This window comes from Oceanobacillus sp. CFH 90083, from assembly GCF_009389585.1.
Classification (GTDB): domain Bacteria; phylum Bacillota; class Bacilli; order Bacillales; family Amphibacillaceae; genus Oceanobacillus.
In genome coordinates this window covers 115,343-173,013 of sequence record NZ_VIYG01000002.1, presented here as the reverse complement: position 1 = coordinate 173,013, position 57,671 = coordinate 115,343, and the positions used below count along the sequence as shown (strand labels likewise).

The 57,671-nt window shown below is 37.4% G+C and carries 60 protein-coding genes, 1 pseudogene and 1 riboswitch (2 of these 62 running past the window's edge); of the genes and pseudogenes, 47 read left to right on the top strand and 14 right to left on the bottom strand.

The genetic code is table 11. The features are described 5' to 3' along the window. The 6 genes from FLK20_RS03380 to FLK20_RS03355 all read left to right on the top strand — a co-directional run. Positions 1-959, top strand: partial view of a M42 family metallopeptidase gene (locus FLK20_RS03380; RefSeq protein ID WP_152655153.1) — the 3' portion only. 97 nt of this gene lie to the left of the window's left edge; the window shows 959 of its 1,056 coding nt (coding positions 98-1,056); its start codon lies off the left edge, out of view; it ends in the stop codon at positions 957-959. 254 nt (positions 960-1,213) lie between these two features. After that, on the top strand, positions 1,214-1,591 hold the full coding sequence (locus tag FLK20_RS03375) for a GntR family transcriptional regulator (RefSeq protein ID WP_152655152.1): 378 nt from the start codon (positions 1,214-1,216) through the stop codon (positions 1,589-1,591). Further along, positions 1,581-2,438, top strand: coding sequence for an ABC transporter ATP-binding protein (locus FLK20_RS03370; protein ID WP_152655151.1), 858 nt, complete (start codon positions 1,581-1,583; stop codon positions 2,436-2,438). Before FLK20_RS03375 ends, FLK20_RS03370 begins: the two co-directional genes overlap by 11 nt. Positions 2,439-2,441: 3 nt before the next feature. Then, positions 2,442-3,143: a hypothetical protein gene (locus FLK20_RS03365; protein WP_152655150.1), complete on the top strand. Its 702-nt coding sequence runs from the start codon at positions 2,442-2,444 to the stop codon at positions 3,141-3,143. A gap of 252 nt (positions 3,144-3,395) precedes the next feature. Beyond that, positions 3,396-4,073: a YqeB family protein gene (locus tag FLK20_RS03360; RefSeq protein ID WP_152655149.1), complete on the top strand. Its 678-nt coding sequence runs from the start codon at positions 3,396-3,398 to the stop codon at positions 4,071-4,073. Positions 4,074-4,079: 6 nt separating this feature from the next. Beyond that, positions 4,080-4,676: a TetR/AcrR family transcriptional regulator gene (locus FLK20_RS03355; RefSeq protein WP_152655148.1), complete on the top strand. Its 597-nt coding sequence runs from the start codon at positions 4,080-4,082 to the stop codon at positions 4,674-4,676. A 71-nt stretch (positions 4,677-4,747) separates the two neighbouring features. Here FLK20_RS03355 and trhA read toward each other — a convergent pair whose 3' ends face one another. Beyond that, positions 4,748-5,392: a PAQR family membrane homeostasis protein TrhA gene (gene trhA, locus FLK20_RS03350; protein ID WP_152655147.1), complete on the bottom strand. Its 645-nt coding sequence runs from the start codon at positions 5,390-5,392 to the stop codon at positions 4,748-4,750. Positions 5,393-5,689: 297 nt separating this feature from the next. Between trhA and FLK20_RS03345 the strand changes: the two genes are divergently transcribed. The 4 genes from FLK20_RS03345 to FLK20_RS03330 all read left to right on the top strand — a co-directional run bounded on the left by FLK20_RS03345 (position 5,690) and on the right by FLK20_RS03330 (position 9,219). Continuing rightward, the gene (locus FLK20_RS03345; protein ID WP_152655146.1) at positions 5,690-6,268 is read left to right on the top strand and encodes a DUF1836 domain-containing protein; all 579 of its coding nucleotides are present in this window, start codon (positions 5,690-5,692) and stop codon (positions 6,266-6,268) included. Then, complete coding sequence (locus tag FLK20_RS03340) at positions 6,265-7,200, top strand: MsnO8 family LLM class oxidoreductase (protein ID WP_152655145.1); 936 nt, start codon at positions 6,265-6,267, stop codon at positions 7,198-7,200. Before FLK20_RS03345 ends, FLK20_RS03340 begins: the two co-directional genes overlap by 4 nt. 146 nt (positions 7,201-7,346) lie before the next feature. Next, positions 7,347-7,961: a DedA family protein gene (locus FLK20_RS03335; protein ID WP_152655429.1), complete on the top strand. Its 615-nt coding sequence runs from the start codon at positions 7,347-7,349 to the stop codon at positions 7,959-7,961. Between the two features lie 127 nt (positions 7,962-8,088). Further along, positions 8,089-9,219, top strand: coding sequence for an Rpn family recombination-promoting nuclease/putative transposase (locus tag FLK20_RS03330; protein ID WP_152655144.1), 1,131 nt, complete (start codon positions 8,089-8,091; stop codon positions 9,217-9,219). A gap of 85 nt (positions 9,220-9,304) precedes the next feature. Here the strand turns inward: FLK20_RS03330 and FLK20_RS03325 are convergent, their stop codons facing one another. Further along, positions 9,305-10,315, bottom strand: coding sequence for an aromatic acid exporter family protein (locus tag FLK20_RS03325; RefSeq protein WP_227994844.1), 1,011 nt, complete (start codon positions 10,313-10,315; stop codon positions 9,305-9,307). Between the two features lie 603 nt (positions 10,316-10,918). Here FLK20_RS03325 and FLK20_RS03320 point away from each other — a divergent pair. The 4 genes from FLK20_RS03320 (at position 10,919) to FLK20_RS03305 (ending at position 16,822) form a co-directional block, all read left to right on the top strand. Beyond that, positions 10,919-12,415 (top strand): C40 family peptidase, encoded by a 1,497-nt coding sequence (locus FLK20_RS03320; RefSeq protein ID WP_227994843.1) that lies wholly within the window; start codon positions 10,919-10,921, stop codon positions 12,413-12,415. 217 nt (positions 12,416-12,632) lie between these two features. Beyond that, on the top strand, positions 12,633-14,129 hold the full coding sequence (locus FLK20_RS03315) for a BCCT family transporter (protein WP_152655142.1): 1,497 nt from the start codon (positions 12,633-12,635) through the stop codon (positions 14,127-14,129). 359 nt (positions 14,130-14,488) lie between these two features. Next, entirely contained in the window at positions 14,489-15,796 is a 1,308-nt protein-coding gene (locus tag FLK20_RS03310) for a hemolysin family protein (RefSeq protein WP_194165510.1), read from the top strand. 219 nt (positions 15,797-16,015) lie between these two features. Next, complete coding sequence (locus tag FLK20_RS03305) at positions 16,016-16,822, top strand: VLRF1 family aeRF1-type release factor (protein ID WP_152655140.1); 807 nt, start codon at positions 16,016-16,018, stop codon at positions 16,820-16,822. A 154-nt stretch (positions 16,823-16,976) separates the two neighbouring features. Here FLK20_RS03305 and FLK20_RS03300 read toward each other — a convergent pair whose 3' ends face one another. From FLK20_RS03300 to FLK20_RS03285, 4 genes are all read right to left on the bottom strand, one after another. Continuing rightward, positions 16,977-17,429 carry an SH3 domain-containing protein gene (locus FLK20_RS03300; RefSeq protein ID WP_152655139.1) on the bottom strand — a complete coding sequence of 151 codons (453 nt, stop codon included), beginning with the start codon at positions 17,427-17,429 and terminating at the stop codon, positions 16,977-16,979. Positions 17,430-17,600: 171 nt separating this feature from the next. Then, positions 17,601-18,014, bottom strand: a complete 414-nt coding sequence (locus tag FLK20_RS03295; protein WP_152655138.1) for a Fur family transcriptional regulator — start codon at positions 18,012-18,014, stop codon at positions 17,601-17,603. 15 nt (positions 18,015-18,029) lie between these two features. After that, positions 18,030-18,854 (bottom strand): metal ABC transporter permease, encoded by an 825-nt coding sequence (locus tag FLK20_RS03290; protein WP_152655137.1) that lies wholly within the window; start codon positions 18,852-18,854, stop codon positions 18,030-18,032. 21 nt (positions 18,855-18,875) lie between these two features. After that, complete coding sequence (locus FLK20_RS03285) at positions 18,876-19,625, bottom strand: metal ABC transporter ATP-binding protein (protein WP_152655136.1); 750 nt, start codon at positions 19,623-19,625, stop codon at positions 18,876-18,878. A 405-nt stretch (positions 19,626-20,030) separates the two neighbouring features. Between FLK20_RS03285 and FLK20_RS03280 the strand changes: the two genes are divergently transcribed. From FLK20_RS03280 to FLK20_RS03270, 3 genes are read left to right on the top strand one after another with little or no spacing between them, the layout of a single operon-like run. Next, a complete protein-coding gene (locus tag FLK20_RS03280) occupies positions 20,031-22,424 on the top strand; it encodes a 3-hydroxyacyl-CoA dehydrogenase/enoyl-CoA hydratase family protein (protein ID WP_152655135.1) in 2,394 nt (797 codons plus the stop codon). A gap of 39 nt (positions 22,425-22,463) precedes the next feature. Further along, positions 22,464-23,639, top strand: a complete 1,176-nt coding sequence (locus FLK20_RS03275) for an acetyl-CoA C-acetyltransferase (RefSeq protein ID WP_152655134.1) — start codon at positions 22,464-22,466, stop codon at positions 23,637-23,639. Positions 23,640-23,663: 24 nt separating this feature from the next. Next, entirely contained in the window at positions 23,664-25,448 is a 1,785-nt protein-coding gene (locus tag FLK20_RS03270) for an acyl-CoA dehydrogenase family protein (RefSeq protein ID WP_152655133.1), read from the top strand. A gap of 204 nt (positions 25,449-25,652) precedes the next feature. On the opposite strand, the gene FLK20_RS03265 is transcribed toward FLK20_RS03270, so the two are convergent. Together FLK20_RS03265 and FLK20_RS03260 are read right to left on the bottom strand one after the other, a co-directional pair. Then, complete coding sequence (locus FLK20_RS03265; RefSeq protein WP_370453162.1) at positions 25,653-26,219, bottom strand: HAD-IIIA family hydrolase; 567 nt, start codon at positions 26,217-26,219, stop codon at positions 25,653-25,655. A gap of 105 nt (positions 26,220-26,324) precedes the next feature. Beyond that, positions 26,325-27,122 carry an ion transporter gene (locus tag FLK20_RS03260; protein WP_152655131.1) on the bottom strand — a complete coding sequence of 266 codons (798 nt, stop codon included), beginning with the start codon at positions 27,120-27,122 and terminating at the stop codon, positions 26,325-26,327. A 197-nt stretch (positions 27,123-27,319) separates the two neighbouring features. Here FLK20_RS03260 and FLK20_RS03255 point away from each other — a divergent pair, with 197 nt between their 5' ends. The 15 genes from FLK20_RS03255 to FLK20_RS03190 all read left to right on the top strand — a co-directional run bounded on the left by FLK20_RS03255 (position 27,320) and on the right by FLK20_RS03190 (position 39,533). Then, positions 27,320-27,796, top strand: a complete 477-nt coding sequence (locus FLK20_RS03255; protein ID WP_152655130.1) for a DinB family protein — start codon at positions 27,320-27,322, stop codon at positions 27,794-27,796. Between the two features lie 16 nt (positions 27,797-27,812). Further along, complete coding sequence (locus FLK20_RS03250) at positions 27,813-28,169, top strand: arsenate reductase family protein (RefSeq protein WP_152655129.1); 357 nt, start codon at positions 27,813-27,815, stop codon at positions 28,167-28,169. A 72-nt stretch (positions 28,170-28,241) separates the two neighbouring features. Next, positions 28,242-28,622 (top strand): glycine cleavage system protein GcvH, encoded by a 381-nt coding sequence (gene gcvH / locus FLK20_RS03245; RefSeq protein ID WP_152655128.1) that lies wholly within the window; start codon positions 28,242-28,244, stop codon positions 28,620-28,622. Between the two features lie 470 nt (positions 28,623-29,092). Next, positions 29,093-29,458 carry a toprim domain-containing protein gene (locus tag FLK20_RS03240; protein ID WP_152655127.1) on the top strand — a complete coding sequence of 122 codons (366 nt, stop codon included), beginning with the start codon at positions 29,093-29,095 and terminating at the stop codon, positions 29,456-29,458. A 110-nt stretch (positions 29,459-29,568) separates the two neighbouring features. Beyond that, the gene (locus FLK20_RS03235) at positions 29,569-29,889 is read left to right on the top strand and encodes a thioredoxin family protein (RefSeq protein WP_152655126.1); all 321 of its coding nucleotides are present in this window, start codon (positions 29,569-29,571) and stop codon (positions 29,887-29,889) included. A 116-nt stretch (positions 29,890-30,005) separates the two neighbouring features. Then, positions 30,006-30,105, top strand: a riboswitch (SAM riboswitch). 138 nt (positions 30,106-30,243) lie between these two features. After that, a complete protein-coding gene (locus FLK20_RS03230) occupies positions 30,244-31,263 on the top strand; it encodes a methionine ABC transporter ATP-binding protein (protein WP_152655125.1) in 1,020 nt (339 codons plus the stop codon). After that, positions 31,256-31,924, top strand: a complete 669-nt coding sequence (locus FLK20_RS03225; protein ID WP_152655124.1) for a methionine ABC transporter permease — start codon at positions 31,256-31,258, stop codon at positions 31,922-31,924. The genes FLK20_RS03230 and FLK20_RS03225 overlap by 8 nt, the downstream gene beginning before the upstream one ends. A gap of 68 nt (positions 31,925-31,992) precedes the next feature. Beyond that, positions 31,993-32,856, top strand: a complete 864-nt coding sequence (locus FLK20_RS03220; protein WP_152655123.1) for a MetQ/NlpA family ABC transporter substrate-binding protein — start codon at positions 31,993-31,995, stop codon at positions 32,854-32,856. A gap of 209 nt (positions 32,857-33,065) precedes the next feature. Further along, positions 33,066-33,206 carry a YuzK family famiily protein gene (locus FLK20_RS21515; protein ID WP_194165527.1) on the top strand — a complete coding sequence of 47 codons (141 nt, stop codon included), beginning with the start codon at positions 33,066-33,068 and terminating at the stop codon, positions 33,204-33,206. A 257-nt stretch (positions 33,207-33,463) separates the two neighbouring features. Further along, entirely contained in the window at positions 33,464-34,252 is a 789-nt protein-coding gene (gene sufC, locus FLK20_RS03215; RefSeq protein ID WP_152655122.1) for a Fe-S cluster assembly ATPase SufC, read from the top strand. A 17-nt stretch (positions 34,253-34,269) separates the two neighbouring features. Continuing rightward, positions 34,270-35,580: a Fe-S cluster assembly protein SufD gene (sufD, locus tag FLK20_RS03210; protein WP_152655121.1), complete on the top strand. Its 1,311-nt coding sequence runs from the start codon at positions 34,270-34,272 to the stop codon at positions 35,578-35,580. Then, on the top strand, positions 35,580-36,803 hold the full coding sequence (locus tag FLK20_RS03205) for a cysteine desulfurase (RefSeq protein ID WP_152655120.1): 1,224 nt from the start codon (positions 35,580-35,582) through the stop codon (positions 36,801-36,803). Before sufD ends, FLK20_RS03205 begins: the two co-directional genes overlap by 1 nt. Next, positions 36,790-37,218, top strand: a complete 429-nt coding sequence (gene sufU / locus FLK20_RS03200) for a Fe-S cluster assembly sulfur transfer protein SufU (protein ID WP_152655119.1) — start codon at positions 36,790-36,792, stop codon at positions 37,216-37,218. The genes FLK20_RS03205 and sufU overlap by 14 nt, the downstream gene beginning before the upstream one ends. A 39-nt stretch (positions 37,219-37,257) precedes the next feature. After that, entirely contained in the window at positions 37,258-38,655 is a 1,398-nt protein-coding gene (gene sufB / locus FLK20_RS03195) for a Fe-S cluster assembly protein SufB (protein ID WP_152655118.1), read from the top strand. A 248-nt stretch (positions 38,656-38,903) separates the two neighbouring features. Continuing rightward, positions 38,904-39,533: a transcriptional regulator gene (locus FLK20_RS03190; protein WP_152655117.1), complete on the top strand. Its 630-nt coding sequence runs from the start codon at positions 38,904-38,906 to the stop codon at positions 39,531-39,533. Between the two features lie 1,047 nt (positions 39,534-40,580). Here FLK20_RS03190 and FLK20_RS03185 read toward each other — a convergent pair. The 3 genes from FLK20_RS03185 to prs are packed head-to-tail and all read right to left on the bottom strand — an operon-like array spanning position 40,581 to position 43,040. Beyond that, positions 40,581-41,477, bottom strand: a complete 897-nt coding sequence (locus tag FLK20_RS03185) for a DMT family transporter (protein ID WP_227994842.1) — start codon at positions 41,475-41,477, stop codon at positions 40,581-40,583. A gap of 4 nt (positions 41,478-41,481) precedes the next feature. After that, a complete protein-coding gene (locus FLK20_RS03180) occupies positions 41,482-42,135 on the bottom strand; it encodes a ribulose-phosphate 3-epimerase (RefSeq protein ID WP_152655116.1) in 654 nt (217 codons plus the stop codon). Then, positions 42,132-43,040: a ribose-phosphate diphosphokinase gene (prs, locus tag FLK20_RS03175; protein ID WP_152655115.1), complete on the bottom strand. Its 909-nt coding sequence runs from the start codon at positions 43,038-43,040 to the stop codon at positions 42,132-42,134. Before prs ends, FLK20_RS03180 begins: the two co-directional genes overlap by 4 nt. A 560-nt stretch (positions 43,041-43,600) precedes the next feature. On the opposite strand from prs, the gene FLK20_RS21825 reads away from it, so the two are divergent. The 10 genes and pseudogenes from FLK20_RS21825 (at position 43,601) to FLK20_RS03125 (ending at position 51,104) form a co-directional block, all read left to right on the top strand. After that, positions 43,601-43,870: a hypothetical protein gene (locus tag FLK20_RS21825; protein WP_227994841.1), complete on the top strand. Its 270-nt coding sequence runs from the start codon at positions 43,601-43,603 to the stop codon at positions 43,868-43,870. A gap of 12 nt (positions 43,871-43,882) precedes the next feature. Beyond that, positions 43,883-44,248: pseudogene (locus FLK20_RS21820) on the top strand (IS110 family RNA-guided transposase); the annotation flags it as partial. Positions 44,249-44,552: 304 nt separating this feature from the next. Further along, positions 44,553-45,236: a hypothetical protein gene (locus tag FLK20_RS03160; RefSeq protein WP_152655114.1), complete on the top strand. Its 684-nt coding sequence runs from the start codon at positions 44,553-44,555 to the stop codon at positions 45,234-45,236. Further along, the gene (locus tag FLK20_RS03155; RefSeq protein ID WP_152655113.1) at positions 45,233-46,276 is read left to right on the top strand and encodes a type II glyceraldehyde-3-phosphate dehydrogenase; all 1,044 of its coding nucleotides are present in this window, start codon (positions 45,233-45,235) and stop codon (positions 46,274-46,276) included. Before FLK20_RS03160 ends, FLK20_RS03155 begins: the two co-directional genes overlap by 4 nt. Further along, complete coding sequence (locus tag FLK20_RS03150; RefSeq protein ID WP_152655112.1) at positions 46,273-46,926, top strand: transaldolase family protein; 654 nt, start codon at positions 46,273-46,275, stop codon at positions 46,924-46,926. The genes FLK20_RS03155 and FLK20_RS03150 overlap by 4 nt, the downstream gene beginning before the upstream one ends. After that, positions 46,923-47,600 (top strand): ribose 5-phosphate isomerase A, encoded by a 678-nt coding sequence (gene rpiA / locus FLK20_RS03145; RefSeq protein WP_152655111.1) that lies wholly within the window; start codon positions 46,923-46,925, stop codon positions 47,598-47,600. The genes FLK20_RS03150 and rpiA overlap by 4 nt, the downstream gene beginning before the upstream one ends. Then, positions 47,593-48,504 carry a phosphoenolpyruvate mutase gene (gene aepX / locus FLK20_RS03140; RefSeq protein WP_152655110.1) on the top strand — a complete coding sequence of 304 codons (912 nt, stop codon included), beginning with the start codon at positions 47,593-47,595 and terminating at the stop codon, positions 48,502-48,504. Before rpiA ends, aepX begins: the two co-directional genes overlap by 8 nt. Before the next feature lie 11 nt (positions 48,505-48,515). Beyond that, positions 48,516-49,442 carry an NAD(P)-dependent oxidoreductase gene (locus tag FLK20_RS03135; RefSeq protein ID WP_194165509.1) on the top strand — a complete coding sequence of 309 codons (927 nt, stop codon included), beginning with the start codon at positions 48,516-48,518 and terminating at the stop codon, positions 49,440-49,442. Beyond that, positions 49,435-50,601 carry a phosphoglycerate kinase gene (locus FLK20_RS03130; protein ID WP_152655108.1) on the top strand — a complete coding sequence of 389 codons (1,167 nt, stop codon included), beginning with the start codon at positions 49,435-49,437 and terminating at the stop codon, positions 50,599-50,601. The genes FLK20_RS03135 and FLK20_RS03130 overlap by 8 nt, the downstream gene beginning before the upstream one ends. Beyond that, entirely contained in the window at positions 50,595-51,104 is a 510-nt protein-coding gene (locus FLK20_RS03125; protein WP_152655107.1) for an adenine phosphoribosyltransferase, read from the top strand. Before FLK20_RS03130 ends, FLK20_RS03125 begins: the two co-directional genes overlap by 7 nt. On the opposite strand, the gene FLK20_RS03120 is transcribed toward FLK20_RS03125, so the two are convergent. The 3 genes from FLK20_RS03120 to FLK20_RS03110 form a co-directional block, all read right to left on the bottom strand. Next, positions 51,101-51,814: a nucleotidyltransferase domain-containing protein gene (locus FLK20_RS03120; protein WP_152655106.1), complete on the bottom strand. Its 714-nt coding sequence runs from the start codon at positions 51,812-51,814 to the stop codon at positions 51,101-51,103. The two genes, FLK20_RS03125 and FLK20_RS03120, sit on opposite strands and share 4 nt — an antisense overlap. A gap of 170 nt (positions 51,815-51,984) precedes the next feature. Next, positions 51,985-52,323, bottom strand: a complete 339-nt coding sequence (locus tag FLK20_RS03115; RefSeq protein WP_152655105.1) for a hypothetical protein — start codon at positions 52,321-52,323, stop codon at positions 51,985-51,987. A 508-nt stretch (positions 52,324-52,831) separates the two neighbouring features. Continuing rightward, positions 52,832-53,083 carry a PepSY domain-containing protein gene (locus FLK20_RS03110; protein WP_152655104.1) on the bottom strand — a complete coding sequence of 84 codons (252 nt, stop codon included), beginning with the start codon at positions 53,081-53,083 and terminating at the stop codon, positions 52,832-52,834. A 572-nt stretch (positions 53,084-53,655) separates the two neighbouring features. Here FLK20_RS03110 and FLK20_RS03105 point away from each other — a divergent pair. The 5 genes from FLK20_RS03105 to FLK20_RS03085 all read left to right on the top strand — a co-directional run. Next, the gene (locus FLK20_RS03105) at positions 53,656-54,624 is read left to right on the top strand and encodes a TraB/GumN family protein (RefSeq protein ID WP_194165508.1); all 969 of its coding nucleotides are present in this window, start codon (positions 53,656-53,658) and stop codon (positions 54,622-54,624) included. A 477-nt stretch (positions 54,625-55,101) separates the two neighbouring features. Then, positions 55,102-55,245 (top strand): YezD family protein, encoded by a 144-nt coding sequence (locus FLK20_RS03100; protein ID WP_152655102.1) that lies wholly within the window; start codon positions 55,102-55,104, stop codon positions 55,243-55,245. A 123-nt stretch (positions 55,246-55,368) separates the two neighbouring features. Further along, positions 55,369-56,082: a phosphoadenylyl-sulfate reductase gene (locus tag FLK20_RS03095; protein WP_152655101.1), complete on the top strand. Its 714-nt coding sequence runs from the start codon at positions 55,369-55,371 to the stop codon at positions 56,080-56,082. 46 nt (positions 56,083-56,128) lie between these two features. Further along, the gene (gene sat / locus FLK20_RS03090) at positions 56,129-57,274 is read left to right on the top strand and encodes a sulfate adenylyltransferase (RefSeq protein WP_152655100.1); all 1,146 of its coding nucleotides are present in this window, start codon (positions 56,129-56,131) and stop codon (positions 57,272-57,274) included. A gap of 27 nt (positions 57,275-57,301) precedes the next feature. Further along, positions 57,302-57,671 carry the 5' end (the start) of a sulfate permease gene (locus FLK20_RS03085; RefSeq protein ID WP_152655426.1) on the top strand. 707 nt of this gene lie beyond the right edge of the window, so only the first 370 of its 1,077 coding nucleotides appear in the window; its start codon is at positions 57,302-57,304; its stop codon lies off the right edge, out of view.

Below are 57,671 nucleotides of genomic sequence, written 5' to 3'. Positions count from 1 at the left end.
TTATTGAGAAAAGATTAGCCGAAAATAACGTGCAAACAAAACGTAACCGTAAAGGAGGCCTGATTGCAACCTTACCAGGTAAAAATACAGTCAAACATCGTTTTCTGACGGCACATGTGGATACATTAGGAGCAATTGTCAAAGAAATAAAAGCAGATGGCCGTTTGAAAATACAAGTCATCGGCGGCTTCCCGCTTAATTATGTTGAAGGCGAATATTGTATCATTCATACCGTAGGCGGTAAAAAAATTACCGGTACCATTTTAATGCATCAAACAGCGGTTCATGTATATCGAAAAGCTGGTGAGCTGAAAAGAGATACAGAAAACATGGAAGTGCGGATTGATGAAGTGGTGAAGAGTGAGGAAGATACCCGTAATCTGGGTATTGAAATAGGCGATTTTATCTCCTTTGATCCACGGGTGGAAATAACCGAATCCGGGTTCATTAAATCCCGGCATTTAGATGATAAGGCTAGTGCTGCCATCTTAATCAAAGTGATTGAAAAGCTTACAGCAGATCAAACGGAATTGCCATATACAACGCATTTTCTCTTTTCTAATAACGAAGAAATCGGCTATGGCGGCAACTCTAATATCCCTCCGGAAACGGTGGAGTATCTGGCTGTGGATATGGGAGCTATCGGTGATGGGCAAAGGACAGATGAATACACCGTGTCAATTTGTGTAAAGGATGCTTCCGGACCATACCATTACGGTCTCCGCAATCATCTTACCAACATTGCTAAAGCCAACAATATTGAATATAAATTAGATATTTATCCGTACTATCAATCGGATGCATCGGCAGCTATCCGTGCCGGGTATGATGTGATTCATGGACTGATTGGACCGGGAATCGATGCCTCTCACGCATTTGAGCGTACGCATGAATTATCGCTTCAGCATACGGAAAATCTGATTTATCACTATATACAATCCGAAATGGTGAAGGAATAATGAACGAGAAAACAAGACTGGGTACCCTACCTGGTCTTATTTTTTGCATAAAAATAATCCGCGGCTGCTTATTAGCGAACGCTCTTTCTGAAACAGGATTTGTTTACATAATTATTATAATGCACGAAATCCTTTGATATATAAGGATTCTTTCAAAGATAAAGTGCGTTATTAATAAATAATAGATTGACTTTTTTATGGTTATGTTATATGGTTAATTACATGAGTGATTAACCGATTGAGGGATGAGGATAATGAAAAAAGAATTGGATGAAAACAAACCGATTTTCCTGCAGGTTAAGGAACAAGTTGAAGATTCCATTATGGATGGTTCCTTGAATAGCGGAGAACGGGCACCTTCCACCAATGAGTTTGCTAAATTTTATCAAATCAATCCGGCCACAGCTGGTAAGGGAATTAATGAGCTGGTCTCAGAAGGGATTTTAGTAAAGAAACGAGGCGTTGGTATGTTTGTTACAGAGGAAGCGAAAGGCATTGTGATTGAAAAAAGAAAGCAGACATTTTACGAAAATTATTTACTTCCAATGAAAAAAGAAGCACAGAAGCTGGAAATGGATAAACAGGAGCTAATTAATATGCTCAATCGGGAGGATGAGACAGATGGAAATTAAAGTGAATCAGTTAAGTAAAACCTATGGAAAAAGTCATGCTTTGGATCAAATTTCTATTACCTTGGAAGGGAATAAAATCTATGGTCTGCTTGGCAGAAATGGTGCAGGAAAAACGACCTTTATGGATATTTTAAGCGGTCAAATTTTGGCATCGTCCGGTGATATTACCATTGATGGAGAGAACCCTTTTGATAAACAAAGGTTAACAGAATCGATTTGCCTGATTAAAGAAGCAAATAATTTCAATCCAGAATTTAAGATAAAGCAAATATTAAAAATCTATTCTTACTTTTATCCAAATTGGGATCAGGAAATGGCAGAAGAGCTATTAGAGATTTTTAATTTAAAGCAGTCAGCTAAAATAAAGACGCTGTCAAAAGGAATGGAATCAGCATTAGGCATCACCGCAGGATTAGCAAGCAGAGCGCCCATCACTGTATTTGATGAGCCCTATATCGGCATGGATGCTCCTTCCCGTAAAAAGTTCTATGACATATTATTGGAAGACTATCAGGAAAATCCACGGACAATTATTTTTTCGACACATCTGATTGATGAGGTTAGTTTAATGTTTGAGGAAGTCATTATTCTAAAGAAGGGCTCTGTCGTTTTACAGGAAAGCTCAGATGATTTAAGGGCAAAAACCGTGGCTGTATCCGGCCCAAAGGAAAAAGTGGATGCCTTTTTAGCAGATAAAGAAATTATTCAGCGTACGGATTTGGCCGGCAGTTCCATGGCATATACTTTTGGCAGCAGAAAAGAAGCGGCAGCTGCAGGGCTTGAGGCAGAAGGCGTACCAGTTCAAGAGTTGATGATCCATTTAACAGAAAAGAAGAAAGGAGCATAATCGATGAACAATCAAATCAAAGGGATGCTTTATTTCTATTCAACCGAAGTGATCCGGACTGCGAAAATCTTTTTTACTATTTTAATCGGAATCATTATTGCATCAGCTGTTGTTTGCTATTTATTACTTGGAATAGACGAATTTAAAATGTATTTTGCCATACCGTTTGCAACGTATTTTAATGTAGGTGTTGTCGGTTTTCTATTAGTAAAAAACAGTCTGCCATTTGGTTTAAAGATGGGGGCGACCCGCAAAAATATGTATGTGATGCAGTTATACTTTATGGCGGTGTATTCTTTTATCATTGCTACTTTAGGCAGTTCGTTACAGCAATTAACAGAGTGGTTATTCCAGGCAATTGGTATTACAAATTATATTTATGTCCACCCGGCGATGTTTTTGACAGATAACTGGATAATGCGGATTGTCGTAGATACATTGGTGATGTTCTTTATCATGGCGCTGCTCTATTTAATCGGATTAATTTTTTACCGTACCGGTTTAGCAGGCGGGGGGAGTTTATTGGGAGTACTGTTAGTTGTTACACTATATGGTGTTTTTGAGGGCTGGATGGTTGATGCCGCTGTCGATCTATTTTCCAATATTACGGTAATGACCTTTGTAATGATATTTTTAATTGGTATTGTGTTTTACTTGCTGGGTTTTCCATTCATGCGGAAAATTACCATTGTGAATAGACGCTAAAGAAGCTGGAAACTGTCTTTTGTTATATACAAGAGGCAGTTTTTTGTTGCCAAGAAATGACTCTTCATATAATTTTATCGCAGTAACATCCCGATTGGTTTAACTAACAATCATTGGAGCAAGATGAAAAGAAAAACCCCAATGATGGAAGTTTCGCTTTATCTGGATAAAATTAAATATATATGTTAAAATTTGATTAAGTAATCAAAAATAAAAATGTTTATATAAACATCTGAAGAGGAGAATACAGAAATGCAAAATGAAACAGTACTTGGTTTATCAAAGTTTGATAAGGTGATTATCATTGTAGTTGGGCCACTTCTCGGCGGGGTTATTGGCTGGTTTATTCAAATTATCTCAAGCTGGTTAATTAAGGTTCCATTCATACCATTTGAACCGTTCTTCAGGTGGGTCCTTACCTGGAATAGCTCCTGGGTATCTATAATCGGAGCAGGTGTCGGTTTGATTGCGGGAATTCTCTTTGGAATATACGCTTTTAGTGAATCATTAAAAATGACGATTACAGACCAAGAAGTTACAATGAAAAGGTATGATGAAAAAGCACAGCTGCAAAAAAATAAAATTTCAGCGATTTACATGGACAAAAAAGAGATTGTCCTTTTAGGTTTAAAGGGTGAGGAGCTTTATCGCTCACATACGGATACCAAGAAAGCGGCAGTAGAAGAAGCTCTTCGGAAGCACATGTTTCCTTGGAAAGATCAAGATCCTTATATGGACGATTATCAGCGCTGGGTTCCGGAGCATCCAGATTTCACTGCTTCCATTAATAGCTTGCTGTCGGCCAGAGAAAGGGCGATGAAGGAAGGGGATGAAAAAGAAGTGAATATTTTGCGGAAGGATTTAGCTGCCCAAGGAGTTGTAATTCGTGACGAGGACAAGAGACAATATGTAAGGATGATAAGAGGGTGATACGAGGTGACGAAAGAAAAAACATTTATTTCTGAAGCGCGCAGAGAACAAATTTTACAAGCAACGATTGCAGTTTTAAATGATACCGGTTATGTAAAACTAAGTCTTGCTAAAATAGCAAAACAGGCAAAAATCAGTACAGGGTTAATTTCTTATCATTTTGCAGACAAAGAAGAATTAATCTATCATACTTTAGGCTATTTAATTCGTACGCAGCTGCAATTCATTGATGAACGTGTTAAGTCAGAGACAGATATCTATCAGCAGCTCATTGCTTATATAAAAGCTACCATCGCTTATCAACAAGAGCACTATCAAAATAATGTAGCTTTGATTGAAATTATTTTTAATGCACGGACAGCGGATAATATCCCATATTACAAACTGAATGAAGGGGAAGAGGATCCTCTTTACCTTCTATTAGAAAGTATTCTAATAGAAGGTCAGGAGAAAAAAATATTTTCATCTGAATTTCATCCAAAAGCAACAGCTATTCTTATCAATGGTGCAGCGAGTGAAAGCATGCTTTTGCATAGCGAAAGTTTCGATTTAGGAAATTATGAGCAGGAACTCATTAAAATGGTAACTAAAATGGTAAAGTAAATGCTGAATAATGACAGTGCCTCCATATTAATTCAGGAGGATCTGTCATTGTGTAGCAAAACGGACAGGTTTTAAATGACATAAAGATAAACACATAAGAAATGAGAAATACTTCCTAACAGGATAAAAATATGAAATATTTCATGGAAGCCAAAATAGCGGAAACGTAAGAATTCTGGCTTCAACCAGTAAATAATTGCCCCAATCGTATAAAATACCCCTCCGGCAATTAAGTAGGTTAATCCGCCAGTTCCGATAATTGGAGCAAGCGAGCCACTGTAAAATATTGCAATCCATCCCATTAATACATATAGCAGCGTAGACAGCCATCTTGGTGAATGAAACCAGATTAATTTAAAAAGAACCCCGAGAAATGCCAATCCAGAAATTACCCAGAACAGTACCCAGCCAATGGTTCCTTGTAAAGAAATCAAACAAAGAGGAATATATGTGCCGGCAATTAATACATAAATCATCGAATGATCCATTCTTCTAAAAAAGGCAATTGTTTTTGGTCCGGCAATGACCGAATGATAAACGGTTGAAGCAGTATACAAAAGAATTAAACTAATACCAAAGGCAGCGACAGCACCAACATCTAAAGGGGTGCCAACCTGAGCTGCTTTGACAACAAGTAATATCAGTCCAGCAATAGATAAGATAATACCGATAAAGTGAGTGAAGGCATTCATCGGTTCTCTAATAAATTTATGCAATATGAAACATCTCCAATCTAATATATAGTTTTTAATACTATGTGATAAATATATACTTGTTTCATCAAGTAGTCAATATTTGATTTTTATATAGAGATGCCTATAATAAAATGTAGAAACAATAAAGTGAAACTTCATTCAATGTGGGGAGAACTTTGTATCTCCCGCCTAGAAATTTTAATCTTCTTCCATTTTTAAAGTGGGACGCTTACAGCCCGTTATACTGCGATAAAAATACATACATGAAGTGATGGATATTTACGAAAAAAATGACAGAAAAGAAAGGAAGGGCAGTCTATGAACATAAAAAAGCAATTAGCAGAGCTTCAGCTGGAAAAACAGTTAAAATCAGAAGAAATACCTGATTTAGATTTATATATGGATCAGGTGATTCAGCTTTTTGAAAGTAAATTTGCTTCTTCTAAGCGATATGAAGAAGATAAAGTTTTAACGAAAACAATGATTAATAATTATGCGAAGGCTAAATTATTCTTCCCGATCAATAATAAAAAATATTCGAAAGAGCATTTGCTGCTGATCAGCATGATTTATCAAATGAAAAGCGTTTTATCTATTAAAGATATCGGAAAAACATTTGAGGAGATTAATCAAAGAATACAGCAGGATGATTTTGATCTGGAGAATTTTTATACGAATTATGTTCAACTGATGGATAGAAATGTGGCTGGTTTTGAAGAGCATATCAAGGAGCAAGAGGAAATATGCAACACAGAATTAGATAAAGATATCGTAAATGATCCCTATTTACGGCAGGTATTATTGATTACCAGCTTGACAGGAATGAGTAATTTTTATCGACGGGCAGCAGAAAAGCTGGTAGATCAATTAGAACAGAAAGGGGAGCAAAAACAATGAAACTAAGTATCTTAGATCAATCTCCATTATTTGCAGGTGCTGATGCCAAAGAGGCGCTGGAAGCCAGTATAGAATTAGCCATTTTAGCAGATAAATTAGGGTATGAGCGTTATTGGGTTGCGGAGCATCATGATATGCAAGGGTTGGCGAGTCCTGCTCCAGATATTTTACTGGGGATTATCGGCAGCAAAACAGAAAACATTCGGATTGGTTCAGGTGCTGTACTTCTGCCAAATTATCGCCCATATAATATTGCGGAGCGTTACCGGATGCTGGCTGCTTTATATCCAGGACGGGTAGACTTAGGAATAGGAAGAGCACCGGGCGGATCAGCGGAAGCTTCTATTGCACTTGCGGGAAACTTTTTAGAGAAGGTGAAAGCGATGCCGGATTATATGGATGAACTGCTTCATTTTCTGAAAGATGATTTTTCGCCGGAGCATCTTTATTCAAGAGTTACGGCTACACCGGTACCGCTTGTTCAGCCCCAGCCTTGGCTCTTAGGGACAAGTCAGCGCAGTGCTCAGTTGGCTGTGGCAAAAAAACTCCCCTATGTTTTCGGTCATTTTATGGGTGCCGATAACGGACCGGAAATTGTAGCAGGCTACCAGAGACAAGCAGGAGATCAGCCTGCTATTGTTGCGGTGTCTGTACTTTGTGCTGAAACAGAAAAGGAAGCCTTGGAATTGGCGGAAGAAGCAAGACGAAAAAGGGCAGAACAGGATTCCTCACCACAAGCAGATCAAGAAGAGCAGGCAGAAGCTGCTGATAAACAGATTATTGGGGATAGAGCACTTGTTCAGGAGAAACTCCATGAACTGCAGGAGGCTTACCAATGTAATGAACTTATGGTACTTACAAAGGCACCGACGTATGAGGCAAGAGCATATTCTTATCGTCAGCTGGCAGAGATAATGAATGAGACAAACTAAAAGAGTTATCAGACTTTTTGAACACGCAGGAATAGAGAGCAGCCCTTCAATTCTTAACACTTGTCTTTTAAATGAAATAAACATCATAGGTCATAGCGTGGTAGAATATAACTTAATAAAGAGGGCAAGTCTTAATGGAGGGTATTATGGGACAATGGGTTACATCAATTATGGAACAGTTTGGTTATGTAGGCATTTTTCTGATGATGACGTTAGAAAATCTGTTTCCGCCAATACCATCTGAAATCATTCTTCCTTTTGGAGGATTCATGACAACCTATAGCACATTAACCTACTCAGGTGTTCTGGTTGCAGCAACAATAGGAGCACTTATTGGAGCAATGCTGCTGTACTGTGTCGGGATGATATTGGATGTCAGTCGGCTTGAGAAAATAGTTGATCGATATGGACATATCTTACGTTTAAAGAGAACAGATATTTATAAGGCAAATGAATGGTTTGAGAAATATGGCTATTGGACGGTGTTTTTTTGCCGGATGGTACCCCTTTTAAGGAGTTTAATATCTATTCCGGCCGGGATGGCGAGGATGAATTTTGGTATGTTTATGCTGTTAACAGCTGTCGGTTCTTTAATATGGAATAGTATTCTAATTGGAGTTGGAACAATTTTAGGAGAGAATTGGCACCGTGTTGCGGCGTTTATGGATGTGTATTCAAGCTTTGTTTATGCTGTTATAGTTGCAGGAATAGTGCTTTTCTTCATTTGGTATATCAAAAGGCGAAAGAAAGAAAAACTGTAGGAGCTGTGAAGGTGCCTACAGTTTTTTGTTGAGAAAAAATTTTATTGACAAAAGAACGTATGTTTGGTTAACTGTATTTAGAACCTCATCGTAGTAAGTCCTCTACTAAACATAAGGATGTGTTTCCATGATTTATCCTCAAAAAGCAATGTTATTATACCCGCAAATTCGTGAAGGTGGAGAAGTGTACAAAAATGCAATTCCTAAAAAAACTTCTTATCGGCTGATGGACTTAAAAATCGATTATGCCTTCAGAAGCTTATTTGTCGATGAACGTAATAAAAATATTACGATTGCTTTTTTGAATACTTTTTTTATCAAATCTAAACGGGCACTAATCCGGGATTTTGAATTTTTAAATTGGGAAGCTGCAGAAGATGAAAAGTCCTATCTACGTCTGCTTGTTGAGACGGAAAAGAAAGAATCAATTTATACGGAGATCCTTTTTCCAAGTCAAGATGCAACAGAAAAGCAATCCTTCTATTTTGGGTCTAAGTTATATCGGCAGCAATTTGAAGCAAATTCAGGTTTTAGCGAAAACCATGCAGTGATAGCAATAAACATCTTGAATTTTGAAATGTCCCCAGAAAATGATGAATTTCATAGTGTATTCAGATTAGCAGATAAAGAAGAAAAAATGCCCTTAACTAATTTGTTGGAATTCCAATACGTAGAGATTCCAAAACTTATTCGCAGTTATAAAGAAGGACGGCTGAATTCCGAGGAGAAGGAAGCAGCCAGGTGGCTTTTGTTACTGGCAGCTGTGGATGACAGAAGAAATTATTTCTACCTCGATATGTATAGAGAATTGGAGAAGATGGCAATGACTGATAAAGATTTAGATATAGCTATCAATGCCTGGGGAGAAATGAGCAATACAAAGGAGAACCAGCTGGCTTACAAGGATAGACATAAGCAAATCATAGAGCAGCAATTTTTTAAAGAGATAGAATGGATCGAAGAAAAAAGAAAAGCAGCGGAGGACAGAGCGGAATTTGTCGAGCAAAAGTATAATCAGATGAAAAAACAATATGAACAGCAAAAGAAGGTGATTGCTGAGGAAAAGCAGAAGAGATTAGAAGCAGAAAAAAACGCTGTGTACGCCAATCGTGAGGCAGCAAAAATAGTGATTCATTATGGAAAAGCGGTAGCACGTAATTTATTTAAACAAGAAATGAGCAGCTCGTATATAAAAAAAATAACAGGTATGTCTGCTAAGGAGATAGCTATGCTGAAAGAGGAGTTAGAAGAAAAGTAAGGCCTTATACAGCTTTAGCTATTTACATGATTAACTAGAAAAAGAAACAAAGCTAAAGAGGAAATCTTTGTTTCTTTTTCAAATGTCATTGCTCTAATGTAAAATAGTCTTCTATAATTTCGACAATGGAACTCAGTTCGTAGAGAGCGACCAGCTCTATCGGTAATTTTTCTGTGCCATTCATTTGAGCTGCTTTTAACGTTTCTTGGAAGATTTGATGCAGCTGTGCCCGTCTAGCCTTCCATTCTTTTTCCTCAAAGTCGATTTTGTCTGCCAGTACATTGGCAAAGTAACAAACTGTTTCAAATACATGCTTTTGCTTCTCTGCATCCCATTCAAATTTCGTTGTAGGCTGCTCTGTTATGTTAGTTACATGATACTGAATCATACGCAGGTGATGGATCTGTCCTCTTAATTGCGTTAATTCATCTTCCCGCTTTTCTAAAATATGGTGGTATTTCAAATCCTTTTTTTGATAAAGCGAAAGTAACGCTACACTTTCAAGCTCTTTATAGACACTCCCCACTTTTTCATTCATCCCCAAGTCTAAGGGTGTTTTTGTGAAAATTAATTCATAATAGCATCGCTTCATATGGTTACTCAATTGCTTGCGAATAGATATGATTTGCTTATGAATAGAACGATGATAGTTAGGTGGAAAGACAAACATATTTACCAAAGTAGAAACAGATAATCCAATTGTTGTTGTTGCTAATCGGATAAAGAAGCTTTGGAGATAACTGTCATCAACTACTTCAATCATTGCAATAGCTGTTAGGGTTGCCACTAATAATCCAGCATGAAGATTCAATCGAAAGCAGGTAAAAATGGTAAGTATTGCAGCTAACATATATGTGAGTGGTGAATTACCAAATAAAGCTAATAATATAACGGCATAGGCAGCACCAATTGCTGAAGCAGGAAAACGGACAAGCCCTTTCTTGATAGAATCTGTTACCGTTGGTTCAATTGTAACGATAGCTGTAATAACAGCAAATGTCGGTGGAAAATTAAACCATTTACAAATAAGTGCTGTAAAAAATACTGCAATACCAGTTTTAATAACTCTATTTCCAATAATAGCCTGAGCCTTCACTTCCATCCCTACTTTTCGTAATAGTATCTATTCTAATAATTTATAACAAAAAATTGAAGTTGTTACCAACATTAGTGATAAATATTAATGAATACATATGGTAATAACACTAGCCCGCATCATGCTAGGATGAAGCTGTGATTATTCAACCTATTATATCCCGTTGCAGTGGTCACTTCTATTCAAAGTAATATTTATTTGTCAATCATAGATTTTAGTGCAGATCTAAAATTGTAATAATTGTAATATATATTTTCATTTATTATCGTACTATTGTAACATTAGTGGAGGTATTAAATGACAAAAAATAAATCAATATTTATTAAGGTAATCAGGCAAATCTATTAGAATAACAATTATTATTATGTAAGTAATACGGGAGACTCTATGACGATTTTTAAATAGATTTGTCGTTATTGAAATATAAATGTAACATTTCTATAATATGCATGACATTTTCTTATGTTAAGCTTTACAAAGTTACAAATTGAAAGAAGAAATTAATTGAAAATAATATAAATAACAAATCGCAGATGTTCGATTATACCAAAATACATAGATAAATAGATTTGCGGTGCAAAAATTGAAAGTGGGGAATATAAGTTGAAGAAGACAGTAATGACGTTAACTGCGGCTTCCGTAGTAGGCTTGAGCGGGGTATTTTTTGCAGGACCAGTAAAAGCAGAATCAATAGAAGACTTGGAAAACAGACAATCCGAAGTACAGGATGAACGTGATTCTGTACAATCTAATCTATCAAATGCCGAAAATGAAGTAGCAAACATTTTAATTGATTTACAAGATTTACAGAAAGAGATTGATGATTTAAATTCCGCTCTTGAGAAAAACCAGCAGAAACTAGATGAAACAGAAGAAGGTATTTCAACTACAGAAGATGAAGTCAGTGAGTTGGAAGCTGAAATAAAAGAGTTAGAAGAAGCAATTGAAAAACGTACAGATATTTTAAAAGAACGTGCCGTATCTTTACAACAAAACGGTGGAGATATCAGCTATCTTGAAGTATTGTTTGGAGCACAGGATTTCAGTGATTTTGTCAGCCGTGTTTCTGCAGTAAATAAAATTACTGATTCTGATTTAGCTTTACTTGAACAACAAGAAAAAGATAAAAAAGATGTAGCTGAAAAGCAAGAATCAGTTGAGTCAAAGCTTGAAGAATTAAATCAACTGAAAACAGATTTAACAGGTATCAATAATACAATTTCAGAGCAAAAAGATGCCGCTGAAGATAAAGAGGCTTCGTTAAAAGATAAAGAAGAAGAATTAACAGCACTTATTGATGAATTAGAAATTGAAGATTCCCGTTTAGCTGCTATTGAGCAGGATGTAGCTGATCGTTTGGAAGTCGCTAATACGCCAGCACCGGAAACATTGGTGGCAAGTGTTAGTGTAGGTTCTGGTGATGATAACAGCAGTGACGAAGCTGCAAATGATACGGAAGAAGAAGCAAATGAACAGGAACCGGTACAGGAAGAAACTTCTTCCGAACAAGAAGATGAAGATACATCTTCAAATAGTGAAAGCAATAATAACAATAACAACAATAATAGTAACTCTGGAAATAGCAGTAACAGTTCTAATACAAATGAATCAAATTCTACTAATGCAACCAGCAATTCTGACAGCTCTAGTAATTCAAATGAATCTAGCAGTTCTAGCCAAGATAAAAAAGAAGAGCCAAAAAATGATCCTGCACCATCAACAGGTTCAAGAATTAGTGGAGTACTTAGCGCTGCGCAAAGCCAAACACACCAAAACACATATGTTTGGGGAGGAAAAAGCCCTAGCACAGGTTTTGACTGTTCGGGTTTTGTATCTTGGGCATTTGCACAAGCAGGATACTCTATCCCATCTTATACGGGTGGATTAGTTAGCACTGGAAAAGATGTTAAGGCAAGTGATAAGCAGCCGGGAGATTTAGTTTTCTTTAATACAAATGGCACAAATGGCCATGTTGGTATTTATCTTGGAAACAATAAATTTATCGGTTCTCAAAGCAGCACAGGTGTTGCAGTTGCTGATATGTCACCTGGAAGCTATTGGGGCAAAGAATTCAGCGGAACAGTACGTCGTGTACAATAATAATCATTTTACCAAAAGTCTTTACATGAAGAAGCGCTTCGTGTGAGGGCTTTTTTTATTGTTCGTAATCATATACATATCATTTGCATGAATAAGACGGGGTCTACTGTGGTTCTAAAATAATATATGCCAATAACCAGGATAGTTTACTATCCTGGTTATTGGGAATAGTAGTATATATTCCAGTCTCTCAAAAAAATATAGAAAGGATAGAAGTATGAGAAAAAATAGTAAAAGCTTTTTAAATCCTGTATTCTTTATTTCAGCATCTGTGATTTTAGCTTTGGTTATTATCGGTGCTGTAAATCCAACAGGTTTTCAAGTCATAGCAACGAGGTTATTTGATTTTACAACACAAAATTTTGGATGGTTTTATCTTCTCTCTGTTTTTGTCTTTGTTGTTTTTTTAATTGGGATCTCCATAAGTAAGTACGGCAAAATAAAATTGGGGCCAAAAAATTCAAAGCCGGAATTTGGCTTCTTTCCCTGGATCGGGATGCTTTTTTCTACAGGTTTTGGTTCTGGACTTGTGTTCTGGGGTGTAGCAGAGCCAATGAGTCACTTTTTTGATACACCATTCCCTGGATTAGAGGCACAAACAGAAGAAGCTGCAAGAGTAGCTATGGGATATGCTTTTTTTAATTGGGGAATCAGCCAATGGTCTGTTTTTGCGTTAGTTGGACTTGTTATTGCTTATTTACAATTTCGTAAAGGAAAAGATGGGTTAATTTCAACAGCTGTAAAACCTGTTATGGGAAATAATCCAATTACAGCTACTTCGATAAACTCACTTGCGGTAATTGCTACTGTTATGGGAGTTGCGACTTCACTAGGACTAGGAATTATGCAAATGAGCGGCGGCTTATCATCAGTATTTGGATTGCCTGACGGTGTGTGGATGCAAATTGTGATTGCATTAGCCATGCTACTTGTTTATTTAGGTTCATCTGTCAGTGGTGTGAATCGCGGAATGAAGTGGTTAAGTACCATTAATTTATCATTTTGTTTAATCTTGCTTATTTTTGTTTTTCTGGCTGGACCAACTGTATTTATTTTAGAAACATTTGTATTAGGCTTAGGTGATTACTTAACAAATTTTGTAGAATATAGCTTGCGTTTAACGCCATACACAGGAGATAATTGGGTAATTGATTGGACTATTTTCTATTGGGCTTGGGCAATTTCATGGTCCCCATTTGTTGGTGCATTTGTAGCGCGTGTGTCAAGAGGGCGTACGATTCGTCAATATATCTTTGGTGTTCTAGTGACCTCTCCTGCCATAGCCTGTATATGGATTGCTGTTTTTGGAGGAACAAGCCTGTACAGTGATTTAAGAAATGGAACAATGATTGCTGAAGCTGTAGATCATGATTTAGCTGTAGCATTATTTGAAACATTTGGGACGTTACCGCTGAGTACAATTACCTCCCTTATGGCAATTGTTCTTATTTTTACATTTCTTGTGACCTCAGCTGATTCTGCAACATATATTTTAGGGAGTATGACATCGAAGGGAAGCTTGAATCCAGCATTAATTACGAAATTTATCTGGGGCGGCTTGATTACAGCGATTGCTGTTGTCCTTTTAGTTGCGGGAGGATTAAATGCACTGCAGACAGCCTCTCTTACATCAGCATTACCCTTCGTAGTAATTATTATCATCCTGATGATTTCCTTTATTAAAATTCTGCAAAGAGAAGAAAAAGATAGATGAAAGATTAATTGATAAGGTAAGAGTAAAAAAGGCAGCTGCTATCCAATACAGCCGCCTTTTTACTGGCTGGCTATATATTGTATTTATTTGCAGCACTTTTATAGACAAGTAGACATAGTACGCCATTATCTATTATAATAAAGGTAAGAGAGAGGGTGATTCGATGGGAAGGTAATATGGAACTCAATAATAATATATAATCAGCATACGATGGTATCCATTGAGCCTAATCATTTGGATTATCTGCGTGTGGAAGCAATTAGAAAGAAACCTTAATAACAAACGAATAATATTTAAAATTTCAGGAGGTGAAATCCTTGCACAAATTTGCGCAAGGATCTTAATTGGACATATCGACCATGATTAATTTATTTGCGGTTGCTATTTTGATCGCATTAACTGCTTTTTTTGTTATGTCAGAGTTTGCTATTGTAAAAATTCGAAGTACACAACTGGAGCCCCATATTGCAGCGGGAAAAGGATCAGCTGCGGCAGCGAAGAAAGTCGTTACGCATCTTGATGAATATTTATCCGCCTGTCAATTAGGAATTACGATTACAGCACTTGGAATCGGACGTTTAGCAGAGCCGACATTTGAGAGAATGTTACATCCGCTATTGGAGGAATTTAATATCGGGGCGGGTCTTGTTACAACGCTTTCCATTGTTATTTCATTCCTGATTGCAACATTCCTGCATGTCGTTGTCGGAGAGCTGGCTCCGAAAACATTAGCAATCCAAAAAGCAGAACAGGTAACACTAGCTGTAGCTCGTCCGCTAACCTGGTTCTACCGCCTGTTGTTCCCATTTATTTGGTTATTGAATGGTTCAGCACGATTATTAACCAGAGCAGTTGGTTTAAAACCAATGAGTGGACATGAAGAAACGCATACTGAAGAAGAACTGCGCTTAATTTTGGCTGACAGCTATAAAAGCGGTGAAATCAATCAATCTGAAATGATGTATGTAAACAATATATTTGATTTTGATGAACGGGTAGCGAGAGAAATTATGACACCGAGAACAGAAATGATTTATTTTTCGATGGAAGATAGTTTTGAGGAAAATATGGAGATTGTTCGCGAGGGTCAATTTACCCGTTATCCAGTTGCGGATGAGGATAAAGACAATATTATTGGTCTGGTGAATTTAAAGGAAATATTTACTGGGAAACTAAGTAATGATGAGCCGGCAACGATTGAAGATTATATTCGTCCAATTATTCATATTTCCGAAGCAACACCGATTCGTCAGCTCCTTTTAAAAATGCAAAAGGAACGTATTCACATGGCGATTGTAAATGACGAATATGGTGGTACAGCAGGGTTAGTGACGGTTGAGGATATTTTGGAAGAAATCGTTGGAGATATTCGGGATGAATTTGATGAAGATGAAGTACCTGACTTTGAAACAATTGATGACACTACTTATTTAGTGGCAGGCCGGGTCAGCTTGGATGATATTAATCAGAAGCTGGGTATCACTTTAGAAGATGATGAAGTAGATACAATTGGCGGCTGGTTTTTTACTCATAACCTTGAAGCAGAGGTAGGCACGGTTATGGAATTTGAGGGTTATGCATTTACGCTTGTTGAAAAAGATGGGTATCAGATTAAAAGAGTGAAGATCACGAAGGTATCCGAAGAACAGCAGCTTGAACAGGAATAAAAAATCTGCATAAATCAAAATCGATATAATCAAAAAAGGAAGGGGAGTGAATCCCTTTCCTTTTTTTGATTATATAAAACAAAACTTCAATCAGCGGGAGTTCTACGGACGGTTATTAGTAATAAAATGTGAAATCTAAGTGATATTTTAAGATGAAAGTTTAACCTCTTTTTATTTCGGTTACACATAAAATACATATTGATTTAGAGGAGGTTTATCATGAAGGATATTCAAGGTATTGTGAAAGATTTGGAGAATGTCAGAGGAACTGGAACGAATAAAATATTTACAATGTACCTGAATACAGATTTGAGCGACCCGGACCAGCAAGACGGAGAGTGGAAAATTCATTTAAAAAATGGATTGAATAACTTTGAGCATTATTTAAAAGAAGGAAATAATGAAGAAGAGCTTAGAAATTATAGAAAAGTGAAAAAGCGAGTGGAAAAATTTATAGATGAAATAGAAAGAAATGTCATGCGGGGAATTATTATTATAGCTTCTGCCGACGGAGATGTCTGGTTTGCTGAGCGTGTCCAGATGCGTCTGGATAATGAATTTGCATGGCAAGAAACACCTGTTTTGGATCAATTAAAGGCCTTGTCAGAAAAGTATCCAAAAATGGGAATTATTCTTGTACAGCAAAATCAGGTTAAGCTGATTGATAGTAATCTAAATCAAGTCGAGGATATGGCAGAATATGAATTAGATGTAGAAGAAGATACCTGGAAGATGAAACAAGGCCCTCGGCATGGCAGAGCGAAGCAAGGTCTTGGAGCAAGTAACGTACAAAGAGATTTGTTCCATGGTCGTTATGCAGCGAATCAATATCGCTGGTATAAAAGTATTGCCTCCAGGCTGGATAAGCAGGCAAAAGATAGAAAGTGGAAACGAATTTTCATTGTTGGCGAGGCGCCAGCTTCTAAAACATTGGAGGCAGAAATGAACAAAGAGGTAGAAGAAGTTATTTTAAAGAATATGCTGGATCATGAAGAAAGAAAAGTTTTAGAAACCGTATTGGATTAAATAGAAGAAGCAGTAGTTTGAAATATAAAAAAGCCAGGCTGATCCCTTTGTCTATCTGATAGATAGGCAGGAACATCAGTTTGGCTTTTCTAAAAGGACATGAAATATAGATGACCCTATCCTTCAAGAGTTCGGGGTTATCTAAGCTTTATTATTATTCAACAGGCTCCAGGTATCCAGCATTTGCATAGCCAGTGACATCTTCATAACTGACCTCAACCCATTCATACTCATCTTCTTCACCGATAATTTGAACAATATCGCCTGTACTTAGCGTTGCTACGACCTGACTGTCTGCGTTGGGGCCACTGCGAATATTTAATAAATCTGCTGTAACCTCATAATCCTCTCCGTTAGAATGATCGGAGCCGGCTTCTGTTTCCTCGGCTTGTTCTTCAGATGATTCGGACTCATCCTTTGTACCAGTGTCTTCATCTGCTTCCTCTTCAGGCTCATCCTCGTTTTCTATCTTGTTTACTTCAACTGCTTCACTCTCAAAGTCAAAATCCGGATTGTTAAATTGTCTTTGCATTACTAAAACAAATACAATAAAAACAATTCCTGCGATGAATAATAATAAAAATCGAAATCTACTACTTTTACGCATACCACTCTGCTCCTAATATAATTGTTCTAAAAGTAGTATACATAACTTTTCAGTATAAAGAAATAGTAATTCCCAAAAAAGTTTGTCAAATCATAAAGAAAATTGGCAAGACAAGTTTGAAAAGTACAGGACTGCCTAAGATAGGCTGTGATGATTCATCCTATCAAAAGTTTAGGCATTCAGACAGGAAGGGCATCTTCCGTAAATCTCAAATTTATGATCATCAATTTCATAATTTGTCAGTTCAGCCAAAGCCGTATCCATAGGACAGACTTCAATTTCTTTTGTTTTGCCGCAATCCCTGCAAATAAAATGGTGATGATGATGATGGCTGCAGCTGAGCCGAAAGTGTTTTTCACCCTCTAAATCTGTTTTTTCTAATATTCCTAAATCATGGTATAAGTGCAGGTTACGATAGATCGTATCAAAGCTGATTGCACCGTATTTCTTTTCGAGATGAGCAATTAAATCTTTTGCGGGGCGATATCCATCCTTTGATGAAAAGAATTCTAAGATATCCTTCCGTTTTCCAGTTGTTTTATACCCTTTTTCTTTTAAAACGTTGATAGCCTCTTGAAGATTCATCGCAAAAACCTCCGTTTATTTTCGTAGTTTTTTCATTCCTATAGCGATTAATAAAATAATGATTGATGTCATTACAATGGTACCACCTGGCGGGATATCTAAATAGTATCCGGAAATAATCCCGAATATAACTGCAATTTCACCAAAAAGAATCGATAGGAATATCATTTGTTTAAAACCTTTCGCAATCCGCATGCTTGCCGCAACTGGTAAAGTCATTAAAGCAGAAACTAATAATACCCCGACAATACGGATAGAAGCAGCAATAACAAGAGCTGTCAGAATGATAAATAGCATATTGACCCATTTTACATGCAGACCGGCAATAGTTGCCTGCTCTTCATCAAAAGACATCGTAAATAATTCCTTAAAAAAGAGCCAGATAATAACAAGAACAAAAATAGTTATTCCGGCAATGACATAAAAATCATTTACAGTGACGGCAGATACAGAGCCAAATAGATAGTTGAATAAATCTGTGTTAAAGCCATCAGCAATAGAAATGAAGATAACACTTAAGCCGACGCCCGCAGATAAAATAATAGGGATGGAGATTTCCTGATAAGCCTTATATACGGTACGCAGTTTTTCAATAAAGATTGAGCCGATCACAGAAAATATCATGCCGCTATATATCGGCGAGATAACCCATCCATATTTTTTCTCAGCCATCAAACCGAATGAAATTCCGGCTAAGGTAACATGTGAAAGGGCGTCTGCTATTAACGATTGCCGTCTCACAACGATAAAGGTTCCGAGCAGTGGTGCGATCATCCCGATCAAGATCCCCGTGAGAAATGTGTACCTTAAAAAGGGGTAAGTTAAAAAGTCTAAAAGCATGGTCTTTCCTCCAACGATGAATTAATGCGTAACAAGACTGACTGGATGACCATAAATTTGCGAAAAGTCAGCTTCTGTAAGCAATGCATATTCATCAGGATTTCCGTGAAAATGCATGGTTTTATTTAAGCAGACAATATCGGTTGCATACTCGGTCATTGTGCCTGTATCATGTGTTACCAGCAGTAATGTTTTTTTGAATTCTGTATTCAGCTTATAAAGCAGTTCATAAAATTTCTTCACATTTTCATAGTCAATTCCTACAGTCGGTTCGTCCAGAATAATCAGCTCAGGATCACTGACCAGGGCGCGTGCAATAAAGATACGCTGCTGCTGGCCTCCAGACAAATTTCCGATATTTTGCTTGGTATACTCTGTCATACCAACCTGTGCAATGGCTTCATGAACTTTTTGCTTGTCTTTTTTTGTTAAAAATTTCAAATAGCCAAGCTGTGCAGTAAGTCCGGAAGCAACGACTTCATAAACAGTTGCAGGAAATCCTTTATTAAATGTATTTGCTTTTTGTGAGACAAAGCCAATTCGAGCTCTATTTTTAAGTTTTTGAATAGACTGCCCAAAAACCATTATTTCTCCCGTTTCTTGTTTTTCTAAGCCGAGGATCAGCCGGATCAATGTGGTTTTTCCTCCGCCATTCGGTCCTACTAACCCCATGAAAGCTCCTTGGGGAATTTCAAAATTGATATCATCCAAGACTTTACGAGATTCATAATGGAAGTTAATATTTGACATGGACACAACAGGTGTTGTCATCGTCATCCTCCATTCATTTAAAACAATAATTGAACGTACTCTGTGGGAGTACTTCATCTATAATATCGTAAGGATTACCATTTGTAAATAGGAATGATTACGACTTTTATGAACTTCTCAAATTAAGCATGCATTAATATAGAAGAAAGTCGTCTTCTTGAACCAAAACAATAACTAAGGAATGAGGGGGCACGGTGTCTTTTTTTTTTGCAGTCCACAGATGGACTACATGTAACAATATAGCAATAATTTGAAACCCCTTACAAAAAGTCGTTAAATATATTGCGAAAAAATAAATAATCCGTTATAGTATAAGTAACGTAAGATATTCGATATGCCAATATCTTTATTTTTTGGCTTAAAAATGAATGAGTATTCATTCAAGAAAGGCTGGAGGATTGCGAAATGACATATTCCATTAAAAATGTTGCAGTAATAGGTTCGGGAGTGATGGGTTCTGGTATCGCCGCTCATTTAGCGAATGCAGGTTTATTCGTAACGATGTTTGACAGAGTGCCAGATTCCTTGACAGAGAAAGAAAAAAAACAAGGACTTACATTAGCAGACAAAGAGGTCAGGAATCGGATTGGAAGTGAAAGTAAACAGAAGCTGATAAAACAAAAGCCATCGCCAATTACATCTAAAAAAAGCTTAGATCTGATTCGTGTTGCTAATTTAGAGGATGATTTAGCGTTGCTGGCAAAGGCAGATTGGATTGTTGAGGTAATTGTCGAGAATCTGGAAGCGAAAAAAGAGCTGTTTAAAAAAGTCGATGCACATCGCAGGGAAGGAACGATTATTAGTTCCAATACATCAGGAATTTCTGTGGAAGCAATGATTGCTGATTCCTCAGAAGATATGCAGGAGCATTTTTTAGGTACGCACTTTTTTAATCCGCCGCGTTATCTGAAATTACTAGAGGTTATTCCGACAGAAAAAACAAAAGCTGAAGTGCTTTCTTTTATGAAGACTTTTGGAGAAGACGTATTAGGTAAAGGGGTTGTTGAAGCGAAGGATACACCAAACTTTATTGCGAACCGGATTGGAACCTATGGGCTTTTAGTAACGTTACAGGAAATGGAAAAACAGAACTTAAGTGTCGGAGAAGTAGATTCGATTACGGGTCCATTGATTGGCAGACCAAAAAGTGCAACATTCCGCACACTGGATGTAGTAGGTATTGATACATTTTATCATGTCGCCAATAATGTTTACGATCATGTATCCGATCCGAAAGAGAAGGAAATTTTTACAGTTCCGGACTTTTTAAAGCAAATGATTGAAAAAGGCTGGATTGGCGCGAAAAGCGGAAAAGGATTCTACGAAAAGAAAAAGGATAGAACGATTGTAGAATTGAATCCACATACACTGGAATATCAGGAAAGAAAGAAATTGAAAACAACTGCTGTCGAATTAGCTAAACAGGAAAAAGGCTTAAATAGGAAAATGAAAGCGTTTGTAAATCAAAAAGGGGATAAAGCTGCCGATTTTATCTGGTCCATTATGAAGCCCGTATTATTGTATTCTGCTGATTTAGTCGGAGAAATTGCGGATGATGTTGTTTCGATTGATGATGCAATGAAATGGGGATTTGGCTGGGAATTAGGCCCTTTTGAAATCTGGGATGCTATCGGGGTAAGTGAAGCAGTCGAACGTATCCAGGATGAAAATGCAGCTGTGCCAAGCTGGGTGCTGGATATGCTGGAGGAAGGAAATGAAACCTTCTATAAACAGGAAAAGGGAGATACTTACTTCTTCCATGAAGATGCTTATCAACAAAAGGAAGTAAATAAAAAAGAAATATCTCTGGCTGCAATCAAGGAACAAAAAGGAGTTATTAAGAAAAATACTGGTGCGAGTCTGATCGATATTGGTGATGGCGTTGCCTTATTAGAATTCCATTCAAGAAGTAATGCAATTGGACTTGATATTATCCAGATGGTCAATAAGTCCATTGAAGAAGTAAATAAAAATTACAAAGGACTTGTGATTGGCAATCAGGGAAAAAATTTCTGTGTCGGGGCCAATTTAGCGATGATGCTGATGGAAGCCCAGGATGATAATATCTTTGAATTAGATTTGGTTATCCGTCAATTTCAATCTATGACGATGAATATTAAATATGCCGACAAACCAGTGGTTATTGCGCCATTTAATATGACATTAGGCGGCGGTGCAGAGGTATCCTTGCCGGCTGCTGCGATTCAGGCTTCACCAGAAACTTATATGGGGCTGGTCGAGTTTGGTGTCGGACTTATCCCTGGAGGCGGAGGCACAAAAGAGCTTTATTTAAAAGAGCTCCGTAATCTCCCTGAAGGTGTGTCTGTTGATTTAACCAAGGTTGCCAATGATGTGTTTGAAAAAGTAGCAACGGCAAAAGTATCAACCTCTGCAAAAGAAGCAATGGAAAACGGTTATCTGAATAAAAATGACCGTATCAGCAAGAATCCGGATCATGTTCTCTATGATGCAAAAAAACGTGTATTGTCTCTATTCAATGAAGGATATGAGAAGCCTGCCCGGGAAAAGATTCCGGTTGTCGGAGAAGCAGGCTATGCAGCAATGGTGATGGGAGCTAAATCGTTATATTACAGCGGCTATGCTTCGGAGCATGATTTGAAAATTGCGGAAAAGCTTGCTTATGTATTGTCGGGCGGAAGAATAAAAGAGGGGGCAGAGATTGATGAGCAGGTCATGCTGGATTTAGAAAGAGAAGCATTCTTAAGCCTGATTACAGAACCGCTGACACAGCAGCGAATGCAGCATATGCTCGTAAAAGGAAAGCCATTACGTAATTGACATCTAAAAAGGAAAACGCATTTAAAGGAGGATACGTCCGTGAAGGAAGCAGTGATAGTAGCTGGTGTCAGGACACCGGTAGGAAAAGCAAATAAAGGATCATTAAAGGATGTCAGACCAGATGATTTGGCGGCGCTTACTGTAAAAGAAACCTTGAAAAGAGCTGGTAATTATCAAGGTCCGATAGATGACGTGATTATTGGATGTGCAATGCCGGAAGCAGAGCAAGGGATGAATATGGCACGGAATATTGCCGGACTGGCTGGTTTAAGCCATGACGTGCCGGGCATTACGGTAAATCGCTACTGTGCGTCAGGGTTACAAACGATTGCTTATGGTGCGGAACGGATTATGGTTGGTGCAGCAGATGCAATTATTGCCGGCGGGGCAGAGTCAATGTCAATGATTCCAATGGGCGGGCATGTCATTAAACCCAATCCAACCTTGGTTGCCAATGCACCGAAATACTATATGAATATGGGGCATACAGCAGAGGAAGTGGCAAATCGCTTTGACATTTCCAGAGACGATCAGGATGCCTTTGCCGTACAGAGTCATGCGCGTGCTGCCAAGGCAATCGAGAAAGGTCTGTTTAAGGATGAAATTGTTCCTGTCGAAGTGAAAGAGCGCTTTGTCGGAAAGAATAACAAAATTGAAGAAAAATCCTTTTTCTTTGACATGGATGAGGGTGTACGTGCGGGAACGAATATAGAGACATTACGTACACTACGCCCGGCCTTTCATATAAAAGGAAGCGTAACGGCCGGAAATGCTTCCCAAATGAGCGATGGAGCCGCTTCCGTTCTATTAATGGATAAAGAAAAAGCAGAGGAGGAAGGGCTAACGCCAATTTTGAAATTCCGTTCCTTCGCTGTAGCTGGCGTGGCGCCGGAAATTATGGGAGTCGGTCCGGTGGAGGCTATCCCCAAGGCTGTGAAGATGGCTGGGCTCGAACTTTCTGATATCGGCTTGATTGAATTAAATGAAGCTTTCGCATCACAGGCACTCCGGGTGATCAGGGCATTAGATCTGGATGCAGATAAAGTGAATGTAAATGGTGGAGCGATTGCGTTAGGGCATCCGCTCGGCTGTACAGGAACAAAGCTGACAGTCAGCTTAATGCATGAAATGAAGCGGAGAAACGAACAATTTGGAATTGTAACGATGTGTATTGGCGGCGGTATGGGAGCAGCTGGAGTATTTGAACTTCTATAATCTATTTGAAAAGGGGAATTTATGATGAGTGAAACAAAAGAAAGATTATTTAAGGGCGGCGGTTTTTTAGTCGAGGATATTACAGCAGAAGATATGATTACACCGGAAGATTTTACAGATGAACACAAGATGATTGCGAAAACAACGGAGGATTTTGTATTGGGAGAAGTCGTTCCTAAAATAGATAATCTGGAAAATCAAGAATTTGAGCATTCCGTTGATTTGCTGAAAAAAGCCGGAGAATTAGGTTTATTAGGTGCGGATGTTCCAGAAGCATATGGCGGTCTGGCATTGGATAAAATCAGCTCTTCGTTAATTGCTGAGAAGTTTTCCCGCGCAGGCGGTTTCTCTATTACGCATGGCGCACATGTTGGAATCGGTTCGCTGCCGATCGTTTTCTTTGGAAATGAAGAGCAGAAAGAAAAATATCTTCCTAAATTAGCAACCGGCGAGTTGATTGCTGCGTATGCACTGACAGAGCCGAGTTCGGGGTCTGATGCACTTGGAGCAAAAGCAACAGCCAAACTAAACGAAGCCGGCACGCATTATATTTTAAATGGCGAAAAGCAGTGGATCACCAACTCTGCTTTTGCGGATGTCTTTATCGTCTACGCTAAAATTGACGGTGAGCATTTCAGCGCCTTTATTGTGGAAAGAGAATACCCGGGTGTATCCACTGGCCCGGAAGAGAAGAAAATGGGAATCAAAAGCTCTTCTACAAGAACACTGGTCTTAGAAGATGCAGAAGTACCGGTAGAAAATCTGCTTGGAGAAAAAGGCCGCGGACATGTGATTGCTTTTAATATTTTGAATGTCGGCCGTTATAAGCTGGCTGTCGGGGGAATAGGAGCATCCAAGCGTACGCTAGAATTAGCCGTGAAATATGCAAATGAGCGCAAGCAATTTCAAACACCAATTTCAAGCTTTTCGCTGACACAAGAAAAACTGGCAACGATTGCTTCGAAACTTTATGCAAATGAAAGTGCTGTTTATCGCATTGTTGGATTATTTGAACAGCGGATGGGTTCCTTATCCGATGAACAGCTGCAGGATGGGCGTGAAGTGGCCAGAGCAATTGCTGAATATCAAATTGAATGTTCCATGGCGAAATTTACGGTTTCCGAATTACTGGATTATGCCGTAGATGAAGCAGTTCAGCTCCATGGCGGATACGGTTTTATGCAAGAATATGAAGTAGAGCGCATTTATCGTGATTCACGTATTAACCGTATTTTTGAAGGAACAAATGAAATCAACCGCCTGCTTGTACCAGGAACGCTATTGAAAAAAGCGTTAAAAGGGGAGCTGCCGCTGCTGACAAAAGCACAAGGGCTGCAGGAAGAATTAATGATGATGATGCCAGAGGAAGTAGGCACAGAGGCTTTAGATCAAGAAAAATATTTATTAAAGAATGCGAAAAAACTAATCTTACTGGGGGCAGGTTTAGCAGCGCAGAAATATGGCAAAAAATTAGACCGTGAACAGGAAATTCTCGTCAGATTAGCAGATATGACAGCGGAAGTATTTAATATGGAGTCAGCCATTCTGCGAACAGAAAAAGCTATTTCGAAGGCAGGATTAGAAAAGGCACAGCAAAAATTATTGTATACAGAAGTGTATGTACAGGAAGCATTTAACAGAATGGAAGCGGCAGCCAAAGAAATTCTAATCACAGCCGAAGAAGGAGATACCTTGCGTGTGATGCTGTCCTCCTTACGTAAGCTGACCAGATATACGCCAATCAATGTGGTTAAAAAGAAACGTGAAATTGCAGCGAAGATTATTGAAGAAGAAAAATATATTGTCTGATAAATTGAAAAGAGATTGTCGTAAAATGTATAATATGCATTTTACGACAATCTCTTTTGGCAGTTAAGAAAGTTTAAACTTTCCCAAACTTTCGGCTGCATAAGTGCAACGGTTTTGATGGGGCGAGTAATCGCGGTCCCAACTAGAATTGTCATCTAAAATCCTGATGACAACCAAGTTTTCCAACTTTGGAATAAAGTTTAATCATTTTCTGTTTGAGTTATAAGCATTGCTTATAGTGAAATTACTGTACACCCAACTTATAGCGTCTTGAAAATCATTGGCTATATAATCAATGTGAACATCATTTAATTTATCAAAATGTTCATTTAGTGCAGATTTTCCAGCCCCAGTTTGCACCAGAATTTTAATACATCCCACCTTGGTTGCAGCAACTATATCACTCCATCGATCACCTATAACGACGCAGTTTTCAAGCATCAATTCATGTTTTTGCTGTGCTTCCATTAACATACCTGCATTCGGTTTTCTGCAAGAACATCCTTCATCATGTCTGTGCGGACAGATATATACATCATTGAAACCAAAACCTTTTAATTCCTGTACGAAATCCTTTCTTTGGGCTAACCCTTTTGAAATTCCAGGCTGATTTGTAAAAGAGAAGATTTTTATATTGTCTTTTTTTAATCGCTTGATTTCCTCTTCTACATATGGAAAAAGTTCAAATTTACCAGGATAGTGAACCTTATCATCCCCGCCAATTGTTCCATCTCGATCTAAAAAGATTGCTTCGATTTGTTTCACGTTAATCCCCTCTAAATCTAGTATTTTATTAGATAATTTTACAAATGAAAAAATCAATAGACATTTCTTAAGTCTAACTCAATTCATAATGATAAAACGGATGTATTTGGTTCACTTTGTATCTCTTTCTTTTAACAAAGCTTTGATTTCCTTCAGCTCATTCTCCATTGCTTCCAGTTTTAAATCAGTCGGCGTAGGCTGGTTCTCCCGATTTGCTTCTTCTACATTATTTACGATAACTCCGACAAATAAATTAACAATGACAAATGCACCGATCAGGATAAATGAAAGAAAGTAGATTAAGGCTATTCTTGTTTCTTCTAAAATAGGATACATCACTCCGGTTGCCCAGGAATCAAGGGTAAGAATCTGGAATAATGTCAGTAAGGTCCGATGAAGCGACCCGAAATGGTCTGGAGCAATGGACTGAAATAGCATGGTACCAATAACGGCATACATGTAAAAGAAAATGGCCAGCAAAATCATGATATTTCCCATTGAGGGAATCGTTAATAGCAGTGCATTGACCATTTTTCGCAACGAAGGAATAATCGAAATGGCCCGAAGCACCCGCAGTATTCTAAAAATACGCAGAACAATCACATAATTAGAACCAACAAATAGAATACTGGCAGTTACAATAACAAAATCAAATATATTCCATGGGTTTTTGAAAAAATGGACAAGTGAGGAGCTGCCGATGATCCGGATAATAATTTCAATGGTAAAAATAGAAAGCAGTACAACATCCGCCCAATAAAGGTAATCCGTATAGCGCTGGTTAATGACGGGATATGTTTCTAAACCTACAATAATAGCATTTAGTAAAATCAGTCCAATAATGATATTTGTAAATGTCTTATTTTCTGCAATGGCAGCGCACTTATTCTGGAAAGCTTTTAATGTCATTCACATAGGTTCCTTTCTTTAGTTTACATCTAGCATAAATCTATTCATTATTGTACCTAATAACTAATTGACCTGTCATTTTAAACTATCTAAAAACGGCCTGAAATTTTAGCAAAAATAATTCAATATATTGGATTAAAGCTAAAGTTTCGTGGTACGCTAAATAAAAGGAAACAACAAATTAGGGAGGGGCAAGTATGTATCGAACTGTAAATGATTTTTTAGCAGAATGGTCACAGTCTGCCGATGGAACAAAAGCTGTCTTAAACGCTTTAGAGGACGATAAACTGGATCAATCTATTGTAGAAGGTCATAACAGTCTTGGCTGGCTGGGCTGGCATTTAGTAAACAGCCCGGTTTTCTTCATGAGTTTAGTTGGAATAGATTTAAAATCTGCGTATGACCCGGACAATGTTCCAACAAAAGCAAGTGAGATTTTAGAAGCTTATGAGGTCATCTCAAAAAGCGTTGTAGAGAAAGTAAAGGAAGAACTTTCTGATGAAGCTTTCGTAAATGAAGTGGCTGACTTTGGCGGTCCTGCACCGAAAGGAAGTATTTTGCGTATGCTCGTAAGCCATCAAATTCATCACCGTGGTCAAATGACTGTGCTGCTTAGACAGGCTGGACTACAGGTGCCTGGTGTAATGGGGCCGACTAAAGAAGAACAGCAGTAAGAGTGGAGGAATAATCATGACATTATCTTTTTATTGGTATCCCAAATGCGGTACTTGCCGAAATGCGAAAAAATGGCTGGATGAAAACCAAATAGATTATCAGGCAATTCATATTGTTGAAGAACCCCCAAGTGCAAGCGAGCTGCTAGCTTGGATGGAAACAAGCGATTTGCCGGCAAAGAAATTTTTTAATACAAGCGGTAAAAAATATCGTGAACTGAATCTGAAAGAAAAAATAAATGATTTATCCCCTCAGGAAATGGCAGAGATTTTAGCTTCTGACGGTATGCTGATCAAAAGACCGCTTTTAACAGATGGGAAGCAAGTGACGGTCGGATTTAAAGAAGACACATATGAATCTGTCTGGAAATAAGGAAGTGCTAGAATTTAAACAAACTTCCATGTATAGTTAAAGAGAAATAAAGATTTGTTGGAGGGATACGAAATGAGCTTGCCAAAGGATTATTTATATTCAAAAGAACATGAATGGGTAAAACAAGAAGATGGAAAAGTTCGTATTGGGATAACAGACTTTGCACAAGATGAGCTGGGTGATATTGTTTTTGTGGAATTACCGGAAGTTGGAGATTCGATTGAGCTGGAAGAGCCATTTGGAAGTGTAGAATCTGTTAAAACGGTATCTGAGCTATATGCTCCGGTAAGCGGGAAAGTAGTCGAAGTGAACGAGGAGCTGGAGGACAGTCCAGAGCTTGTGAATGAATCACCGCATGAAAAAGCATGGATGATTGTTGTAGAGCTCGAGAATGAAGATGACTTAGAGAAGTTATTAGATGCGGAAGCATACCAGGAATTTATAGAAGAATAATATAAACATTGCACCTATTTTTTATAAAGTGAAACTTCATTCAGTGAAGGGGGGTCATCCCCTGAGAATGATAGTTTCACAAGGGCATGCGCCTAAGAGATATGACCAAAAAAACGGTCTCCCTAAGGCCTAGAACCAATCGGACCGTTATTGCTGTTAGACCCCTACTCAAAATTTTTGATTCTCCTCAATGCTTGAAGTGGGAGTCTTACAGCCTGCTTACACTGCGAGAAACAATGAAAAGGACAGGTTCTTTATCTGGATTTTTTAAAAAGGCTCTAAAAAAGGTGAAAAAGGGCTAACTTTTCCACATTCGTGTATAGTTAGCTCTTTTCTTTTCATATAATATAGAAAAAGCATATTAGTGCATGTTCAAAAAGTACGATCAATTGAACTTTTTGAACATCCCCGGTTATCGGATGATGTTAAAGGATGTTCAGCCTATTTGCTGCGATAAGGAGTGCAAAACGATGATGGAAGATGATTACAATAAAGTCATAATCGTTGAAGGGTTATCTGATAAAAAGCATTTAGAAAAAATTCTTGACGATAATACCATCACCATTGTTTGTACAAATGGAACCATAGGCGTTGGAAAATTTGAAGAGCTGTTAGAGCATTATCATTTAGATGAGACAGAGGTATTTATCCTTGTAGACGAGGATGATTCAGGAATGAAGCTCAGGAAGCAGCTGGCGAGAGAATTACCACACGCAGAGCATATTTATGTAAGCAGTGAATTTCGTGAGGTTGCCGCCACACCAAAGAAAGCTCTGGCAAGTATTCTGGCAGGCAAACGAATCGGAATAGACCTTGATTATCTTGCAAAATGGTAGCTTAAAACGTTAAAATAAAGCAAGAATTTTATTTATCAATTCCAATTCTTTAACGTTTTGGGAGGGGAATTTTCATTTTATGAAAAGAAAGAAGATTGAGGGGAATAAAATTGAAACAATTTAATGAAGCAGAAATGAATCATCATCGGCTTATCCTATATATTTATACTCCATTTTGCGGAACATGTACGGTAGCACGAGCTATGCTTGAAAAGATAGAAAGATTGCATAATGAGAATATTTTTACGGAAATGAACGCTTCCATGCACCCTGATTTTATGCAATATCATCAGATTGAAAGTGTACCATGTCTTGCTGTTATGGAAGAAGGGAAAGTCTTGGAGAAAGTGTATACACTACAATCGACTGCCAATATTTATCAATATTTAATGAAATATAGACCGGAGCTGTTTACTGCAATAAATGGTTAAATGTTTTGTTTTCAGCGCAGGCTTCCAAAACCCAGTGAATTTGTAGGGATTTTGATTGACAATGCATTAGCCGCATGCTACTATGATAGCATTACATGATTAGTAAAATATAAAAACTCTTATCTAGAGCGGTGGAGGGACTGGCCCTTTGAAACCGCGGCAACCTTCAATCATTGAAAAGGTGCCAACTCCTGCAGGTAATTTGAAAGATAAGGGGACAATGGGCGATATAATGTATTTTGGGCGTCTTTCTGTTCTCTTTCAGAAAGGCGTTTTTGAATTGATTATTTCCGGGTATAAAATAGCGGGATACAATAAAGGATAAAGCATGTACACACATAGGAGTGAAATAAATTGATATCCATTGAAGGATTGAAAAAGGTATTCTCTTTAAATAAAAAAGATGTTATCGCTGTGGATAATGTCAGTCTTCATGTAGAGGATGGAGATATTTATGGGGTGATTGGATACAGCGGTGCTGGGAAAAGTACATTTGTCCGTTTAATCAACAGACTGGAGGAGCCATCGGCGGGTATGATAAAAATCGGCGATCAGGTGATTACTTCCTTATCAAAAAAGGCTTTACGTATAGCCAGGCAGGACATTGGCATGGTGTTCCAGCATTTTAATTTACTCTGGTCCCGGACGGTTGCTGAAAATATTGAATTTCCGCTTGAAATTTCGGGCGTAGAGAAAAGCAAACGGAAAAAACGTGTCCTGGAATTGATTGAATTAGTTGGGCTGTCCGGAAAGGAAAAAGCTTATCCGGCACAGTTAAGCGGCGGACAGAAGCAAAGGGTCGGAATTGCAAGGGCACTGGCAAATTCGCCTAAGGTTTTACTTTGTGATGAGGCGACTTCTGCACTTGATCCAGAAACAACCAATCAAATCCTGCGTTTATTGCAGGATATTAATGAGAAATTGGGATTAACGATTATTTTAATTACACATGAGATGCATGTCATTCGCAAAATTTGTAATCGGGTTGCCGTGATGGAGCTGGGAAAGGTGGTAGAAGAAGGAAAGGTAATTGATGTCTTTACCAGACCACAGCAGCAGGTGACGCAAAGGTTTGTCGAACAGCTGACTGGATCAGATGAAGAGGAAGACATCACAGAGTTGAAGGAAAGATACCGTGATGGCGCGTTATTACGTATTCAATTTTTAGGGGAAAGTGCCGACCAGACTGTTATCAGCCAGCTTGTAAAGAGCTTTGATATTCATGTTAATATCCTGCAGGGGAAAATTACCCAAACACAGGCTGGCAGCTATGGAACGTTAATTGTCCAGCTGATAGGAGAGCAGCAGGAGCAGGCGATAAAATATCTGGAAGAACAAGATGTTATTGAATTGGAGGTAATTCAGCATGCTTGAGGAATTATTTCCAAACGTAGTAGTAGACGATTTGATAGAAGCATCACAAGAAACGGTTTATATGACGGCTGTTGCCATGGTGGGGACGACTATTCTTGGATTACTGCTCGGGTTACTGTTGTTTTTAACTGCAAAAGGGAATTTTTGGGAGAATAAACCGGTTAACTTTATTGCAGCTGCATTGGTAAATATATTCCGGGCGATTCCTTTTATTATTTTAATTCTGTTATTATTTCCGTTTACAAATTTAGTAGTAGGAACCATACGTGGACCAACCGCTGCTTTACCAGCTTTAATTTTGGGAAGTGCTCCGTTCTATGCAAGGCTTGTAGAAATTGCGTTGAAGGAAGTGGATAAAGGTGTTGTAGAAGCAGCAAAAGCGATGGGAGCCAAAGCAAGTACGATTATTTTTAAAGTGCTGCTTCCGGAATCGAAACCAGCACTTGTATCGGGATTGACCGTTACAGCTATTGCATTAATTGGTTATACAGCGATGGCAGGAGCGATTGGAGCAGGAGGCTTAGGAAACTATGCTTTTTATTTTGGTTTCCAGCGAAGAAGCTGGGATGTTGTCTTCGTTTGTACAGTGATTATTGTATTGATTGTATTCATCTTCCAATTTATTGGAGATGCTATTACAAGGAAGCTGGATAAACGCTAAATTTCAACAGGGTGCTAGTCAAGGTTTACTTGATTCACATAATAAAAAACAAAAAAGGGGCGTAACAAATGAAGAAACTTTGGTTTTTAATGGCAGCAAGTTTGATTTTCCTATTAGCAGCATGTGGAAGCAATGATGATACGAATAACGGAGGAGATACGGATAATTCCGATAAAGACAGTGCAGAAACAACAGAAATTACAGTAGGCGCTTCCAGTGTTCCACATGCTGAGATTCTGGAAGAAGTACAGCCCATTTTAGAAGAAGAAGGTATTATATTAAATATTGAAACATATCAAGAGTATGTTTTACCGAATGATGATTTAGAAAATGGAACTTTAGATGCGAATTATTTTCAGCATCAGCCTTATCTTGATCAGGCTGTAGAAGATACCGGCTATGAAATTGAATCGATTGGTAACATTCATGTAGAGCCAATTGGTGTTTACTCACAAGATATTGCAAGTATTGATGATATTCCAGATGGAACCGAAGTCGTTTTGAGCAACTCAATTACAGATCAGGGCAGAATTTTATCTTTATTTGAAGAAAATGGATTGATTACATTGGATGAGAGCGTAGAGAAATCATCTGCTACCATCGATGATATTGTAGACAACCCTCAAGATTTGTCATTCCATCCAGATGTGGCTCCGGAATTCTTGCCGGAGAACTATAATAATGAAGCGGATGCATTGGTTGTTATTAATACAAACTATGCCATTGAAGCTGGATTAAGTCCATTAAAGGATGCTTTATTTATTGAGGATGAGCAATCAGAATATTTAAATGTCATTGCAGTACGTTCTGAAGATGCTGATAATGAAGCGTTAAATAGACTGGTCGAGGTATTGCAATCTCAGGATATTCAAGATTTTATGTTAGAAACATATGATGGAGCAGTTATTCCAACGCCAGTACCTTTGGATTAAAGAGCATTTAAGAAGAATATTAAGAATATGAGACTTTATCCACCCATAGCCAAAGATTTTCATAAATTATCCGAAAATATACGTTTAAATCGATTTTGAGCGGGAATCATACCTGTGTTAGCATATTTATTGTGTTAAACAAACCGAAAGGATGATTTATTATTACCACTGAGAATGGTTTAAGCTACACTTCGGAAATGGATAAGGCGATGGGTCAATCAAGAGGCGTTAATTACGAGGAATATGACAGAAGCTTAGATAAAAAATTAAGAGTGGAACAAGAAAGAGAACAGGAATATCAGAACGCAAAAATGATTTCATCCGGGGTAAACCTTGGAGGTTTTAGATAAAAAATAACAGAAGCTGGTGTCGGGGGACATCAGCTTTTTAAATGTCCACAGCTATATTTTAAAGCTTTTAAAGACGGACAATAACAGTTGCGAATTAATTTGAAATGCTTTAAGATTGTAATGAGAATAAATTGAGAATGGATATATTAGTATGTGTTCAAAAATGAGGGATATATCTGCTGTTTCATTCTATCAGATTTTTGAACATCCTCTATAATATTCATTTCATTTAAAATAAAGTTTTGGAGGTATGATTTATGTCAGGCTCAGTATTAGAAATTAAGAATCTTCATGTATCGATTGAAGACAAGGAGATATTAAAAGGGGTAGACCTAACCATTAAAGGTGGAGAATTCCACGCAGTCATGGGGCCGAATGGTACAGGGAAATCTACATTGGCATCTGCTATTATGGGACACCCGAAATATGAAGTAACAGAAGGAACCATTACACTTGACGGGGAAGATGTATTGGAAATGGAAGTAGACGAACGTGCCCGCGCCGGTCTATTTTTAGCAATGCAGTATCCAAGTGAAATCAGCGGAGTGACAACTTCTGATTTCTTACGTTCTGCCATCAATGCACGCCGTGAGGAAGGCGATGAAATTCCGTTAATGAAATTCATCAAAAAACTGGATCAGGATTTAGACTATCTTGACATTGATCAGAATATGGCAACACGTTACCTGAATGAAGGCTTCTCGGGTGGGGAGAAAAAACGTAACGAAATCCTGCAATTATTACAATTACAGCCAAATATCGCTATCCTTGACGAAATTGATTCAGGGCTGGATATCGATGCATTAAAGGTTGTATCAAAAGGAATCAACCAAATGCGTTCGGATGATTTTGGATGCTTAATTATTACACACTACCAACGTCTGTTAAACTACATTACACCTGACTTCGTACACGTTATGATGCAAGGCCGCGTTGTGAAATCCGGCGGTCCGGAGCTTGCAAAACGCCTGGAAGCAGAAGGTTACGAGTGGATTAAAGAAGAACTGGGAATTGAAGACGAAGAAACTGCAGAACAAAAAGCGTAATGTAAGGAGGGACAATCATGACTGTAGAAACAAAGCTTCCATTCAATCAAGAATATATTCAAGCATTTTCCAAAGAACGCAATGAACCCGGCTGGATGGCTACGCTTCGTTCAAAAGCTTTGGAAGTAGCTGATTCATTAGAAATGCCAAAGCCGGATAAAACAAAAATTACAAACTGGAACTTTACTGATTTCCAGCATTCTTATAAAGAAGCAGCTACAATTGCTTCCCTTGATGAACTGCCTGAGGAATTGAAAGCATACTTTGATAAAGATGCGAGTATGGAAAATTTATATATTCAGCGTAATCAAACAGCTGCATATAACAGCTTATCACAGGAGCTTCAGGATAAAGGTGTTATTTTCACAGATATTTTTACAGCAATGCAAGAGCATAGCGATCTTGTTGAAAAGTATTATATGAATGATGCCGTTGCTGTTGATCAGAACCGTTTAACAGCCCTGCATGCAGCACTTATGAACGGCGGGGTATTTGTTTATGTTCCGAAGAATGTCCAAATAGAAGAGCCTCTTCAGGCAATCTTCTGGCAGGAAGATACAGACAGTGCGCTATTAAATCATGTACTTGTTGTAGCAGAAGAAGGAAGCTCTGTAACCTATGTAGAGAACTATATTTCTCATAATGACACAGAAGAAACTGTTGCTAACCTTGTCACGGAAGTATTTGCTCATGATAATGCACAGGTTGCTTATGGTGCAGTAGATAATTTTGCAGCAGGTACAACAACGTATGTGAACCGTCGCGGCGTCGGTCAGCGTGATGCACAGATTAACTGGGCACTTGGTCAAATGAACGACGGAAATACGGTTTCTGAGAACATTACTTACCTATTAGGTGATAACGCAACTTCAGAAGCAAAAGCTGTTTCTGTCGGCCGTGGAAAGCAAACACAAAACTTCACATCAAGTATCCGCCAGTTTGGTAAACAAACAGATGCTTATATCTTGCAGCGTGGAGTGATGAAAGGTGCTGCTACCACGATCTTTAATGCTATCGGTAAAATTGAACACGGTGGTACCAAATCGAACTCTGAGCAAGAGTCCCGTGTATTAATGCTGAGTGAAAAATCACGTGGAGATGCCAATCCAATTCTTCTTATTGATGAGGATGATGTAACAGCAGGCCACGCAGCTTCCGTAGGTCGTGTTGATCCATTGCAAATGTACTATCTGATGAGCAGAGGGCTGGAACAGGAAGAAGCAGAACGTCTAGTTATTCATGGTTTCTTAGCTCCAGTGGTATCTCAGATTCCGATTGAATCTGTACGCAAGCAATTAACACAAGTGATTGAAAGGAAAGTTAATTAATGGATATCAAGGCCATTAAAGAACAATTTCCAATTCTTCACCAGGAAGTTAACGAGCATCCCTTAGTATATTTGGATTCTTCTGCAACCTCGCAAAAGCCGGTTCAGGTGATTGAGGCGGTAAATGAATACTATAGGCTTCATAATTCCAACGTTCACCGCGGGGTGCATACCCTTGGATCCAGAGCAACGGATCAGTATGAAGGCGCACGTGAAAAGGTACGGGAGTTTATCCATGCGAAGAGCACAAAAGAAATTATCTTTAACCGGGGTACAACAACGGGACTTAATCTGGTAGCATCAAGCTATGCAAGAGCCAATGTTGGTCCGGAGGATGAAATAGTAATCACACCAATGGAGCATCATAGTAATTTGATTCCCTGGCAGCAGGCTGCTAAAGCCACTGGAGCTCGTTTAGTATATCTGCCATTACAGGAAGATGGAACGATTTTACTTGATGACGTAAAGAATACGATGAATGAAAAGACAAAAATTGTTGCAATAACACATGTTTCCAATGTTCTTGGAACAATTAATCCAATCAAAGAAATAACTGAAATTGCCCACCAGCATGATGCTGTTATGGTTGTCGATGGTGCACAGGGAGCTCCGCATATTCAGGTGGATGTGCAGGATATTGATTGTGATTTCTACGCTTTCTCCGGTCATAAAATGTGTGCGCCGACAGGCATCGGTGTGCTTTACGGAAAGCAGGAGCTTTTGGAAAACATGGAGCCGATTGAATTTGGCGGAGAGATGATTGATTTTGTGAACCTATATGATTCAACCTGGAAGGAGCTGCCTTGGAAATTCGAAGGCGGTACACCGATCATTGCTGGAGCGGTCGGGCTTGCAGCAGCAATCGACTTTCTCAAGGAAATCGGTCAAGATGAAATACTGGCTCACGAGACAGAGCTGGCAGCCTATGCGTTAGAGCAGATGCAAACAATCGATGGTATCCGGATTTATGGACCTCAGAAACGGGCTGGGCTGGTTACCTTTAATCTGGATGATGTACACCCGCATGATACAGCGACCGTTCTGGATGCGGAAGGTATCGCTGTCCGGGCCGGACATCACTGTGCACAGCCGTTGATGAAATGGCTGGATGTAACAGCAACAGCCAGAGCAAGTTTCTATCTCTATAATACAAAAGAGGATATTGATCTTTTAGTTGCTGGGCTGTTAAAGACAAAGGAGTATTTTGGGAATGGCTTTGAATAACCTCGATACACTTTATAGACAAGTTATTATGGACCATTATAAAAATCCGCGTAACAGAGGAACATTAGAAGAGGGCTCTGTGACAGTGGATATGAATAACCCGACCTGCGGGGATCGTATTCAATTACAATTAGACATCCAGGATGGCATTGTAAAGGATGCGAAATTCCAGGGAGAAGGCTGTTCCATCAGTATGGCATCCGCATCCATGATGACACAGGCGATTAAGGGACTGGAAGTAGAAGCAGCGCTTGAAATGTCAGAAATGTTCTCTGAAATGATGTTAGGAGAAGACATCGATACAGAGGACATGGGGGATATTGAAGCACTTCAGGGAGTTTCCAAATTTCCTGCACGGATTAAATGTGCAACACTTGCTTGGAAGGCGATGGAAAAGGGAGTGCACAACGAATAAGACAGAAGCTTTTATGCTGTCAGAGGGAGGTTATTAACAATGGCAAAAAATATGCCAGAAATAGAAGAGTATAAATATGGATTTCATGATAAAGACGTATCTATTTTCCGTACAGAAAAAGGATTAACGCCAAATATCGTTAAAGAAATTTCGAAAATGAAGGAAGAGCCGCAGTGGATGCTTGATTATCGTTTGAAGGCATTAGAGCATTTTTACAGCCGTCCAATGCCGCAATGGGGAGGCGACCTTTCCGGGCTGGACTTCGATGAGATTGTTTATTATGTAAAACCTTCTGAGAAACAAGGCAGAACATGGGATGAAGTACCTGATGAAATCAAGCAGACATTTGACAAATTAGGTATTCCGGAGGCAGAGCAAAAATATCTTGCCGGTGTATCTGCACAGTATGAATCAGAGGTTGTTTACCACAGCTTAAAAGAAGATCTTCAAGAGCTTGGTATCATTTTTAAGGATACAGATACTGCGTTGAAAGAAAACGAAGACTTATTTAAAGAGTATTTTGGAACAGTTATTCCTTATTCAGATAATAAGTTTGCTGCATTAAACTCAGCAGTATGGTCCGGCGGTTCATTTATCTATGTGCCAAAAGGTGTGGAAGCAACAACACCGTTACAAGCTTACTTCCGTATTAACTCTGAAAATATGGGACAGTTTGAACGGACACTGATTGTTGTCGACGAAGGGGCATCTGTACACTATGTAGAAGGCTGTACAGCACCTGTTTATACAACAAACTCCCTTCACAGCGCCGTGGTAGAAATTATTGTTAAAAAAGATGGCTACTGCCGTTATACAACGATTCAAAACTGGGCAAATAACGTTTATAACCTGGTTACCAAACGTGCAGTCTGTGATGCGAACGCAACAATGGAATGGATTGACGGAAATATTGGCTCTAAATTAACCATGAAATACCCAGCTATCCTTCTAAAAGGAGAAGGCGCACGTGGAAATACCCTTTCTATCGCTTTGGCTGGAAAAGGACAATTACAGGATGCCGGTGCGAAAATGCATCACTTGGCACCTAATACGTCTTCAACGATTGTTTCTAAATCGATCTCTAAACAAGGCGGGAAAGTATCTTACCGCGGTTTAGTACACTTTGGGCGTAAAGCGGATGGAGCCCGTTCCAATATTGAGTGTGATACACTGATTATGGATAACGAATCCACTTCAGATACGATTCCATACAATGAAATTTTGAACGACAATATTTCATTGGAGCACGAAGCAAAAGTTTCGAAGGTATCTGAGGAACAGCTCTTCTATCTGATGAGCCGCGGCTTAACAGAAGAAGAAGCAACGGAAATGATCGTTATGGGCTTTATTGAACCATTTACGAAAGAACTTCCAATGGAATATGCTGTAGAGATGAATAGATTGATCAGTTTCGAGATGGAAGGATCTATTGGGTAAAAATTTGTATAGACTGAAATAAAAAAGTGGCTTCTCATTTTAAATAGTGAGGAGTCATTTTTTATTTAAAAGAAGACGAGGTTCCTTGTTTGACAAATATTGTTTTGGAGTTGGAATTTATCTTTGGAAGTTTTTGGGTTTAAAAACTTTCCTCGAATAAAACAATTATTACCAAACGAATTTCCAGAAGTAACAGCAGATGAAAAACGGTCAGATACAGTTTTCAACTTGAGGATGATTCTATATTAATGTTAGAGTACGAAAGTAACAATAATTATATAGAAAATCACTTGAAATATATCAGATACGCACACAGAATGTCCCAAAGGTATTTTCAAGAAGAAAAAGTGATTAAAAATATACGTATTGTTGTTGTGTATACGAGTGACGTTACAAGCACTAAAGATGAATTAAGTTTAGGTGATTTAAAAATCAAATCAGAACCCGTATTATTATATAAATTTAACGGGGATGAAACATTAGAATTAATAAAGAATAAAATAAGGGATAAGGAACAATTAACACAAGAAGAATTCAAATTAAGCATACTTCCCCTGATGAAAAGTAAAAGAAATCGTGATGATATAATTCATGAATCTATTGAGATTGCCAAAGACATTCAGGATGATAACCAACAAGTACAAGTTATTGCAGGTATTTTAACATCAACGGATAAATTTATAAATGAAGCCTATGCTAAACAAGTAAAGGAGTGGTTAAAAATGACAAAAGTTGGTAGAGCGTTTGAAGAAGAAAAAAAAGAGGCGGTAAAAGAAGCACAACAACAAGCACAAAAGCAAGAACGTATAAAAATTGCAAAGGATTTATTAGGAATTCTTTCACCAGAAATTATTGCAGAAAAACAGGTTTGGATATAGAAGAAATTAAACAATTGCAAAAAGACTAATTAAAGATAATACAGAGAGAGCCTTTCAAAATTGGGAGGCTCTTTATTATTGTCCCGGGTTTTCATTTATTTTGGATTCTGGAGCACGTAGCTGCCATACCTGTCTACAGAAGCCTTATACTCATTCCCTTCCTTCAATTTTAAAAGAGCTTTAATAATAGTTGAGTACGGCGGATGATTTTTACTACTTGTGCGGTCTTTTTTACCACCTTTTGCGGAGCTTTTTACCATATGTACAGAGTTTAGCCATGGGAGTTAATCTAGTAGTTTCATTCTTGAAATAGCAACAATCCCACCACCCATGACCTTGTTTGTATCCGTGGTAGTGAACTTTGTAGCGGATAGAAAAAAAAGAAGACTTTTATGGCTCTATCCGCATCATACCACGGACAATCAATTCTAAGTTTCGCTGCCGGGGCGTCATCAACCCCTTCCAACGATCACTAAGAATTGACACGGTGGTAAAGGCCAAGCTGTTGACACTGAGGTTAAAAGTGTAGTGTTTTCAAATAAGTGGCTCATCTAGTCATACTGATGACAAACGTCAACTAATCGCTGGCTCACTTAAAATACCAAAAGATGGATTCGTCACACAGCATAATCACTATTATTAATGTTGTTATTATAATTTTATATGTTGATGTTATCTTCTTGATAAAAACTCTTTTTTTTGCGGATTAAATACTGATATTGAGAAGACACATGCAGAAATAATCATATAATAATAGCAAGTAACACAAGCGTAGGTCGTATAGATATTAAATCTATAATTAAACCAATCGCTAACAAAATAATGATTTGTAGACAACTTTGTATTAATTGAAAAATGCTAGTTACTCTTCCCATGACTTTAACGGACACGTTATTTTGATAAAAAGTTGTCACTCCGGGAAATGTACATGATTCGGTTCTTCATAATAAATATAGCTTTTATCTTTATTATTTCGATGATATAAAAAAGCTTATAGAGAAAAATGCACCACTTTCTCTACAAGCTGAAGCCATGTAAGGTTTAATTCTACATGGCTTTTTTCTTTTCTTTTGATTCCTCACCTTTACTAGTTGTCAGTAGAAATATGGAAAGCAGAATTACCACTGCTCCTAGTATTTTTGGTATTGTTATTTCAACTGGAAAGAAGGGATACGAGAATAAAGCTAATAGAATCGGGCTAAATGCACGTATAGTATTAGCTATTGCAAATCTTAAATATTTTAATGCTTCATATAAGAACAAGGTCCCTATAAAACCAGTAAGGAGTGAAGAAACGACAATAAAACTAATTCCATTTAATGAGTATTGACCATCGAATAAATCCTGAGAGAATAAACCAAATAGGATTACAAATATTAAAGTCACACAGTTGTTAGTAAACAGTATTGAGTTCGAATCACGTTCAGCTGACATAGTCTTCTTGATGTAAATATTGGCTAGTGCAAAAAACATAGTATAGAGAAACGCATAAACTATACCAATAAGGTTTGCGCCCAGGACTCCATCTGTTTCAACAAACAAGAATATACCTATTACAGCGATTAGTATGAATATAGATTCTCTCTTAGTCAAACGCTCTTTTAGAATAAATATGGAAAAAATTATCGCAAATACAGTATAAAATCTCCCGATAAAACCTATCTCCACAGGAGATAATAAGCTAGTACTTAGATAAAGAAATATTACACCTAACGAATTAAAGACTGCCAATAATAATATCTCTTTGTCTTTATAAAATCTAGTCCTTTTTTTGGAGATCAAGCCATAGCAATATGTAGCTAATATAATCGTAATAGTATTTATGATAGCTGCCTTAGATGGGCTTATTTCTAATACACCAAATTTTGATAGTAAAGGCCCGATTGTCATCATCAAGATTGATATAAGGTTTAATATATGACCCTTTTTTTCTATAGTAATCACCTATTCAGATTAAATTAGAAGCACTCTTCATAGTATTAATAGTTTCTTTGTAATCTGATGTATTGAATATTCCTGTACCTGACACTGCTACTGTAGCACCTGCTGAAATTAACTTATTAAAATTGTGCGTTTTAACACCTCCGTCTACAATTATATCCTTCTTCTGGAAAGACTCAAGTTCACTAAGAGATTTAACCTTTTCTAAACAAGATTCAATCATACCTTTTCCAGTATAACCAGGAGTAACTGTCATTACAGTAACAGAATCAATTATGTTTAAGATTTCACTAATATGCCCTACGGAAATGTGTGGATTTAATGCTACACCTAGTTCTACATCATATGGTTTGATAATATGCGCTATTCTATAAAAATCTGTAACTGTTTCAGGGTGTATAGTTAAACGATCAATATTTGTGCTTAATAGACTTTCTAAGTGGTCATAAGGGTTACTACACATTAAGTGAACATCTAATACTAATGAAGTTTCCTCCCTAAGAGATTTCACAAAATCAGAGCCGAATGTAAAATTCGGAACAAAATGTCCATCCATTATATCAACATGAAGCCAATCAGCCCCGGCTTTTTCTACCAATCTTAATTCCTTTCTTATGTCTAGTAGATCAGCGCACATAATAGAAGGTGCTATTTTTATCATCTTGCCACATCCTTTTTATAGAGATCTATTTGCTGTGATATTAATTCGAATACAGAAATAGTATGTTTTCTAGAAGGTATAGTGTCAGAGAATAGTATATTCACTGGGGAATGAATTTGATTTTTAATATGTTCTTCGTCTCCAAAAAAATGAGTTATTGCATATGTAATACTCTTGGGATGATAGTTGAGAAGAAAATTTGCTAAAGGAATAAATGTAGAACCTGAAGAACACAAATCATCGATTATAAGTACATCTCTTTTTCTTAAACGATTTATTACATCTTCATTCGCTTCTGTATACCAAGTCTTTCCCGTGATGTCCTTATTCTTATCTAAACTCACACTGGGTATTCCGAGTCTGCGAGCATAATTACTAATTCGCTTGCCTCCTCCATTGTCAGGTGATAATAAAACAACTGTCTCTAAGTCTTTGAGAGAGAAGTATTGGCTCCATATATCAATAGGATCAATATTGATTATATTAATGTCTATATTTCGAAAAGCAAACATGTTATGTACATCAACAGTAATAATGGTACTGATTCCATTCATTCGATATAAATCACATATAAGTTTGAGAGTAAATGGTTCCCCTTCATGAGTTCTTCTATCTTGTCTCGAGAATGACAAATACGGTGATACAAGCACAATATCTTTAGCACCTTTTGTTTTCGCTACCTCAGCTATTTGCAAGACCTCAAATAAGCACATATGTTGGTCTGGAACACCGCTTTGAACTATAAAGACAATATTGCCATCTAGATTTGAATCTACTTTTATTACAAATTCTCCATCTGGAAATGTTCTTTTTCCAATAATTTCTACATGACCCCCGTAAGCTTCTTCATATTTATCTAAGGATTCCCTTGCTGAAGGCGCTATAAGAATCTTGAAATCATTCATTTATATAACCATTCCTTTCGCTATGCTCAAGGCACAAAACGCTATGAAATAAACTTGCGCCTTGGGCTTTTTTTATTATTCTAGAACTATAGGGATACACGGTTAACTACAAACCACCTGGGGGTAGGTGGGCCATTTCGATAGCGAAGTGACAGCGTTTATATATGTGTAGATTGCCTTTTAAGCACAAATAAGTTTGACTTCGAGCACGCAGACTTATCTTTGTATAAACATAACTCGTTTATTGCTGGGCAATCAGTCCATGCTGTGTATTTCCTATATTTTCTAGAAAGGAGTCTCGGAATCCAGTATTTCCCGGTAGATTCCATACAGACATCTTTACAGTCATTTTCACAAAGCCATTGTGACAGCCCATTCCCTTTGGTAAAGGTTGAACAGCGACGGCGTTTGTAAGTAGTAACCCCTTTATTGTTTGTGGAAACAACACACGCAACAACAAAGGTTTTGTGGACATCGATTCCACAACAAATGGGATAAACAATTTTTAAACCCATAGAATAGATACCGATTTTGATATTGAACCACTTATTCACGGATCGATGAAAGATAAGATCCCAGATTTAGAACTTGCTATTGATGAGTTTATCACACCGGAACAAGCTGGAAAGTTAGCTGTTATTAAGCAACATTATGAAGATCTCAAAGCACGGAAATCGAATCATGAAAAACTGATACTTTCTCTTGTGGAAGAAATCAACTTGCTTCTAACTGTTCCGTCCATAAATAACATCTTTACTGCGATTGCAATCATCTCAGAAATTGGTATCGATATGGACATGTTCCCGATAGCGAAGCATTCATGTTCCTAGGCAGGGCTAACATCTACCAATAATGAAAGTGCCGGCAAGAAAAAGTCAGTTCGGATTTCGAGAGCGAGCATTTATATCAAACCCTTTTTGGTACAGTGTGCCACCGCTGTCGTCAAAAGTGAAAAACATCCCGAAATCCGAAACCGCTACTTGAGACTCAAAAAGCGTCGAGGTCACAAACGGGCAATTATAGCAATTGCTCGAATGTTGTTAACTGCAATTTATCACATTTTAAAGAAAAAAGAACGTTATAACTCGGAATTATATCAAAAATTGGATGTTCTTCCTGTTAGTCGTGAGATCACAGTAGAGCAGGCTATTTCTTTAGCCAAATCTCAAGGATTCCGTATTCTGACACCAGAGATTCCAATAATATAGTAGCATCAATTAATTTGTATATAATTTTTAAAAAGTCATCTGTGATGGCTTATTTGATATGCCTTTTATTTAGTTCAGTGCATTAACGATTTATTTCAGACTTACACCTCACTTTTTACATTTGTTATTAATGTTATATTATAGCAAATATCGTAAATTATCAATCCTTTTTTGATTTATTTGAATATAGTGATTAAATAACAAATTCTTTTGTCAATTATCATCTTATTTTGTCGAAAAGGTTGCACGAATTTGGATATTAAAGTAATATTTAGAATATTAACTCGAAAGGAGAATTTTAACTATGTTAGGAAATTATTTAAAATATAATCTTCCTCAAATCAGTAGTGAAGCTATTTCGAAGAAAGTGTTAAATTATTATGAATCCGATTCACTTTGGGAGGGGTCTAAGAATAGTGATGAAGTTCTAAATTCACTATCTAGGATTCTAGAAGAGATTAATAATCAATCAATAGATACTGTTTATACCACTACTATTAGAAAAACTGATCCTCTAGCAGAGCAAGGACCGGTAGATGGGATAATACGTTTACCTCAACAGAAATTACTTCTAGAGAAGACTATTAAACTAACTATGAATGAATATATAAGTTCTCAATCCCGTGTGAACATAACTCATGTACAAATTACCTCAAGTAAGAAACTAGAGAAAAGTCACATACTGAATAATCTCAACTCCAACCCTAGAATATTTATTGCTCCCAAGAACTTAAATTTTGAAAATACACCTACCATTGCAGAATACTATAGAGATAAAGATCGCTACTTTAACGGGTTTTATGAAAGCGTAATCTTAGAAGAGTCAATCGCAATTAGTGAAAACAAGATAGAATTCGACTATATTTGCCATCCTTACAATGTCATTCCGGAATATTTGGATAGAGTTTTTAAAGATATCGATAACGAAGATATTAAGAATAAAGTCAACGATTTATTACAAATTAAAAGGGAGGGTATTTTCTTATGAGGAAAGTATCTGTAATTGGTTACGGTACTATCGGTAAAAGGATTGCAGACGCAATTCGATTAGTAGATGATATTGATCTAATTGGAATTGGTGTACGAACTGCAAATGCTTCAATAATGAGGGCTTATCTCAAGAATATTGATATCTATTGTACAGATGATTCTAGAAGACAAGGTTTTGTTCAAACTTCTATTCCTCTTAGAGGGAACTTACATGATTTATTGTCAAAATCAGATATTGTAGTTGATTGCACTCAAGCAGGCTACGGAAAAACACGCTTGTCTCTGTATAAGAAGTATGGGGTAAAAGCAATATTCCAAGGTGGAGAAAAGCATGATACTACTAACTTCACATACAGTACATTTGGGAATTTCCATGAATTTCCTGATCAAGATTTCATAAGAGTAGGTAGTTGTAATACTACAGGTATTGTGAGGCTTGCTAGTGCTCTGAAAGAGTATGGTATTGAGTTTATGGATACTTCAATTGTTAGGTGTACAACAGATCCCGATAAAGCAAACAAAGGTATACTTAATGGTGTTAAGCCAACATTTGGCGTTTCACATCATGGTCCTGATGCTCAACAAGTAATCAGTGATTTATCAATCTATACGCAAGCAGTAGCCGTACCAATGTATAATGGGCATTTACAAATGCACAGTATTACACTTAATGATGCACCAGATAAAAGTGAATTAGCACATAAGTTAAGTAATTTTCCTCGTATAGTAATAAACGATGGAGAATTTGGAAAGGACTCAAATCAAATTGCAAATACAATGGATCACCTTGGTAGATTAAGAGGCGACAGACCCGAGATTATGATTTGGGAAGATTCTATTGATATTAGAGATAACAAGATTCATTTGATATCTTCCATTGACATGCAATCTATCACTATTCCGGAAACAATTGACTGTATTAAAAAGATAATTAATCCCACATTAGATATTGAACAATGTGTATCAGAAACTGATGAAAGTTTAAGTTTATTTGTCAATAAAAATTATAAATTCCTAAAAAAGGAGAGCGTTATATGAAGATTTTCTTAGATACAGCTAACCTTTCAGAAATTAAGAATGCTCTAGATGACGGTTTGATTTCAGGGCTAACCACTAATCCCACTTTGGTAGCCAAAGAAGGGAAAGATTATCAAGAAACCGTCGATAGCATCTTAAATATTACTAATATTCCAACAAGTATAGAGGTTGTATCAGATAATTTCGAACAGATGGTTGAAGAGTCTATTAAATACGCAGCATTATCTCCCCAAGTAGTAATCAAAATTCCATGTTCACGTGATGGACTTAAGCTAGTACGCGTCTTAAGTAAGAAAGAGATTAAGACAAATGTAACTCTAGTTTATACGGCAAATCAAGCGTTCCTAAGTGGTATTGCTGGAGCCACCTATATAAGTCCCTTTATAAACAGATTAAAGCAAATAAGTACTGATGGGATTAACAATATTGAAAAAATAAGCAGTGTATTTGCTAAACATTCAGTAGACACTAAAATTCTTGCAGCAAGTATCAGAGATTCATATCAAGTAACAGAGGCTTTTTTAGCTGGGGCTGATATAGTCACTTTACCTTATTCGATCTATACTGAGCTTTTGAGTCATCCTCTGACTGAAACCGGAATAACCACATTCAGAGAGGATTACGAGAAGGTAGTAGGTGTAGAAGGATGAATAGCCATAAGAAGAGTGCAGCAGGTATAGCAGCAAAGTATGTTAAAGATGGTATGACGATCGGATTAGGAACTGGTAGTACAGTTCAGTTCTTCTTGGAAGAATTAGCAGAATTGATAGATAGAGAAAAGTTTAGTATTACAGGTGTTTGTACATCAAGTGCTACTGAACGTGAAGCACAGAAATTAAAAATACCAATTGTATCTTTACAAAAGGAAACTTCATTAGATTTAACGGTAGATGGAGCAGATGAAATAGATATTCACTTAAATCTTATTAAAGGAGGAGGGGGAGCTCTATATAGAGAAAAATTAATTGCAAAGAATTCGCAAACAGTTGTTATTATTGCTGACGAATCAAAGAAAGTAGATGTTCTAGGAGCTTTCCCACTTCCTATCGAGATAACTAAGTTTGGTAATGAATTAATACAAAGGAAAATAGAAGACCTTTTACCTTTAACAAGTCTTAGAAAAAATGCTGATGGATCTATATTCGAATCAGATAATAATAACTATATTTTGGATTGCAAATTGGAACATGCAAATTCGTTGTTACATCTAGAACAAGAACTGAAGCTCATAACTGGAGTTGTGGAAACAGGATTATTTATAAATGTTGCTGATGTTGCAATTGTTAATAACTATAAAATCGAAAAGGATGATCAATATGCATAAAACAAAACACCTTAGAACTTTATTAGCTAGTAATTCACTAACAAAAGTAATAGGTGCACACGATGGAATTTCTTCTATCATTGCAGAGAAAAACGGATTTGATGCCATCTGGGCCAGTGGTTTGGAGATATCTGCAGCACAAGGCTACCCAGATGCAAGTATTCTTACTATGACGGAATTCTTGAATGCAGCACAAGTCATTAATCGTTCCACTTCCCTTCCAGTCATTGCTGATTGTGACTCTGGATTTGGAGATGTGAATAATGTCAGAAGAATGGTAGAAGAGTATGAAAGATCTGGTATCGCTGGTATCTGTATTGAAGATAAGGTCTTTCCGAAACGAAATAGTTTTTTGGAAACAAAACAAGAACTTGCTGATATTGATGAATTTGCCCTAAAAATAAAAGTTGCGAAAATGACCCAACAAAATGAAGACTTTGTTATTATCGCGCGACTTGAATCCCTTATTGCGAATCAAGGTATAGATGATGCTTACAATAGAGCTGAGCACTATGCAAAAGCAGGAGCAGACGCAATTTTAGTACATTCTAAATCTAAAGATTCATCAGAAGTTCTGGAATTTGCTGAACTATGGTCTAATTCAGAGTTTAATTCTACTCCACTCGTTATTGTTCCAACTACCTATTTCACTATAGATTTAGACGAATTAAACGATACGCCAATTCAAATGGTTATTTATGCTAACCAAGGATTAAGAGCAGCCATTCAAGGAATTCAAAATAGTACCAAATTAATTCTAGAAAACAAGGGAACCAGTATCATTGAGGATCAGATTGCTTCTGTTAAAACTGTCTTCGAATTAATTGGAACAAATAAAGTAAGTGAAACAGAGGCTTGGTATAAAAGTGAGTTGGAAAAATTAAAAGAACAAACTGTATTTTAAGGAGGAAGAAATTGAATATATTACTTTTAGGACACTACTCTGAATCTTTTCTTAATCAATTAAGAGGGTTCAAATTTAATATTGCTCACATATTGAACAAGAATGAAATTGAGGCTGAACAACATATAAGGAATGCAGAGGTTGTAGTCGTTAGAAGTCCCCATAAGATCTCTGATTTGATGATAGAGAGCTCAAATAATCTAAGATATATTATTAGAGCTGGTTCCGGTATTGATAACATTTCCAAAAAATATGTCGATAAGAATATTAAATTAATTCTTTGCTCCCAAAACCATAGAGCAGTAGCAGAGTTAATTATAGGCTGTGTATTTAATCTATATAGAAATATCAGTAAAGCAGACCAATCAGTTAAGACAGGCTTATGGTTAAAAAATGAACTCGTGGGTTATGAAGTGAAAAACAAAAAAATAGGTATTCTAGGATTTGGAAAGATAGGTAGAGAACTCGGTCTTATAAGTAGAGCTCTAGGCATGAATGTTTATTGTTATGATCGAAGTTTCTTTGAAAACGAGGAAAAATTAAGAATAGGAAATGAAATAAATGTGTTGGTGGAGAAAGCGTACGAAAATATATTTAAAGATTGCGATATAGTAGTAAACTGCCTTCCACTTACTCCAACCACTTCTGGATTAATAGATAAATCTATGTTAGAACTTCTGAAACCTAACGCCGTCTTCCTTAACTTTGGAAGAGGAGGCACAGTAGTAACTAAAGACCTGTTTCAAGTACTTAAAAACAAAAAAATTCATGGCGCAGCATTAGATGTATATGAAGTTGAACCACCTACTAACAACCCTATCCTTAATCTAGATAATGTTATTCTGACACCTCACATAGGAGCTCAAACTCTGGAGACTAGAATAAATATTGAGAAAGAGATCTTAAAAAATCTATTTGAGATGAAGTTAAGTGTCTAAAATAAATGAAATAAAAAACACTAGAGTCTTGTGTAGAGTTGATTTTAATGTTCCTATCATAGATGGAGAAATTATTGATGACAATAGGATAAAGGCACATATACCTACTATAACTACGTTGCTAAGTAACAACAATAGAGTTGTTTTACTTACCCACTTAGGTTATCCAAAAGGAAAGATTGTTGAGAACCTTAGGTTAGATATAATAGCGAAAAGGTTAGGAGAACTCTTAAAGTTAAATGTAAGAAAGCTAAATGCTTCTTATGGTCCTATAGTCCAAAAAGAATTAGAAATGGCAGATCCTAGTGATTCAGTCATACTGTTAGAGAACGTGCGATTCAATAATGGAGAAGAGAATAATGATCCCTGGTTATCTGAGGAATACTCAAAGCTAGCTGATGTCTTTGTATTAGATTGTTTCTCAACTTTACACAGAAAGCATGCTTCTGTTCTTGGGATTAGGGATTACATGAAAACATACAAAGGGCTTTTAGTAGAAAAAGAAATTAACAATCTAGAAAAGATCTTTACTCATCGAAATAGCAAAGTGTTGATTCTTGGAGGCTCCAAAGTATCTCAAAAGTACAAGACTTTGACAGAGTTGGTGCCTTATTTTGATTACTTTGTTATCGGTGGTGTTTTGGCTAATACTTTTTACAAGCAAATGGGGTTTTGTATAGGGAAGTCTATCTATTGCGAAGGGATATCTGCTGACGATATCTATAAGACTATTGAAACAATCAAATTAAGTGGAAAACAGCTAATCCTACCTGATACAGTAATAGTAAAACACAAAAACGGTTATTCAAAGAAAAGCTTGCAGAATATTGAATCTAACGATTGTATTGTGGATGTAGATAGATACTTTATTGAAAGAAACGCCAGCATCCTTCATGAAGCTGATTTGATTGTTTTTAATGGCCCATTTGGTTATTACGAAGATGAATTTTCTTCTAGAGGCACTAAACTTATTCTTGAAAAATTAAAAAGACTTAAAGGAATTACTATCATTGGAGGAGGAGATACTGTATCTCTAATTAATAAGAGCAACAGTGATTCCTATTCTTTAATATCAACTGGTGGAGGCTCTTTATTACACTATTTATCTTCACAAGGAGAAGGGTTGAATTATTCTTTTCAGGAGGGAAACGAATGTTAAAAGAGTTAATTACTAACGTACAGGATTATCCTAAAGAGGGTATTGATTTTAAAGATATAACAACATTAATTTCTAACAGTGACGGTTTTAGAGAATCTATAGAGAAATTAACTCGTCTGATTAAAGATATTGATGCTGACTTCATAGTTAGCCCAGAGGCAAGAGGTTTCATATTTGGGTCAGCTGTAGCATTTAACTTAGGTATTGGGTTTATTCCAATAAGAAAAAAAGGCAAGCTTCCTCGTGAAACAGTTGGAGAAAGCTACGTCCTTGAGTATGGTGAAGACAGCGTCTACATACACAAGGATGCAGTACAAAAGGGAGATAAAATTATCATCATTGATGATTTATTGTCAACCGGAGGAACATCTAATGCTCAAATTAACTTAATTGAGAAGTTAGGTGGTACTGTAGAAGCACTAGCATATCTGATTGAATTAGAATTCCTTAACCCAAGAGTTGCGCTACCAAACAGAGAAGTTCTCTCAGTTATAAAATATTAATATTGATACTTAATTTCTTGAGACTCATATTCCTCTGGTTTATATTTGTTCAAGATCTCCCTAACTAACTCGGAGATCTTCTTTTTATTTGAGTTAATATAGTAATCATCAACACAAGTCAAGACATTATCTGCTAATTTACTATCGTAATTCTGTAAAGACTTATACAACCACTTAGCCTCACCAATCCACTGATTGTTCATTCTGAGAATAAATTCACATAATAACTCAACTAATTTATTCATTGAAAAAATCTCAATATCCCTTGAGTTAGCACCTTGAAAATCATCCAATAGTTCTTCTAGCTCAAAAGATTTTATAATTTGTGTTTCTAGAGACCAAGATTTAGGGCCCTTAGCTAAGACATTTTTAGCTTCTAATTTGATTTCGGACAATTTACTATGATCCTTAATGATATATCCTTCCAATATCCTAGATGGCATTGCTGGCATAGCAACGAGAACATCTTTTTCAAATACATTTTTATATGATTGGAAATTATGCACGTAAAAATCAACAGGAGTATTATCTATTAATGTAGCTTGTCTGTAGGATTTTGTTACAGTTTCATCAAAAATAACAATGTCTAAATCTGAAGTTTCATTAGCATTTCCTTTGACTATACTTCCAGAAAGTATTGCAGCACTGCAATTTGGGAAAGCACAATCAATCATATAATCTGCTTTTTTAATAGCCTCCTCAAAATTCATAGACCTTTCTCCTTTTTTAATTTTATCTTAAGATTTGTATATAACTGGTAAGCCCCCCTAGTTTTATTTATATGTTTAGAATGCACGCGGGAACTCTCAGCTTATAGAGAAAAATACACCACTTTCTCTACAAGCTGAGCACAAGAAATTAATCTTGTGCTTCTGAGTCGTTAATATATATTAGTCACTTCAACTTTCTCAAAATAAGGCTTATTTTGATTCGACACATCAGGTTGTTGCATGGTAGCATTCGCATTATGGCCGTACAATACTCCAAATCCAGCAACACCAACAATTACAAAGAGTGCAAAAATTACTTGTAACGGTAAATGTAATCTTTTTAATTCCTGGTGCCGTTGTTCTGCCTGCGCTCGTTTGCGGCGGATTTCCTCGGTCTCCCGAGGCACTCTCGTTGATGTATACCGTCGCGGCTTTTGTGCCGGCATTGATCTTAAACCAAAAGGCGAGTCGGATTGGATATTTGTATGGTAATGCTTCTCCTGCATCATGCGCAACATCCTTTCTATGTGACTTATATAATATACCTTTTTAATGAAGCTAGTTAAGGCAATAATGCTTCATCGAAGCCATCTTCTGTGACATACCCATCTTCTTTAGGGCTGTGAAGGTACAGTTTCTATGCCCCTCCTTTTGGGATGAAGTAAATAAAGATATAGATCCGACTGCTTTTACAATTGGAAATGTCGTGAACCGAATACGAGAAAAAGGATGTCCATTTTCGGATTACCACTATATACGAGAAAATCAAAGCATGGTAAAGATGCTATAGTATATAAGAGCGTAGTAGAAAAGGTAAGAGTATCAAACCAAACCCCCAGCTAATATTAGATGGGCGTTAATTAATTTGATTGTATCATAAAGGTGCTTTATCTTACTAGGGAATGTATATCAAGCCCATTTTAGCAATTTCACCCATATCCTATTGTGATAGTAAAATCCCAAATAAAATCTTATTATATTTTTAAGCAGAGGAAGTTATAGAAAGATTTCATTTTTCTAATTATTTTTTTCTGTCTCTGTTTTAAGAATTTCACCTGTATTGGTGTCGATAGTCACTTCATATTTGGACCCATGAGTAGATAAATTATCTACTTCATAAACTAATATGTCATTTTTAGATTCCCGTCCGATTTTAGTTACTTCGTCAGGAATCTCTCCAAGGGCAGTATTGATTGCATCTTGGATAGTTATCCTTCGGTATGATGTTTGTCCGGGTTTATTATTAGTTTCCTCTAATGGTTGTAGCATTTCTACAGACACTTCTTCTGTTTGAACTCCATTAAAGATAGTATCGGGTTTTGGAGTTAATAAATTATTCACCTGTTCAAATAAATTGGATGTTTCGTTCCAAGTTTTGGACTTAACTTGAGGGGGATCATTTAATTCGGTTGTTTGTACCTCATCTTGACCCCTTCACGTTTTTCTTTAGCCAATTCTTTCTTGCTGCGAAGTTGTATAAACATGCTGAGAAGGTAACAAATAATAAGTTGTGAAGATGATTTTTTACTACTTTTAAAAATAATTTCTTCCTTATTAAACAGTACCAATGATGAAAAAAATATACTTGATATTTTTCTATAAATAAGAGCAAGATAAAATAATGGATGGATTTTACAAAAGAACAAAGTTGGGTTAAAAATTGAGTAATAGAAGGTTTGTGCCATGTTTTGTGCCACGTTATTTTGAGTTATACATATTTCACTCATACAGCATAATGCATCATTCAGCGCCTTTTTTTATCCATTCATCACATATCTGATGAAATTATTTGTAAAAACCCTTATGCTGGAATAAGTAAATGAATGGAGGAGGACACAGGAATGAAAAAACTTTTATTAGCATTGTTCACGCTTTTACTTGCCGGAGTGCTGGCAGCATGCGGCGGAGATGAGGATGGATCAGAAACAGAAGACACAGCGAATGAGCCTGTAGCAGAAGAGGAGGAAGCTGATCAAGAAGAAGAGGGCGGTGAAGGAAAAGGCGGCTTTTTATGGAAAGTGGAATCCGGTGATACAGAAATGTACTTACAAGGTACGATTCATTTGGGAACGGATGACTTCTACCCTTTAGATCCAGCTATTGAAGAAGCTTTTGATCGTGCAGATGTTGTGCTGCCTGAATTTAATTTATTGGAGGAAATGCCTGCTCAACAGGAAATTTTAGAGTATGCAACCTTCGATGACGATACGACACTTGATGAAGTTCTTTCAGAGGAGACCTATGAAGAGCTTGATTCTATATTTGAAGAGAATGGCTTTAATTTGGAAACAATGAATGAATATCAGCCTTGGTTTGTAGAAATGACGCTGCTTCAATTGACGACATTGAGGAGTGAGGTTGATGCACAGGCGGCTGTTGATTTATACTTTCTTGAAAAAGCGACAGAGGATGGCAAAGAGATTGTTTCTTTAGAAAGTGCCGAGCAGCAATTCGAGATGCTGAGCAACTACTCAATGGAAACACAAATACAGACATTGGAATTAGCTGTTGATGGTTATGAAGATGCGCCTGAAGAATTGGAGGAGCTTGTTGCAGCCTGGCTTGAGGGAGACATCGAAGCAATGGAAACAATGTCTGATGATTATGAAGAAGCTGGAATTAATGATGAATATATGGAAGAGCTGAACGATAAGCGGAATATTGATATGGCAAACAGCCTTGACGACATTTTACAAGAAGACAGCGGTCAGGTTTACTTTGTTTTTGTAGGAACAGCTCATTTTACAGTTGAGCCAAGCATTGTGACAGAGCTTGAAGACAAAGGCTATGATGTAGAGCATATTTACTAAAGCTGCACTGTTTGTCTGGATCAAGGCATGATTCGCAGGAAAAATGCCGGCAGTAATAACTTTATACCTGCAAATGAACAAAAAAACAATCTGAGTTTCTAATTGAAATCTCAGATTGTTTTTTTATGCGCAACTTGGCAGCTGCACCTTTTTAGCAGTTTTTCATATGCTGATATAATCCTTTTTATGCAACCATAAGCTGGTACATGAATAAAATAAATGCTAAAAAAGACTTTTTCATCCTCTTTCAGAATTACCAGCATTCGTTTGACAGTATAACGATATATTCAATTTATCATCGGCAGCTTTAAAAATCTATTTCAATATTTATTTTGATTTTTTTCATTTTTTATCCAAAAAAATTCAAATCAGCAATTGACAAAAGCGGAAAATGTGGATAGAATACTAATAAATCTTATCAAATTACAGGGAATTAAACTTCCTCAAGCAACAAATAATAACTGGGAGGAAGATAGTATGTCAAAAGAGCATGAGGTAGATGATTTATATTTGAAATTGAAGGAATTATTAAACGGTTTGAATTTTGGAACCATTACGATTGTCGTTCAAGATGGAAAAGTCATTCAACTGGAGAAAAGTGAAAAGGTAAGATTAAAGTAAACACAAAAGGAAATAACACTGCTGACTAGACAACTAGAGGCGGCGTTCCTTTCAGAAGAAATTCTGGAGGAGCGGCGTCTTTTTTGATGGTCAAGTATTACTTAAGAGAAGGAAGGTTTATGAATGCAATTAACCTATCAGCAAGCTGCAGCGGAGGATTATGAAGCGCTGAATCACAAGCTGGAAAGAAAGGACAGTCTGGAAATATTGAAATGGGCTTATCAGGCATATGGTGATGAATTGGTTTATGCCTGCAGCTTTGGTGCAGAAGGTATCGTCCTGATCGATATGATTCATAAGGTAAAAAAAGATGCTGTCATCGTTTTTCTGGATACGGATTTTCATTTTAAAGAAACCTATGAATTAATTGAGAAGGTGCAGCAGCGCTATCCAACTTTAAGGATTGAGATGACAAAACCGGAGCTGACACCGGCAGAGCAAGCAGAGGCACATGGGCCGGCGCTGTGGAAGGTAAATCCGGATCTATGCTGCAGTATTCGGAAGCTGATCCCTTTAGAGCAGCAATTAAATCAATATACGGCCTGGATATCCGGCTTACGAAGAGAGCAATCACCAACCAGAGCCAATACACAATTTGTTAATCAGGATCGACGCTTTCAATCGATTAAAATCTGTCCGCTGATCCATTGGACAGAAGAAGAAATCTGGATGTATATCCGCCTGCATCAGCTGCCCTATAATGAGCTTCACGATAAGAATTATCCGAGCATTGGCTGCGAATATTGCACAAAGCCGGTATTGGAAGGCGAGGATGCAAGAAGCGGCAGATGGGCAAATTCAAATAAAACAGAGTGCGGGTTACATCAGGATAGATAAGCAGTATATATTTCGAGAAAATGGATGATTATTGGAGGTACATTTTATGACAGCAATTACGCCGCATGGAGGCACATTAATTCAACGATATGAACCAGATTATGATATACAGGGAATCACACAGGAGCTGGAGCTGGATTCCTTTGCGCTTTCCGATTTAGAGCTGATCGGCATTGGAGCATTCAGCCCTTTAACCGGTTTTCTTGGGAAAGCAGATTATGACTCCGTAGTCAGTAAGATGCGCTTAGCAGATGGAACAGTTTGGAGCATCCCTATTACACTGCCTGTATCTGAGGCAACAGCAAATACGTTAGAAGCTGGAAAACGGGCAAAGCTTACTTTTAACCATGAAGTTTATGGGGTGATAGAAATTACAGAGGTATACGAGTCAAACAAACAGGAAGAAGCAAAACAAGTATATCAGACCGGGGATCTCACGCATCCGGGAGTAAAAAAGCTGTTTGACCGTCCTGATTATTATGTAGCTGGACCGATTATTTTAACCAAACGACTGGAGCGCGATCGTTTCGGGGCGTATTATCTTGATCCGGCAGAAACAAGAGCTTATTTTGAAAAACAGGGCTGGAAAAAGGTGGTTGGTTTTCAAACGAGGAATCCGGTTCATCGTGCTCATGAATATATTCAGAAATCAGCACTGGAAATTGTTGACGGGTTGTTTCTAAATCCTTTAGTAGGAGAAACAAAAGCAGATGATATCCCGGCGGATGTCCGAATGGAAAGCTATGAGGTACTATTATCCAAATATTATCCGCGTGAACGGGTATTTCTTGCTGTATTTCCGGCGGCGATGCGTTATGCAGGACCGAGAGAAGCTATTTTTCATGCTATTGTGCGTAAAAATTACGGCTGTACCCATTTTATTGTCGGCCGGGATCATGCGGGTGTAGGGGATTATTATGGAACCTATGATGCACAATTGATTTTTCAAAACTTTTCAGAAGAGGAATTGGATATTACACCATTATTCTTTGAACATAGCTTTTATTGCAAAGCATGCGGAAATATGGCATCAACGAAAACCTGTCCTCATGACAAAGAAAATCATGTGATTTTGTCTGGAACCAAGGTACGGGAGATGCTAACCAATGGGGTTACACCTCCTCCAGAATTCAGCAGGAAGGAAGTAGTTGAGGTGCTTATCAAAGGAATGCAGCAGCAAGTAAGTGTATAGGTAGCGAAGAGAGAGGAGTTTTGAATGATGCTGGTTGCTGTTGCTTTTATTATTGCTTTATTTTTCGCAATGAACATTGGGGCAAGTGGAACAGCTGCCTCGATGGGGCCGGCTTATGGGAGCGGTGCGATTACTAAGAAAAGAATGGCGATGCTTCTTGTCAGTATTTTTGCTTTATTGGGTGCGTTATCTGGTGGTGAGGTTGTCCGAACAATCGGGAAAGGGATTATTCCTGAAGGGGTGCTTGATGTAGAAATTGTAATCATTGTGCTGGCATCAGCCTGCCTGACCTTATTCATCGCCAATTTATTAGGTATTCCATTATCAACCAGTGAGGTGGTCGTAGGTGCCATTGTTGGAGCAGGTATTGCCTATCAGGCACTATTATTCGATCAAC

Excerpts from the sequence above, each read along its gene's own strand:
- FLK20_RS03375 (WP_152655152.1), top strand. The coding sequence starts at position 1,214 with ATGAAAAAAGAATTGGATGAAAACAAACCGATTTTCCTGCAGGTTAAG.
- FLK20_RS03370 (WP_152655151.1), top strand. The coding sequence starts at position 1,581 with ATGGAAATTAAAGTGAATCAGTTAAGTAAAACCTATGGAAAAAGTCAT.
- FLK20_RS03365 (WP_152655150.1), top strand. The coding sequence starts at position 2,442 with ATGAACAATCAAATCAAAGGGATGCTTTATTTCTATTCAACCGAAGTG.
- FLK20_RS03360 (WP_152655149.1), top strand. The coding sequence starts at position 3,396 with ATGCAAAATGAAACAGTACTTGGTTTATCAAAGTTTGATAAGGTGATT.
- FLK20_RS03345 (WP_152655146.1), top strand. The coding sequence starts at position 5,690 with ATGAACATAAAAAAGCAATTAGCAGAGCTTCAGCTGGAAAAACAGTTA.
- FLK20_RS03340 (WP_152655145.1), top strand. The coding sequence starts at position 6,265 with ATGAAACTAAGTATCTTAGATCAATCTCCATTATTTGCAGGTGCTGAT.
- FLK20_RS03335 (WP_152655429.1), top strand. The coding sequence starts at position 7,347 with ATGGGACAATGGGTTACATCAATTATGGAACAGTTTGGTTATGTAGGC.
- FLK20_RS03330 (WP_152655144.1), top strand. The coding sequence starts at position 8,089 with ATGATTTATCCTCAAAAAGCAATGTTATTATACCCGCAAATTCGTGAA.
- FLK20_RS03315 (WP_152655142.1), top strand. The coding sequence starts at position 12,633 with ATGAGAAAAAATAGTAAAAGCTTTTTAAATCCTGTATTCTTTATTTCA.
- FLK20_RS03310 (WP_194165510.1), top strand. The coding sequence starts at position 14,489 with ATGATTAATTTATTTGCGGTTGCTATTTTGATCGCATTAACTGCTTTT.
- FLK20_RS03305 (WP_152655140.1), top strand. The coding sequence starts at position 16,016 with ATGAAGGATATTCAAGGTATTGTGAAAGATTTGGAGAATGTCAGAGGA.
- FLK20_RS03300 (WP_152655139.1), bottom strand. The coding sequence starts at position 17,429 with ATGCGTAAAAGTAGTAGATTTCGATTTTTATTATTATTCATCGCAGGA.
- FLK20_RS03295 (WP_152655138.1), bottom strand. The coding sequence starts at position 18,014 with ATGAATCTTCAAGAGGCTATCAACGTTTTAAAAGAAAAAGGGTATAAA.
- FLK20_RS03290 (WP_152655137.1), bottom strand. The coding sequence starts at position 18,854 with ATGCTTTTAGACTTTTTAACTTACCCCTTTTTAAGGTACACATTTCTC.
- FLK20_RS03285 (WP_152655136.1), bottom strand. The coding sequence starts at position 19,625 with ATGACAACACCTGTTGTGTCCATGTCAAATATTAACTTCCATTATGAA.
- FLK20_RS03280 (WP_152655135.1), top strand. The coding sequence starts at position 20,031 with ATGACATATTCCATTAAAAATGTTGCAGTAATAGGTTCGGGAGTGATG.
- FLK20_RS03270 (WP_152655133.1), top strand. The coding sequence starts at position 23,664 with ATGAGTGAAACAAAAGAAAGATTATTTAAGGGCGGCGGTTTTTTAGTC.
- FLK20_RS03260 (WP_152655131.1), bottom strand. The coding sequence starts at position 27,122 with ATGACATTAAAAGCTTTCCAGAATAAGTGCGCTGCCATTGCAGAAAAT.
- FLK20_RS03255 (WP_152655130.1), top strand. The coding sequence starts at position 27,320 with ATGTATCGAACTGTAAATGATTTTTTAGCAGAATGGTCACAGTCTGCC.
- FLK20_RS03250 (WP_152655129.1), top strand. The coding sequence starts at position 27,813 with ATGACATTATCTTTTTATTGGTATCCCAAATGCGGTACTTGCCGAAAT.
- gcvH (WP_152655128.1), top strand. The coding sequence starts at position 28,242 with ATGAGCTTGCCAAAGGATTATTTATATTCAAAAGAACATGAATGGGTA.
- FLK20_RS03240 (WP_152655127.1), top strand. The coding sequence starts at position 29,093 with ATGATGGAAGATGATTACAATAAAGTCATAATCGTTGAAGGGTTATCT.
- FLK20_RS03225 (WP_152655124.1), top strand. The coding sequence starts at position 31,256 with ATGCTTGAGGAATTATTTCCAAACGTAGTAGTAGACGATTTGATAGAA.
- FLK20_RS03220 (WP_152655123.1), top strand. The coding sequence starts at position 31,993 with ATGAAGAAACTTTGGTTTTTAATGGCAGCAAGTTTGATTTTCCTATTA.
- FLK20_RS21515 (WP_194165527.1), top strand. The coding sequence starts at position 33,066 with ATGGGTCAATCAAGAGGCGTTAATTACGAGGAATATGACAGAAGCTTA.
- sufC (WP_152655122.1), top strand. The coding sequence starts at position 33,464 with ATGTCAGGCTCAGTATTAGAAATTAAGAATCTTCATGTATCGATTGAA.
- sufD (WP_152655121.1), top strand. The coding sequence starts at position 34,270 with ATGACTGTAGAAACAAAGCTTCCATTCAATCAAGAATATATTCAAGCA.
- FLK20_RS03205 (WP_152655120.1), top strand. The coding sequence starts at position 35,580 with ATGGATATCAAGGCCATTAAAGAACAATTTCCAATTCTTCACCAGGAA.
- sufU (WP_152655119.1), top strand. The coding sequence starts at position 36,790 with ATGGCTTTGAATAACCTCGATACACTTTATAGACAAGTTATTATGGAC.
- sufB (WP_152655118.1), top strand. The coding sequence starts at position 37,258 with ATGGCAAAAAATATGCCAGAAATAGAAGAGTATAAATATGGATTTCAT.
- FLK20_RS03190 (WP_152655117.1), top strand. The coding sequence starts at position 38,904 with ATGTTAGAGTACGAAAGTAACAATAATTATATAGAAAATCACTTGAAA.
- FLK20_RS03180 (WP_152655116.1), bottom strand. The coding sequence starts at position 42,135 with ATGATAAAAATAGCACCTTCTATTATGTGCGCTGATCTACTAGACATA.
- prs (WP_152655115.1), bottom strand. The coding sequence starts at position 43,040 with ATGAATGATTTCAAGATTCTTATAGCGCCTTCAGCAAGGGAATCCTTA.
- FLK20_RS21825 (WP_227994841.1), top strand. The coding sequence starts at position 43,601 with ATGAAAGATAAGATCCCAGATTTAGAACTTGCTATTGATGAGTTTATC.
- FLK20_RS03160 (WP_152655114.1), top strand. The coding sequence starts at position 44,553 with ATGTTAGGAAATTATTTAAAATATAATCTTCCTCAAATCAGTAGTGAA.
- FLK20_RS03155 (WP_152655113.1), top strand. The coding sequence starts at position 45,233 with ATGAGGAAAGTATCTGTAATTGGTTACGGTACTATCGGTAAAAGGATT.
- FLK20_RS03150 (WP_152655112.1), top strand. The coding sequence starts at position 46,273 with ATGAAGATTTTCTTAGATACAGCTAACCTTTCAGAAATTAAGAATGCT.
- rpiA (WP_152655111.1), top strand. The coding sequence starts at position 46,923 with ATGAATAGCCATAAGAAGAGTGCAGCAGGTATAGCAGCAAAGTATGTT.
- aepX (WP_152655110.1), top strand. The coding sequence starts at position 47,593 with ATGCATAAAACAAAACACCTTAGAACTTTATTAGCTAGTAATTCACTA.
- FLK20_RS03125 (WP_152655107.1), top strand. The coding sequence starts at position 50,595 with ATGTTAAAAGAGTTAATTACTAACGTACAGGATTATCCTAAAGAGGGT.
- FLK20_RS03120 (WP_152655106.1), bottom strand. The coding sequence starts at position 51,814 with ATGAATTTTGAGGAGGCTATTAAAAAAGCAGATTATATGATTGATTGT.
- FLK20_RS03115 (WP_152655105.1), bottom strand. The coding sequence starts at position 52,323 with ATGATGCAGGAGAAGCATTACCATACAAATATCCAATCCGACTCGCCT.
- FLK20_RS03110 (WP_152655104.1), bottom strand. The coding sequence starts at position 53,083 with ATGCTACAACCATTAGAGGAAACTAATAATAAACCCGGACAAACATCA.
- FLK20_RS03105 (WP_194165508.1), top strand. The coding sequence starts at position 53,656 with ATGAAAAAACTTTTATTAGCATTGTTCACGCTTTTACTTGCCGGAGTG.
- FLK20_RS03100 (WP_152655102.1), top strand. The coding sequence starts at position 55,102 with ATGTCAAAAGAGCATGAGGTAGATGATTTATATTTGAAATTGAAGGAA.
- FLK20_RS03095 (WP_152655101.1), top strand. The coding sequence starts at position 55,369 with ATGCAATTAACCTATCAGCAAGCTGCAGCGGAGGATTATGAAGCGCTG.
- sat (WP_152655100.1), top strand. The coding sequence starts at position 56,129 with ATGACAGCAATTACGCCGCATGGAGGCACATTAATTCAACGATATGAA.